Annotated in this window: 59 protein-coding genes (1 of these 59 cut by a window edge); 24 read left to right on the plus strand and 35 right to left on the minus strand. The window is 52.8% G+C overall.

All coding sequences use genetic code 11. From position 1 onward, the window contains the following. Positions 1-823: transposase (locus tag EVJ32_RS08125; protein ID WP_236639500.1), on the plus strand; the 823-nt coding region annotated here is incomplete at its 5' end. A 27-nt stretch (positions 824-850) separates the two neighbouring features. Here EVJ32_RS08125 and aceA read toward each other — a convergent pair. From aceA to EVJ32_RS08140, 3 genes are all read right to left on the minus strand, one after another. Then, the gene (gene aceA, locus EVJ32_RS08130) at positions 851-2125 is read right to left on the minus strand and encodes an isocitrate lyase (RefSeq protein ID WP_131457827.1); all 1275 of its coding nucleotides are present in this window, start codon (positions 2123-2125) and stop codon (positions 851-853) included. Positions 2126-2191: 66 nt separating this feature from the next. Next, positions 2192-2488, minus strand: a complete 297-nt coding sequence (locus EVJ32_RS08135; protein ID WP_131457828.1) for a hypothetical protein — start codon at positions 2486-2488, stop codon at positions 2192-2194. Next, positions 2485-4677, minus strand: a complete 2193-nt coding sequence (locus EVJ32_RS08140; protein WP_131457829.1) for a malate synthase G — start codon at positions 4675-4677, stop codon at positions 2485-2487. Before EVJ32_RS08140 ends, EVJ32_RS08135 begins: the two co-directional genes overlap by 4 nt. Before the next feature lie 179 nt (positions 4678-4856). On the opposite strand from EVJ32_RS08140, the gene EVJ32_RS08145 reads away from it, so the two are divergent. Then, entirely contained in the window at positions 4857-5303 is a 447-nt protein-coding gene (locus EVJ32_RS08145; RefSeq protein ID WP_070328087.1) for a MarR family winged helix-turn-helix transcriptional regulator, read from the plus strand. Further along, entirely contained in the window at positions 5300-5935 is a 636-nt protein-coding gene (locus EVJ32_RS08150) for a nitroreductase family protein (protein ID WP_131441238.1), read from the plus strand. Before EVJ32_RS08145 ends, EVJ32_RS08150 begins: the two co-directional genes overlap by 4 nt. A gap of 38 nt (positions 5936-5973) precedes the next feature. Here EVJ32_RS08150 and EVJ32_RS08155 read toward each other — a convergent pair whose 3' ends face one another. The 4 genes from EVJ32_RS08155 to EVJ32_RS16445 are packed head-to-tail and all read right to left on the minus strand — an operon-like array spanning position 5974 to position 8077. Continuing rightward, positions 5974-6636 carry an NAD(P)H-dependent oxidoreductase gene (locus EVJ32_RS08155; RefSeq protein ID WP_131457830.1) on the minus strand — a complete coding sequence of 221 codons (663 nt, stop codon included), beginning with the start codon at positions 6634-6636 and terminating at the stop codon, positions 5974-5976. Positions 6637-6652: 16 nt separating this feature from the next. After that, positions 6653-7264, minus strand: coding sequence for a class I SAM-dependent methyltransferase (locus EVJ32_RS08160; protein WP_131457831.1), 612 nt, complete (start codon positions 7262-7264; stop codon positions 6653-6655). Next, positions 7257-7958, minus strand: coding sequence for an ABC transporter permease (locus tag EVJ32_RS08165; protein ID WP_131457832.1), 702 nt, complete (start codon positions 7956-7958; stop codon positions 7257-7259). Before EVJ32_RS08165 ends, EVJ32_RS08160 begins: the two co-directional genes overlap by 8 nt. Then, positions 7955-8077 carry a hypothetical protein gene (locus EVJ32_RS16445; protein WP_255417728.1) on the minus strand — a complete coding sequence of 41 codons (123 nt, stop codon included), beginning with the start codon at positions 8075-8077 and terminating at the stop codon, positions 7955-7957. Before EVJ32_RS16445 ends, EVJ32_RS08165 begins: the two co-directional genes overlap by 4 nt. A gap of 136 nt (positions 8078-8213) precedes the next feature. Between EVJ32_RS16445 and EVJ32_RS08170 the strand changes: the two genes are divergently transcribed. Next, entirely contained in the window at positions 8214-9086 is an 873-nt protein-coding gene (locus tag EVJ32_RS08170) for an ROK family protein (protein WP_161566949.1), read from the plus strand. A gap of 42 nt (positions 9087-9128) precedes the next feature. On the opposite strand, the gene EVJ32_RS08175 is transcribed toward EVJ32_RS08170, so the two are convergent. From EVJ32_RS08175 to EVJ32_RS08195, 5 genes are all read right to left on the minus strand, one after another. Then, positions 9129-9623, minus strand: coding sequence for a hypothetical protein (locus EVJ32_RS08175; RefSeq protein WP_131457834.1), 495 nt, complete (start codon positions 9621-9623; stop codon positions 9129-9131). After that, positions 9620-11137 carry a GGDEF domain-containing protein gene (locus EVJ32_RS08180; protein WP_131457835.1) on the minus strand — a complete coding sequence of 506 codons (1518 nt, stop codon included), beginning with the start codon at positions 11135-11137 and terminating at the stop codon, positions 9620-9622. Before EVJ32_RS08180 ends, EVJ32_RS08175 begins: the two co-directional genes overlap by 4 nt. Positions 11138-11490: 353 nt before the next feature. After that, on the minus strand, positions 11491-12231 hold the full coding sequence (locus EVJ32_RS08185; protein WP_131457886.1) for an AAA family ATPase: 741 nt from the start codon (positions 12229-12231) through the stop codon (positions 11491-11493). Beyond that, complete coding sequence (locus tag EVJ32_RS08190; protein WP_131457836.1) at positions 12222-13490, minus strand: HAMP domain-containing sensor histidine kinase; 1269 nt, start codon at positions 13488-13490, stop codon at positions 12222-12224. Before EVJ32_RS08190 ends, EVJ32_RS08185 begins: the two co-directional genes overlap by 10 nt. Then, positions 13490-14137: a response regulator transcription factor gene (locus EVJ32_RS08195; protein ID WP_131457837.1), complete on the minus strand. Its 648-nt coding sequence runs from the start codon at positions 14135-14137 to the stop codon at positions 13490-13492. Before EVJ32_RS08195 ends, EVJ32_RS08190 begins: the two co-directional genes overlap by 1 nt. A 143-nt stretch (positions 14138-14280) precedes the next feature. Between EVJ32_RS08195 and EVJ32_RS08200 the strand changes: the two genes are divergently transcribed. Further along, positions 14281-14859 (plus strand): hypothetical protein, encoded by a 579-nt coding sequence (locus EVJ32_RS08200; protein ID WP_131457838.1) that lies wholly within the window; start codon positions 14281-14283, stop codon positions 14857-14859. 31 nt (positions 14860-14890) lie between these two features. On the opposite strand, the gene EVJ32_RS08205 is transcribed toward EVJ32_RS08200, so the two are convergent. Both EVJ32_RS08205 and EVJ32_RS08210 read right to left on the minus strand, forming a co-directional pair. Continuing rightward, entirely contained in the window at positions 14891-15598 is a 708-nt protein-coding gene (locus EVJ32_RS08205) for a hypothetical protein (RefSeq protein WP_131457839.1), read from the minus strand. A 94-nt stretch (positions 15599-15692) separates the two neighbouring features. Further along, positions 15693-17603 (minus strand): endonuclease MutS2, encoded by a 1911-nt coding sequence (locus EVJ32_RS08210; protein ID WP_131457840.1) that lies wholly within the window; start codon positions 17601-17603, stop codon positions 15693-15695. A 458-nt stretch (positions 17604-18061) separates the two neighbouring features. On the opposite strand from EVJ32_RS08210, the gene EVJ32_RS08215 reads away from it, so the two are divergent. The 3 genes from EVJ32_RS08215 to nagE are packed head-to-tail and all read left to right on the plus strand — an operon-like array spanning position 18062 to position 20902. Next, entirely contained in the window at positions 18062-18550 is a 489-nt protein-coding gene (locus EVJ32_RS08215) for a PTS sugar transporter subunit IIA (protein WP_236635535.1), read from the plus strand. A 19-nt stretch (positions 18551-18569) separates the two neighbouring features. Then, positions 18570-19418: a PRD domain-containing protein gene (locus EVJ32_RS08220; protein WP_131457841.1), complete on the plus strand. Its 849-nt coding sequence runs from the start codon at positions 18570-18572 to the stop codon at positions 19416-19418. Further along, positions 19415-20902, plus strand: coding sequence for an N-acetylglucosamine-specific PTS transporter subunit IIBC (gene nagE / locus EVJ32_RS08225; protein ID WP_131457842.1), 1488 nt, complete (start codon positions 19415-19417; stop codon positions 20900-20902). Before EVJ32_RS08220 ends, nagE begins: the two co-directional genes overlap by 4 nt. Before the next feature lie 36 nt (positions 20903-20938). Here the strand turns inward: nagE and htpX are convergent, their stop codons facing one another. Then, a complete protein-coding gene (htpX, locus tag EVJ32_RS08230) occupies positions 20939-21820 on the minus strand; it encodes a zinc metalloprotease HtpX (RefSeq protein ID WP_236634042.1) in 882 nt (293 codons plus the stop codon). A 21-nt stretch (positions 21821-21841) separates the two neighbouring features. Further along, positions 21842-22390: a LemA family protein gene (locus EVJ32_RS08235; protein WP_131457844.1), complete on the minus strand. Its 549-nt coding sequence runs from the start codon at positions 22388-22390 to the stop codon at positions 21842-21844. A gap of 203 nt (positions 22391-22593) precedes the next feature. Between EVJ32_RS08235 and EVJ32_RS08240 the strand changes: the two genes are divergently transcribed. Further along, complete coding sequence (locus EVJ32_RS08240; RefSeq protein WP_131457845.1) at positions 22594-23778, plus strand: amidohydrolase; 1185 nt, start codon at positions 22594-22596, stop codon at positions 23776-23778. 12 nt (positions 23779-23790) lie between these two features. Here the strand turns inward: EVJ32_RS08240 and EVJ32_RS08245 are convergent, their stop codons facing one another. From EVJ32_RS08245 to EVJ32_RS08265, 5 genes are all read right to left on the minus strand, one after another. Beyond that, positions 23791-25080 carry a hemolysin family protein gene (locus EVJ32_RS08245; RefSeq protein WP_236634034.1) on the minus strand — a complete coding sequence of 430 codons (1290 nt, stop codon included), beginning with the start codon at positions 25078-25080 and terminating at the stop codon, positions 23791-23793. Positions 25081-25206: 126 nt separating this feature from the next. Further along, positions 25207-25683, minus strand: a complete 477-nt coding sequence (locus EVJ32_RS08250) for a DMT family transporter (RefSeq protein ID WP_070328067.1) — start codon at positions 25681-25683, stop codon at positions 25207-25209. 11 nt (positions 25684-25694) lie between these two features. Then, positions 25695-26366: a Crp/Fnr family transcriptional regulator gene (locus tag EVJ32_RS08255; protein ID WP_083274036.1), complete on the minus strand. Its 672-nt coding sequence runs from the start codon at positions 26364-26366 to the stop codon at positions 25695-25697. Between the two features lie 11 nt (positions 26367-26377). Beyond that, entirely contained in the window at positions 26378-26803 is a 426-nt protein-coding gene (locus EVJ32_RS08260; RefSeq protein WP_131457847.1) for a DMT family transporter, read from the minus strand. Positions 26804-26913: 110 nt separating this feature from the next. Then, positions 26914-27573, minus strand: coding sequence for a type 1 glutamine amidotransferase domain-containing protein (locus EVJ32_RS08265; protein ID WP_070328065.1), 660 nt, complete (start codon positions 27571-27573; stop codon positions 26914-26916). Between the two features lie 382 nt (positions 27574-27955). Here EVJ32_RS08265 and EVJ32_RS08270 point away from each other — a divergent pair, with 382 nt between their 5' ends. Then, the gene (locus EVJ32_RS08270) at positions 27956-29062 is read left to right on the plus strand and encodes a glycerol dehydrogenase (RefSeq protein ID WP_131457848.1); all 1107 of its coding nucleotides are present in this window, start codon (positions 27956-27958) and stop codon (positions 29060-29062) included. 15 nt (positions 29063-29077) lie between these two features. Here the strand turns inward: EVJ32_RS08270 and EVJ32_RS08275 are convergent, their stop codons facing one another. After that, on the minus strand, positions 29078-29545 hold the full coding sequence (locus tag EVJ32_RS08275) for a hypothetical protein (protein ID WP_131457849.1): 468 nt from the start codon (positions 29543-29545) through the stop codon (positions 29078-29080). A 59-nt stretch (positions 29546-29604) separates the two neighbouring features. Then, the gene (locus tag EVJ32_RS08280) at positions 29605-29823 is read right to left on the minus strand and encodes a hypothetical protein (protein ID WP_131457850.1); all 219 of its coding nucleotides are present in this window, start codon (positions 29821-29823) and stop codon (positions 29605-29607) included. Positions 29824-30029: 206 nt separating this feature from the next. On the opposite strand from EVJ32_RS08280, the gene EVJ32_RS08285 reads away from it, so the two are divergent. Both EVJ32_RS08285 and EVJ32_RS08290 read left to right on the plus strand, forming a co-directional pair. Then, positions 30030-30869, plus strand: a complete 840-nt coding sequence (locus EVJ32_RS08285; protein WP_070328062.1) for a M15 family metallopeptidase — start codon at positions 30030-30032, stop codon at positions 30867-30869. A 79-nt stretch (positions 30870-30948) separates the two neighbouring features. Further along, positions 30949-31284 (plus strand): antibiotic biosynthesis monooxygenase, encoded by a 336-nt coding sequence (locus EVJ32_RS08290; protein ID WP_070328061.1) that lies wholly within the window; start codon positions 30949-30951, stop codon positions 31282-31284. Here the strand turns inward: EVJ32_RS08290 and EVJ32_RS08295 are convergent. After that, the gene (locus tag EVJ32_RS08295; protein WP_131457851.1) at positions 31267-31968 is read right to left on the minus strand and encodes a CBS domain-containing protein; all 702 of its coding nucleotides are present in this window, start codon (positions 31966-31968) and stop codon (positions 31267-31269) included. The genes EVJ32_RS08290 and EVJ32_RS08295 overlap by 18 nt on opposite strands. A 113-nt stretch (positions 31969-32081) precedes the next feature. Between EVJ32_RS08295 and EVJ32_RS08300 the strand changes: the two genes are divergently transcribed. Together EVJ32_RS08300 and EVJ32_RS08305 are read left to right on the plus strand one after the other, a co-directional pair. Further along, on the plus strand, positions 32082-32813 hold the full coding sequence (locus EVJ32_RS08300) for an AzlC family ABC transporter permease (protein ID WP_131457852.1): 732 nt from the start codon (positions 32082-32084) through the stop codon (positions 32811-32813). Continuing rightward, entirely contained in the window at positions 32810-33112 is a 303-nt protein-coding gene (locus EVJ32_RS08305) for an AzlD domain-containing protein (protein WP_131457853.1), read from the plus strand. Before EVJ32_RS08300 ends, EVJ32_RS08305 begins: the two co-directional genes overlap by 4 nt. Positions 33113-33151: 39 nt before the next feature. Here the strand turns inward: EVJ32_RS08305 and EVJ32_RS08310 are convergent, their stop codons facing one another. Together EVJ32_RS08310 and EVJ32_RS08315 are read right to left on the minus strand one after the other, a co-directional pair. Then, on the minus strand, positions 33152-34630 hold the full coding sequence (locus EVJ32_RS08310; RefSeq protein WP_131457854.1) for an HD domain-containing phosphohydrolase: 1479 nt from the start codon (positions 34628-34630) through the stop codon (positions 33152-33154). Between the two features lie 119 nt (positions 34631-34749). Further along, entirely contained in the window at positions 34750-36522 is a 1773-nt protein-coding gene (locus EVJ32_RS08315; RefSeq protein WP_131457855.1) for a mechanosensitive ion channel, read from the minus strand. Between the two features lie 224 nt (positions 36523-36746). Between EVJ32_RS08315 and EVJ32_RS08320 the strand changes: the two genes are divergently transcribed. From EVJ32_RS08320 to EVJ32_RS08335, 4 genes are all read left to right on the plus strand, one after another. Beyond that, a complete protein-coding gene (locus EVJ32_RS08320) occupies positions 36747-37160 on the plus strand; it encodes a methylglyoxal synthase (RefSeq protein ID WP_016507946.1) in 414 nt (137 codons plus the stop codon). 79 nt (positions 37161-37239) lie between these two features. Next, positions 37240-38061 (plus strand): hypothetical protein, encoded by an 822-nt coding sequence (locus EVJ32_RS08325; protein WP_131457856.1) that lies wholly within the window; start codon positions 37240-37242, stop codon positions 38059-38061. A gap of 114 nt (positions 38062-38175) precedes the next feature. Beyond that, positions 38176-38691 (plus strand): YflT domain-containing protein, encoded by a 516-nt coding sequence (locus EVJ32_RS08330; protein ID WP_131457857.1) that lies wholly within the window; start codon positions 38176-38178, stop codon positions 38689-38691. Between the two features lie 13 nt (positions 38692-38704). After that, a complete protein-coding gene (locus tag EVJ32_RS08335; protein ID WP_131457858.1) occupies positions 38705-39316 on the plus strand; it encodes a YflT domain-containing protein in 612 nt (203 codons plus the stop codon). 47 nt (positions 39317-39363) lie between these two features. Here the strand turns inward: EVJ32_RS08335 and EVJ32_RS08340 are convergent, their stop codons facing one another. From EVJ32_RS08340 to EVJ32_RS08350, 3 genes are read right to left on the minus strand one after another with little or no spacing between them, the layout of a single operon-like run. Beyond that, positions 39364-40326, minus strand: a complete 963-nt coding sequence (locus tag EVJ32_RS08340) for a 2-hydroxyacid dehydrogenase (protein WP_131457859.1) — start codon at positions 40324-40326, stop codon at positions 39364-39366. A 41-nt stretch (positions 40327-40367) separates the two neighbouring features. Continuing rightward, positions 40368-41510 carry a YcjF family protein gene (locus tag EVJ32_RS08345; RefSeq protein ID WP_131457860.1) on the minus strand — a complete coding sequence of 381 codons (1143 nt, stop codon included), beginning with the start codon at positions 41508-41510 and terminating at the stop codon, positions 40368-40370. Between the two features lie 12 nt (positions 41511-41522). Beyond that, entirely contained in the window at positions 41523-42641 is a 1119-nt protein-coding gene (locus tag EVJ32_RS08350; protein ID WP_131457861.1) for a GTPase, read from the minus strand. 80 nt (positions 42642-42721) lie between these two features. Here EVJ32_RS08350 and EVJ32_RS08355 point away from each other — a divergent pair, with 80 nt between their 5' ends. Continuing rightward, positions 42722-43108 (plus strand): VOC family protein, encoded by a 387-nt coding sequence (locus tag EVJ32_RS08355; protein WP_070328049.1) that lies wholly within the window; start codon positions 42722-42724, stop codon positions 43106-43108. Positions 43109-43204: 96 nt separating this feature from the next. Beyond that, entirely contained in the window at positions 43205-44005 is an 801-nt protein-coding gene (locus EVJ32_RS08360; RefSeq protein ID WP_131457862.1) for a formate/nitrite transporter family protein, read from the plus strand. A 45-nt stretch (positions 44006-44050) separates the two neighbouring features. Here the strand turns inward: EVJ32_RS08360 and EVJ32_RS08365 are convergent, their stop codons facing one another. The 6 genes from EVJ32_RS08365 to EVJ32_RS08385 form a co-directional block, all read right to left on the minus strand. After that, complete coding sequence (locus EVJ32_RS08365; RefSeq protein WP_070328047.1) at positions 44051-45511, minus strand: alanine/glycine:cation symporter family protein; 1461 nt, start codon at positions 45509-45511, stop codon at positions 44051-44053. Between the two features lie 347 nt (positions 45512-45858). After that, positions 45859-46026 carry a hypothetical protein gene (locus EVJ32_RS16290; protein ID WP_016507944.1) on the minus strand — a complete coding sequence of 56 codons (168 nt, stop codon included), beginning with the start codon at positions 46024-46026 and terminating at the stop codon, positions 45859-45861. Between the two features lies 1 nt (position 46027). Continuing rightward, positions 46028-46231: a YwbE family protein gene (locus tag EVJ32_RS08370; protein WP_016508010.1), complete on the minus strand. Its 204-nt coding sequence runs from the start codon at positions 46229-46231 to the stop codon at positions 46028-46030. A gap of 64 nt (positions 46232-46295) precedes the next feature. Then, entirely contained in the window at positions 46296-46628 is a 333-nt protein-coding gene (locus EVJ32_RS08375) for a hypothetical protein (RefSeq protein WP_131457863.1), read from the minus strand. Between the two features lie 48 nt (positions 46629-46676). Continuing rightward, positions 46677-48332, minus strand: coding sequence for a glycoside hydrolase family 13 protein (locus tag EVJ32_RS08380; protein WP_131457888.1), 1656 nt, complete (start codon positions 48330-48332; stop codon positions 46677-46679). A gap of 168 nt (positions 48333-48500) precedes the next feature. Beyond that, entirely contained in the window at positions 48501-49256 is a 756-nt protein-coding gene (locus tag EVJ32_RS08385) for an alpha/beta hydrolase (protein WP_131457864.1), read from the minus strand. A gap of 387 nt (positions 49257-49643) precedes the next feature. Between EVJ32_RS08385 and EVJ32_RS08390 the strand changes: the two genes are divergently transcribed. The 4 genes from EVJ32_RS08390 to EVJ32_RS08405 all read left to right on the plus strand — a co-directional run. Next, entirely contained in the window at positions 49644-53150 is a 3507-nt protein-coding gene (locus tag EVJ32_RS08390) for a chitobiase/beta-hexosaminidase C-terminal domain-containing protein (RefSeq protein WP_131457865.1), read from the plus strand. A 98-nt stretch (positions 53151-53248) separates the two neighbouring features. After that, positions 53249-54454: an NAD(P)/FAD-dependent oxidoreductase gene (locus EVJ32_RS08395; RefSeq protein WP_131457866.1), complete on the plus strand. Its 1206-nt coding sequence runs from the start codon at positions 53249-53251 to the stop codon at positions 54452-54454. A gap of 51 nt (positions 54455-54505) precedes the next feature. Further along, entirely contained in the window at positions 54506-55156 is a 651-nt protein-coding gene (locus EVJ32_RS08400; RefSeq protein WP_131457867.1) for a hypothetical protein, read from the plus strand. Between the two features lie 102 nt (positions 55157-55258). Further along, positions 55259-56911 carry the 5' portion of a heparinase II/III family protein gene (locus tag EVJ32_RS08405; RefSeq protein ID WP_131457868.1) on the plus strand. 432 nt of this gene lie beyond the right edge of the window, so the window shows 1653 of its 2085 coding nt (coding positions 1-1653); it begins with the start codon at positions 55259-55261; its stop codon lies beyond the right edge, outside the window.

Genomic DNA, 56911 nt, shown 5'->3' on the forward strand with positions numbered 1-56911 from the left:
GAAAGAGGATCACATGAAAAACGGCCAACTGAAGCCGGGGTACAACGTCCAAATCGCAACCGAAGGTCAGTACACGCTTGCCTATGATGTCTATCCGAACCCGACCGACATGAAGACGTTGATCCCGTTCCTCGATGAGATTGAAACGTTCCTCGACCTACCCGCCTACATCGTCGCCGATGCCGGATACGGGAGCCAGCAGAACTATACAGACATCCTCGAGCGCCGGGGGCGCCAGCCGTTGATCCCGCATACGATGTACAGGAAGGAACAGAAGAAGAAATGGCGCGAGGACCCGTTCAACCTCGCGAACTGGGCGTATGATGACGGGACAGACACGTTCACGTGCCCGGACGGGAGAAGGCTCCCGTTCAGCCATGAGTCCCATCGGACCGACCGGAACGGCTTCACCCGTGATTTTCGTGTGTACGAGTGCGAGAGCTGTGACGGTTGTCCATTCCGGGAACTGTGCACGAAGGCCGAGGAAGGGAGACACCGACAGGTCAGCGTGAACGGTGCCTGGGAAGAACAAAAGAATAGAACGAGAACGCTGCTTTCGGATGAAAAAACCGGTGCCCTCTACGCCAGACGCAAGACGGACGTGGAACCAGTTTTTGGATATCTGAAGGCCAATTTAGGTTTCACCCGCTTCTCCGTCAGGGGAAAACAGCGCGTGAAACGCGAGCTCGGCTTCGCCCTCATGGCGGTGAACCTACGGAAGTTCATCGCCGTGGGCATCGGGGGAAGTGCAAAGAAGGGGTCCGGCCACCGAAAATCGGTGACCGGACCCCTCTTTTTATTGAAAAGCTTTAAAACAGGCTAGTTATGTCCCAGCCCCTTTTTGTTTGCTTCATTTCACTTCAAACTGTTCCGCCTCGGTCGATCCAGCCAGCGCTGTCGTCGACGACTGTCCGCTCGAGATGACGAGTGAGACTTCATCGAAGTAGCCGGTGCCGACTTCACGCTGATGGCGCGTCGCCGTGTAGCCGTGTTGTTCGGCCGCAAATTCGGCTTGTTGTAACTCAGAATATGCTGCCATCCCACGCTCTTTATAGCCGCGGGCGAGCTCGAACATGCCGAAGTTGAGCGAATGGAACCCGGCGAGTGTGACGAATTGGAACTTGTAGCCCATCGCCCCGATCTCTTGTTGGAACGTCGCGATCTCGTCGTCAGACAGCTTCTTCTTCCAGTTGAACGAAGGTGAACAGTTGTAGGCGAGCATTTTTCCAGGATACTTCGTATGGATTGCGTCCGCGAACTGGCGTGCCTCGTCCAAGTCCGGTTCCGACGTCTCACACCAGACGAGATCGGCGTAAGGCGCATAGGCGAGACCGCGGGCGATCGCCTGCTCGATGCCGGCCTCGGTCCGGTAGAAGCCTTCCGGCGTCCGGTCGCCGACGATGAACGGATGGTCAATCGGGTCGATGTCACTTGTGATCAAGTTGGCCGCATGCGCGTCCGTCCGGGCAACGATGATCGTCGATACGCCCATGACGTCTGCTGCGAGGCGCGCCGCGATCAAGTTTTTCACAGCCGTTTGCGTCGGGAGCAATACTTTACCGCCGAGGTGACCACACTTTTTCTCCGAAGACAGCTGGTCTTCTAAGTGGACACCGGCCGCACCAGACTCGATCATCGCTTTCGTCAGCTCGAAGACGTTGAGCGCACCGCCGAACCCAGCTTCCATATCGGCGACAATCGGCGCGAACCAGTGCGTATCCCCTTTCCCTTCCGCCGTTTGAATCTGATCGGCCCGTTGCAGCGCCTGATTGATTCGCTTGACGACGCTCGGTACCGAGTTGGCCGGGTACAGGCTTTGGTCCGGATACATATGCCCTGATAAGTTCGCATCAGCGGCGACTTGCCAGCCGCTCAAGTAGATGGCCTCAAGCCCCGCCTTCACTTGTTGGATCGCCTGATTTCCGGTGAGCGCCCCGAGCGCGTGGACGTAATCCCGTTTGTGGAGCAGGTCCCACAGACGTTCCGACCCTTTCGTCGCGAGCGTATGTTCGATCAAGACCGATCCACGAAGCTTCATGACGTCGTCGACTCCGTACGGACGCTCGACCCCGTCAAACCGTTCCGACTGAAAAATCTTCTCGAGTTGCATGCGTTGTTCATTCATTGTTATTCCTCCTGTATTATATTAGTTTTATTTTAATTAAATTGTTATATAACAGACGTTGCAAACTTAATCCAAGTAGGCGCAGCATTCGAGTGCCGACTTGAACGTCGAATGTTCCATCCCACAACTGCGGCAGACGTTTTCCTCGTCCCGCTCTTCCGGTTTGCGGAACACGACGACTTCCTCGACCGGTTCTTTCATGATTTGGAGCGAACCGTCCGTCCGGTCGAGCACGAGGCGCATCAAGTCGTTGCCGTATACGAATGCGGTATTGGCGAGCGTCGCTGTCGACTCTCCAGAGACGATGCGGCGGATGACCCAACGTTCGATTAACTGTTCGCTTTCGATTTTTTTCGTTGTCATGATGATGCTCCTCCTTTTAAGTTCAATTCAAGTGTCGACTGTGTCAAAAACTGACGGCGGCGGCGATGCAAGATCGGTTCCGTGTACCCGCTTGGCGAATCCGTTCCTTCGAACACTAAGTCTTTTGCTGCTTGATACGCGATCGAGTCGGTCACGTCCGGCGTCATTGGCCGGTAGTTCGGGTCGGCCGCGTTCTGCTTGTCGACGACTTCAGCCATCCGGTACATCGTCGCTTCGACTTGCTCACGCGTACAGACACCATGATAGAGCCAGTTGGCCACGTGTTGGCTCGAGATGCGGAGCGTCGCCCGGTCCTCCATCAACCCGATATGGTGGATGTCCGGCACTTTCGAGCAGCCGACGCCTTGCTCGATCCAGCGGACGACATAACCGAGCAGCCCTTGCAGGTTGTTCTCGAGCTCCTCCCTCACTTCATCGTCTGTATAGACGCGTGTCGCGAGCGGAATCTCGAGCAGGCGTTTCCGTTCGCTGTCGATATCGAACGACCGTTGCACCAACTCACGTTGGACACGGAACGCATCCACTTGATGGTAATGGAGCGCGTGGAGCGTCGCGGCCGTCGGCGATGGGACCCAGGCGGTCGTCGCGCCGGACTCAGCATGGGCGACTTTCTCCCGCATCATGTCGCGCATCTTATCAGGCATCGCCCACATCCCTTTGCCGATTTGGGCTTGTTGATAGAAGTCGGCCGCGAGTCCGGTCAAGACGTTCAAGCGTTCGTAGGCATCGAGCCAAGCCGACGTCTTCATCTCGCCTTTTTTGCGCATCGGCCCGAACGTGAGCGACGTATGGATCTCGTCACCGGTCCGGTCAAGAAAACCGGTGTTGATGAAGACGATTCGCCCCTTCACGCGTTCGATGCAGTTTTTCAAGTTGAGCGACGTCCGTCTCTCCTCGTCCATCACACCGACTTTGAGCGTATGGCGCGGCAAGTCGAGCACGTCTTCGATCGCGTCGAACAAGTCGTTCGTGAACGTGACTTCTTTTGAACCGTGCATTTTCGGTTTGACGATGTAGATCGACCGTTCCCGCGAGTTCCGTTTTGAGTCGAGGTGACGGCTCGCGATCAGTGACGTGAAGATGCCGTCGAGGATTCCTTCCGGTACTTCCCTTCCTTGATTGTCGAGCATCAAATCTGTCGTCATCAAGTGACCGACGTTCCGAATGAACAGTAAGGAACGTCCCGGTAGCACGACGTCTCGTCCGTTTCTGCCTGTGTAGCGGCGGTCTTCATTCAGCTGGCGCTCGAGGGGCTTACCGCCTTTCGTGAACGTCGCTTCGAGCGTGCCGTCCATCAGCCCGAGCCAGTTTTTGTACAGGTGGACCTTGTCCCGAGCGTTGACGGCTGCGACCGAGTCCTCACAGTCGACGATGGCCGATAAGGCAGACTCGAGTTCGATATCGGTGAGCCCTGCCCCATCCGTGCGGCCGATCGGATGGTTCCGGTCAAATTTCAGTTCGGCATGGAGGCCGTTATGGACGAGCACTAAGCTCGTCGGACTGTCCGGATTCCCGACGTAACCGACGAAACAGTCATTGCTGAACGGGACGTCTTGTCCGTTGATGATGACGTATGGTTCATCGGCGCGAACCGCGTATCCTTCCGCGTCCCGGTGCGAACCCGTTAGAAGCGGGAACGTGTCGTCGAGGTATTGTTTGGCGTAAGCGATGACCGCTTTACCCCGGACCGGATTGTAGCCGGCCGACTTCGTTTTTCCGTCCGCTTCATCGATGACGTCCGTTCCATACAGCGCGTCATAAAGACTTCCCCAGCGTGCGTTCGCCGCGTTCAGCGCATAGCGTGCGTTGTCGAGCGGGACGACGAGCTGCGGTCCCGCTTGCTGTGTGATCTCCGAATCGACACCCGAGACATCGATACTAAAATCAGGGACGACCGGTTCGATGTAGCCGATTGATTGGAGGAAGCGCTCGTAGCCGACAATGTCGAAATTTGGTTTCTGTTCGCTGTACCACTTCTGTAACAGTCGCTCAAACGACTTCCGTTCGTGAAGCAACGCCTCATTTCGAGGAATGAACTCGTCTAGTATGCGCTCGACTCCTTGCCAAAACTGATGGCCCGTCTCGGCTCCTGGCAATACATGAGCCGAGACGAAGTCGAGGAGCTCCCGATGTACGCGATAAGTACCTACTTGTGTATACTGTTCCAAGCCTTCACATCCTCCCGTATTTGTTGTTATATATCAGTTGACTTTAATATAGACTATTATATAACAGTTTGGCAACAGTTTTTTTAAACTTTTTATTTGCCCACAAACGAAAAACGCGTTACGATAGATTACATGACCCATCAATGATTGAGTCATCAATTAGTTAAGGAGGGTTATGGATGCGCGAATCTTGTTCGCCTAGCGACCAAATTCTCTACAACGTTATCACTGTACAAAAAGAACTCAGCCAGCTGTTCGATACCGAAATGGATGGACTGAGCCTGACCCGATACGATATTTTGAGCAACTTGAATCACGTCGGTCCGCTTCGCCAACGCGAGCTGCAACAGCGCGTCGATGTCGATCACGCGGCCATCACCCGTCACTTGAAACAACTCGAGACGCAAGGGCTGATCGCTCGTGAACGATGTCTTCAAGACAATCGCGTCATCTACGTCGACTTGACCGAGCTCGGTCGCGACAAAATTGCACATTGGACCGAGCAAAAGAAGTGCTTATCGGACCGACTTTTTGTAAACATGAAGGTAGAGGAGCAACAACATTTGCTCGACCTGTTAAATACGTTACAACACAATATTCAACACGAAAGGAAGACCTTAATATGAACACGACAACACAGAAAGACTTTATGGAGATTGTAAAAGGACGCCGTTCGATTCGCGTCTATGACGAGAGCGTCAAAATCTCGAAAGACGAAATGACACAAATCCTCGAGGAAGCGACGACAGCACCGTCTTCGCTCAACCTTCAGCCATGGCGCTTCGTCGTCATCGACAGCGCCGCCGGAAAAGAGACACTCCTCCCGCTCGCGAGCTTCAATAAGCGTCAAGTCGAGACGTCATCGGCTGTCATCGCCATCTTCGCCGACTACCAAATGGCCGACTACACAGAAGAAATCTTCAATTCTGCCGTCGAGCGCGGCCTGATGCCTCCTGAAGTCCGCGACCGCCAAGTCGACATGATCAAAGGCATCTTCAAAGACGCACCGAACGAAATGATCAAAGACAGCATCTTGCTCGACTCAGGCCTCGTCGCGATGCAGCTCATGCTCGTCGCCCGTGCCCACGGCTATGACACGAACCCGATCGGCGGCTACGATAAGAAGAATATCGCCGAAGCGTTCGGTCTCGAGAAAGAACGCTACCTCCCGGTCATGCTCCTCTCGATCGGTAAAGCCGCAGAAGAAGGTTACCCGTCGGTCCGCTTCCCAATCGACCGCATCACAGACTGGAAGTAAGCAAAAGCTCAATCGCGTCGAGGCGATTGAGCTTTTTTTCATCCGATGTATTTGACGACCTCGTTGAAGTCGCGGCGCGTCTTCGGCGCGAAATCGCGAGCCCGGTAACCGAACGCGATCATGGCCGAGAGCGACCACGCCCCGCGTTCCATGACACCTTCTGAAATCAACAGTTCGTCAATCTGTTGTTGGTTGAACCCTTCGATCGGACATGAGTCGATCCCGATTTGGGCTGCTGCCGTCATCATGTTGCCGAGCGGGATGTACGTCTGGCGCTTGATCCACTCTTGGAACACTCGCTCATCGTCTAACAGACGATAATCTTGTTCTTGGAACTCCTGCACTCGTTTGATTCGGAGCGCATATTCGTCCTCGGTCCGTCCTTGGACGCCAGTGATGATGTGGCGCAGATAGTCCGAATCATAGCGCATCGCCTCAGGAGTCCGGGCCAAAATCAAGACGAAATGGCTTGCCGTCAACGCTTGTCCTTGAGCGCCCCACGTGTTGTCTTTAATTTTTTGAAGTAAATCTTCGCGGCGAACGACGACGAACTGCCACGGCTCGAAGCCGAATGAGCTCGGTGACAATCGTCCCGTCTCCAGGATAAATTCAAAGTCGCTTTCATCAATCTTGCGGTCCGCGTCGAACTCTTTCGTCGCTTGACGCCAACGGTACGCTTCTAAAATATCTTTTTTCTTCACTCAAATCCACTCCCCATTACCAAGATGACTCCATCATATCAAATCGATAAATGAGAAACCGTTCATGAAGATTCTTCAACGGCAATCGGACGTCTTGGACGTAACGGAACGGTGTCTCATCATTCAAAAAGTGTAAATAATCGTCGGACGGATAGTAGAGGATGATATCGACCGAACGCGGCGAGAGCTCAACCGAGTCGAGAATATTGGCAACGACTTTGCGGAACACTTGAACCGAAAACGGGTTGAAGAAATAAAATCGGTTCGCCTCAGGTGGGATCATAAACCGTTCGGCATACGCGCACTCGAACTGGATGCTCCCACGCGACCGATGCTTCTTCGTATAGTTGACCCAGTTTTGAAGCGCCTCCTCGTGATAGCCCCCATCCATCTCGACCCCGATGGCGCGGACACGGAACGTGTAGGCGAGATAAAACGGCAACCTCCCTTTCCCGGATCCAAAGTCGACGACCGTGTCCGTCGGCTCGAGCGGATAGGCGTCGCGCAACAAGTCGAGCGCAGCATATGGGGTCGGCTCATAACGATGGTATTCGACCGAGGTCGGGAAGCCTTGCTGAGGCTTCACCGTCTCGACTTGTAGCAGTCGTTCATATTGTTGTTCAGTCATGAAAGTGTCCCTTCTTGATTTTTTGGAAGAATGAATCATGCAACGCCTCGGCCAAGTCGATTTCGCGATCAAGGTACGGCTGACGCGACATCCAACATTCCCCGGCATAAAGTGCCAGTGCGACGAAACCACTGCCGAAGACGACTGCCGCGAGCGGACGGCCGTCAAGGAACGCATATAGGCAAATCATGGCGATGATCGTGACGCTAACCCGCAACATCCAATGGCTTCGCCTAATCTGTAACTGATACTGAGTCCACATATGGAGCCAAGCGATTAGGAGAACCGACAAGAAGAATGACAAAATTGAAGCATGTGTCCATCCCCAATCGACGAGCACCGGCCTAAACAACGAAACGACCACACCATATTTAATGATCAGCTTAACGATATGATAGGACAGCGAATAGCGCTTCAACACCTTGATGAGCGCATCGCCGGTGCTTCGCGTGACATCTGCTCGTTCGACCCAAATGAAAAACGTATCGCTGACGACAAGGAGCAGGAAGAGCACCGCCCAAACGAACGCCGAAACGTCGCCGACCCAATCAAGACCACCTTGCCAGAACAAGATATACTGATAACCGAGAAAGAAAAAGAGCGGAAACACGACGTACAATCTGAGCCGCCACGTTTTCCAACGCTTGGCCGCATGGTCCATCACGCGTCGCTTCAATAAATACCGAGCTGTCATCGCACGGCCACATGTTCAACCATTTCAAACAACGTCCTGCTTACCGATTGAATCGAGTCGCGCAGCTGTCGTTTCGCCGCTTCCGTCTCAAAACCGGCGTTCCCGATATGAACATCCATGTGAACCTCCTCGCGACCGATTTGCATCATTTGGCATGGTGCGCTAATGTGGATAAGCATGTGTTCTTGTCTATCTATCATACCATGCCCCAAACATAGCCTTGACAACAAAATCCCCCGTAAAGGAGTAAGTACTATGCAACATTATCTAGCCATCGATATCGGTGGAACGAGTATCAAATACGGAGTCGTCCAAACTGATGGGACACTTCTGTCGAACGACCACGTCCCGACCCCTAAGACGTGGAAAGCATTTCTCGAACAGATCGATGCAATCGTGAACAACACGCAAGCCGCGGGACCGATCCAAGGAATCGCCTTTAGCGCTCCAGGCGCCGTCGATTCGTCGACCGGGGTGATTCACGGCGTTACCGCCCTCCCCTACATTCACGAACAGCCTTTCCTCGAGCCGTTTCAAGACCAGTACGACTTACCCGTCACCGTCCTAAACGACGCGAACGCGGCAGCGCTCGCCGAAGGATGGACCGGGGCCGCCGCTTCTTTGAAACGTTATGCGACAGTCGTCATCGGCACGGGTGTCGGTGGTGCTTTTATCGACTCGAACGAAGTCATGGTCGGTTCACACTTCCATGGCGGCGAGTACGGCTATTGGATTCTTGACCCGAATGCCCCCCACCCGGACGGCACGTGGAGTAAAGTCGGTGCGACGGCCGTTCTCGTGAAGCGGTGCAGTGATCGCCTCGGACTGCCCCTCACCGGCAAAGACGTGTTCGACCTTCAATCGGACTCACGTATCCATGAGGAACTCGAAAACTTCTATCGTTGGAATGCGATTGGACTCTACAATCTCCAGTTCGGACTCGACCCGGAACGGATTTTGATCGGCGGCGGCATCAGCCGGCGGCCTGAAGTCCGTGACGGCATCAAGCGTCACCTCGATGTGCTCACGGATTCGTTCGGCACGTTCCGGATCGACGTCGAGACGTGCGCCCACTTCAATGAGGCCAACTTGATCGGTGCTGTCCGGTTCCACCTTTTAACGAACTAAAAACAGGGTTTCCATCACCGCTTGGTGAAGGAACCCTGTTTTCTATTGTCTGATGCGGTCCTCATGCAAGTGGTGATACACCTCGTCCCGGATGGCTTGGAGCGTCCGATCATGAACAATCACGTGGGCGCGAATGATGCGGTTCGTCCGCTCATCGATTTTCCGCGTCTCTAGATAGCGATCTAAGATCGGTAAACTGAAGTCATCGATTGGCAAATACGTAATCGGGATCACTTCCTGTCCCGATTTAACGGAGACTTGTATCCCGTTCACGTCAGGAAAGAAGTGCGACTCGTAATACGGCTCGATGATGAGCTCGTCTTTCATCGCGTCCCTTACTTCGGGAATTGTCGTCGGCAAGGCAATAAAGTACACCATCTGATCAAACGAGAACGAGACGTCTTGTAACGAAACGTGCAATGCCGCCGCCTCACGCTTGGCGATGTGACGTAAGATGAATAGATAGCAAGGTCGGCTCGACAGCAGTATGGTCCCAACAAAGGCGACCGCCATCATCATGACGCTAAACTCACTCATAGCACCACCCCTTCCCAGCGACAGACTTGATTTTTCCCGCGTGACTTGGCCGCATAAAGCGCCTGGTCCGCACATTCAATCAACTGTTCGACCGTCTGATCACGAAGCGTATGCTTCGAGGCGACGCCAAAACTGAGCGTCAACTGCCCGCCCGGTTGTTGATTCCCGTGCGTGAATGTTGTACCGAGCACGGCTGAACGAATCGTTTCGGCCACGTGCGTCGCTCCGATCTCATCGAATTGCGGGAGCAAAACGACAAACTCTTCGCCGCCGAACCGATACGCCATCTGTTCATCGGGTACACTTCGGCGAATGACGCTCGCGAGTCGCGTCAACAGTTCGTTCCCCGCCAAATGGCCGTTCGTATCGTTATAATGTTTGAAGTGGTCGATGTCCATGACGATGAGCGACAGTTCGTCTTCATCACACTCGCGGAACAATACATCCAAATCTTGCTCGAACGAGCGATGGTTCTTCAAACGAGTCAGTCCGTCACGGAGCGCGAGCGTCTCAATCCGTTGATAAAGCGTCGTCTGATGCAACGCAAGCGATGCTTGTTCCGCGATGGGCCGAACCCCATCGATTTTTTGAGGGGTGATCGGCTTCTTGTTGACGACGTTATCGATGACGAGCAATCCGTACGGGATACCTTGATGATGTAACGGGAAAATTGTGCACTCGTCCATCTGTAACTCTGTATGTAATAGTCGTAGGACCGCATCATCGGTGATGCTCGCATAGACGTGTTGGGGTCGGCCCGAGTCGAGTGTCTGTTTAAACACATGATTGGAATTAAATGGGAACGTCATTTTACGAATCCGTTCGTTCAATGGCTCATCGTGTGTCGAGTCCGTCTCTTTCTCGTCAATTAAATCTTGAAGGTCATAATGTTGCCGTGTGATTTCTTCCCAAATTTGGTACCCTTCCTCGGGATTCATCGGTCCCGTCCCCATGACGCCGTAAATGCTGTCTTTTTCCGGGTCGGCAAAAAAGATGATTGAGCGGTTGAAGCCGAGCCCATGACCTGCCGTCACCGATGTCAAAATCGTCTGTAGGAGACGGTCCGGGTCGAGCGTATCTTGCATCGTGAAGCTGACTTCACGAAACACGTTCAATTGACGAGAGCTTGTCGTCAACATCCGTAACCGATCCGATCGTTCCCGTTTCAATTGTTTAATATAACCGAACAAGAGCGCGGCACCGAGTCCGAAAAAGATATAACTGAGCAACAATGGAAACGATAAGTTTCCTGATTGGCTATAGACGAGCAACCAACCGACAAGAGTCGCGGTCACCATGCCCGTCCATTGAAAACAGATGAGGCCGGTCGCGATGAGCAGCAGCACTGACCAATGTAAATCATAAAAGTCGAACAGAATCCCATGCCAAATCACGACAAGGCTACTCGCCCCAACGAGTAGCCAACGGTTCAAAGATGGGGTCGTCATCAAGCGCAGTACGTTGATGACGAGTGTGATCAGGACGATGCCAACAATCAATAAACCGTATACCATCGCTACCCCTCATTTCGTCAATAATCATCTCTACACGTCTATTATAGAGCGATTATTCAAACGTGGGACAGTTTCCGCCCAATCACTGACCAAACTTTTAAGTTTCTTGAAAGATTTTCCAATAGACTTCAACGTTTGTTTTACATCATTATTTCGTGTACTTCAGCACAGTAACGTGAAATGATGGAAGCAATTAACCGAATCAAGTGAGGTGGAAACCTAATGGATTTTTGGATAGACACGCTCTCATCGATCGGGACGTACATGCTGATCGCTGCCGGTGTCAGCGTCGCGATCATTTTGTTGCGGAAAATCACGAAGTCATAACAAAAGGCGGCCACGGCCGCCTTTTGTTAGTCAAATAAAATCCGTTGCATCCGTTCCGGCGCTGCTAAAAAGTCGCGCATGACCCGGACGTGTTCGAGTTCATCGAACGTCGTCGGCGCGAGCCCCGCCTCGACTTCCAAAATCGCCGCGTCAGGGTACGACATGAGAATCGGTGAATGACTCGCGATGATGAATTGACTCCCGGCCTGCACGAGCTCATGCATCCGGGCGAGCATCGTCAATTGACGCATCGGCGACAACGCGGCCTCCGGCTCGTCTAAAATATAGAGGCCCGCGCCCCGGAAACGGTGGAGCATGAGCGACAAGAACGCTTCCCCGTGTGACTGCTCATGGAGCGAGCGACCACCATACGATTCATAAAACCGCTCAGGGTCTGGACTCAAGCGCGCTATTTCGTCCACGTAACTTGATAGCTGATACGCCGTCTCGGCTCGGAGGAAAAAACCGTCCTTCGGGCGATACGCACTACGAATCGGGCGCAACGCCTCGAACAGCGGGCTATGCGTCGACTCGGTCTCAAAGCGGAACGTCGTCGCCCCGCCTTCCGGATTGAATCCGGCGGCAATCGCCATCCCTTCGATCAACGTCGACTTGCCGCTGCCGTTTTCCCCGACTAAAAACGTGACCGGATTCGTCAACGTCAATTCGTCAAACGCTTCAAAAATCGGGAGCGAAAACGGATACCCTGGCGTTTCGATCCGATCTCGTTCTAAGCGGACACCTCGTAAAAATAAGTTCAATCCCATTCGATCCAAAAAATCGCCCCCTCGTTTGATTCGACCCCGTAATTGAGTTGCTGCGCTTCAAGCAACAACTTGTTGATGGCGAGTCCAAGACCGTGTCCGTTCGACCGATCACCTTTGACGTACATATCCCATACGCTCGCACGCATCCTATCATCGAGCCCCGGACCTTGATCCTCGATCTCGAGTCGGTTTCCGACAATTCTGATTGTGATGACGCCACCGTCGGGACTCACCTGGTAGGCGTTATGAAGAAAGTTGGACAACACCCGTTCCATCGCCGTTTGGTCGGCTTGTAGCGTGACTGCTTCGAGTTCGAGTTGGACGGTGACTTGTTTATGCCGGAACCAGTCTTCCATTCGTGCCACCGTCTCACGAACGAGTCCGTCCAATCGGATCGGCTCGATTTGAAGCGGCAGACTTCGTGACGATAACTTCGAGTACTCGAGCATCTGCGTGACGAGACGATCGATCCGGTCAACTTCTTCGGTCATGCTCCGTCCCGTCGACGAGACGTCTTCTGGCTTGACGACGCCGAGCTCGAGCATCTCTGCCTCGTTGCGAACGATAGCGAGCGGTGTCCGCACGTCATGTGTGACCCCAGAGATGAACGTCTTTTGCAGCGTCTCTTGTTCTTGAAGCGCACGATTCATCTGATCGACCGCTTCCGTCAAATCACCGATTTCATCGTCTGTGACCGGCGGCAAGCTGATCGTGTGTGTTCCTGCCATGATCGCCGTTGCCGCTTGTTTCAATTGGACGAGCGGTGACGTCAAGCGCCGCCCCATCCAATACGTCACGCCTATCGCCGCGACGAGGGCGAGCAGGAAGCCACTCCCGAGAATCATATAGATTTGACGGAACTGGGGATTCGCTAGCGGCGCATTCGTATACGTCACGATTTGAATGTCTCCTTCTTCTCGTAAAAACGTCAAGAGACGCGTCCCGTTTACGCTGACTTGATCGCGTTCCGCCAATGCGTCCGGGTTCAGCGTCGGTGTCATCTGTCGCCGCATCCGTCCACCTCGGTCAAGATCGATCGGTTCGCCGTCTTGAAACACGAGGACGTTGAGCTGTCCCGGTATGCCTCGCCCTTCAGCTAACGCGTCATAGACGATGTCCGCTTCACGCTCGAGCTGGGCGTAGCTTTCCGTCTCGGCAAAGCGGCCGATCAAGAGCGACGTGAGTCCGAACGTGAGCACGGCCATGACCACGAGCGGGAGAATGGCGGTCCACAACAACTTTTTCATCAACCGGTTCATCACACGTCCTCCAATCGATAACCGACCCGATGCACCGTCTTCAACTGCCGTTTGATCGTCTTGGACTTGTCGCGGAGCTGTTTAACGTGCGTGTCGACCGTCCTCGTGTCACCGACGAACGTATAGTCCCACACGTCGTCGAGCAATCGGTTCCGGTCAAGCGCTTCCCCGATATGCTTCATGAAATAGAGCAGCAGTTCGTACTCCTTATTGGCCAATCGAATCGATTTCCCGTCTTCCGTCACCGTCCGTGATTTTTCATCAACTTTCAGATCGCCGAACACGATGCCATCCGTCTGCTTGACGAGACGCTTCAATCGAATCTCGAGCTCTTTCAAGACGATCGGTTTGACCAAATAGTCGTCAGCACCGAGCTCAAGACCGAACACTCGGTCATCGGCTTCCCCGCGTGCCGTCGTCAACACGATGGCCGGCCGCGGCTGAAGTGTCTGTAATCTCGGAATGAGCGTCCATCCTTCTCCGTCCGGCAGGCGAACGTCGAGCAGGACCGCATCGAACGGCTGATCAAGCAGTCGTTTCGCCTCGGCGAGTGTCCCCGCCACGCTGACAGTAAAGCCCGCGTACGTCAAAAAACGGGCCATCCCGTCCGCTAGCTTCTGTTCATCTTCCACTACGAGCACGTTCATCTGTATCGCCTCCACTCCCATTATATCGCATCAAGAAAGCATCCCATCGTTTCCCAAATACAATTTGCAAAAACCTTGCAACTCCCTCACAACTTGCCGGCGGGCAAGATTTACACTTGAGGTAGTAAAAGGAGGAGATATACATGAAATCATCAAAATTAGCACTCGCTTTGGCCGGTCTGCTTGCCGTCTCGGGCACAGGCGTCTACGCAGCCACGAACGAGACGACGACAACTGAAACGACAGAATCGACGGAAGCTTCGACGCAATGCGAACGCGGTGAACGTGGTGAACGCGGCATGTTCGGAGACCGGGCAGCCGGACAAGCGGCGTTGCTTGAGGCGCTCGGTTTGAGCGAAGCCGAGGTCGAAGCGGCACGTGAAGAAGGACAGTCGCTTCCTGAGCTCGCGGAAGAGAAAGGCATCACGGTCGACGCATTCATTGACGCGATCATCGCCTCACACGAAGTGAAACTTGATGCAGCGGTCGAGAACGGTAATTTGACGCAAGCGGAAGCCGACGCGATTTTAGCTGAACATGAGGAGCGATTCGCTGACGTGACGAGCTACGAGAACCTAGATGACATGCGCGGCTTCGGCGGTAAAGGCCGACACGGTCACGGAGCGCATAACGGATTCGGTGGCCAAGATGGAGACGCGGACGACGCACCTGCAACTGAAGAAGACAGCACCGTTGAAAATCAAAGCACTAGTTCATTGTAAGCAAAAAGGCAACCGAGATTTGGTTGCCTTTTCATATGGCCAATAAAAGTAACGCGTATCCGATGAGCCCGACGGCAAAGGCACGAAAACTGCTGTCACGCTCTTCGGGTAACTCTTCTTTCATGACGTTCAAGATGATGCCACCGGCCAAAAAGGCGACAATCATCGACAGTGTGGCTTCATGGAGCGCTGAAAACGCCCCGACACTCCAGCCGACGAGCACTGCGAGTGAAAGTAACAACCGTCCCCGCTCGTCATACAATTGTTGATGGTGGTGTCTCAACCCTTGATCGACCGTGATGAAATGAATCCCTAACGCAAGAAAGTAGAGCGTCATCGCCCATATCGAGTCGAACTCACTCTCTGCGAGCACGTACCCGATGCTAAAGTTGTAAAAGATGAACAGCGCCATATGAATCCAAAACACGCTACCGTTCCCGCGATTTTTCAGTTGTGTGGCCAACCGTTCTAACCCATAAAACACCGCCAGACCGAGCATGCTGACGATCAGGATGTGGTTCTCAATCGAGGCGAACAGACCGCTCCCGAGATGTCCTTCGAGTTCGCGTTGGTATTCATTCAGTTCAGGCAAGAGATGCAAGAACACGTAAGCGACAGCGACGCCACCGGCGAGCGACAAGAAGCGGCTCCGTGGCGTCTCGCGCACGTGAATCAGTTGACCTGAAAAGTAGTGGATCAAGGCAAATCCGATGGCAAACAACAAACTTAACCAAAACATCTAGTCCACCTCCGACACATTACCCGACAGCCGGACGTTTCGTCATGACTCTCGGTCCTTGGTCCTTACCCGAGCGCTTAAGGTCATACACTTTTTAGTCTCCACGTTCGGCGCGTTGCCGTGCCCGAATCTCTTTTTCAACACGACGCAACGCTTTCTTCGAGCCACGCTCAAAATCATGCGCCTCTTTGCGCTCTCGATAGTCTACGAACAACGTCTCTAAGTCATAACCCGCCGGATAGAGATCAACCGCCTGCGCTTCAAGCCGGACGCGTCGCAACGGATGGTCGCTGAACGTCCCTTCTGCATAAACCGTGACATGTCGCCCAGAATCGTCCGTCGCATAGACGAGCCCGACTTGATTCGTCTCGAGTAACCGGACGCGATCTCCTTTTTCAAATTGCTGGATCAGTTCCGGTTTCGCATTCACCACTTCTTGTGTCAGCTTCGAAGTGTCGACGAGTGTCTGGTCATATACTTTTTCTTTCATATAACGTGACGCCTGTTTCAAAATCGCTTCGGGCAGCTTCATTTTCCGGGCAATGAACAACGCGTTGCTGTCACCGGACTGACCGATCAACAACCGATACTTCGGCTCGAGCGTGTCCGGGTCGAACTGCATCGCCGCGTTCATGAAGTCCGGATGCGCCTCGGAATACGCTTTGATTTCCCCGTAATGGGTCGAGGCGACGACGAGACAACCGCGCTTGTACGCCTCTTCTAAAATCGCGATGGCGAGCGCCGCGCCTTCGTTCGGTTCGGTCCCACTCCCAATTTCGTCAAATAAGAGCAGCGATCGCTTGCCGGCCCGCTGCATGATCGTCGCCACGTTGTTCATGTGGGCCGAGAACGTGCTGAGGGCAGAACCCATGTCTTGATTGTCACCGATATCGACGAACACGTCGTCAAACGTCGAGATGTCTGTATCGGGATGAGCCGGGATGTGCAGACCGCTCATCGTCATTAAGCTGAGCAAGCCGATCGTTTTCAAGACGACCGTTTTCCCGCCGGCGTTCGGTCCGGTGATGATGAGTCCGCGGTACGTCTCGCCGAGCGAGAAGTCGAGCGGGACCGCCCCATCAAGCAACGGGTGCCGGACTTGTCGCAAACGAATTTTCCCGGTCCCGTTCACGCGTGGCGAAATTCCTTCGATCGTCTGGCTATACTTCCCTTTGGCGAATACCATGTCGTACTGGGCGATAACGTCGAGCGTCGTCTCAATCGCCGGTAACGCTTCGGCCACCATACCGGTCAGTGTCGCGAGCACTTGATAAACTTCGACCGCTTCCTCGGTCCGTTTGACGGCGAGTTCCGCGTTCAGCTTGCTGATCGCTTCCGGCTCGATGAACACGGTCGTCCCCCGGTTCGACGTATCGATGATCGTCCCGGCGACTTTATGTTTGTACGACGCCTTGATTGGGATCGTGAATCGGTCCTGCTTCTTCGTCACAAACGCGTCTTGAATCGCTTCACGGTTGGCCGCGCTCTTCAAAAATTTAGTCAACCGCTCCTCGATCCGTCCTTCGAGAATATCGATTTGCTTCCGAGTCCGTTTCAGTTCTTTTGACGCCTCATCGACGACGCGTCCGGCCCGGATCGACCGAACGATTTCTTCTTCGATCGAGCGCCTTTCACTCATCTCGTCCGCGTACAGAGATAACAACGGTGCAAAGAACGTCTGCTCGGCCATGAATCGTTTCAGTTTGCGGGCTCCGCGGAAAAATTCAGCGACGGCTTCAAGTTCACCCGCTTCGAGCTGGATGCCACGACTGATTTTCCCGATGAGCGGTTCCATGTCGGACACCCCGATGAACGGGACGTGCGACGAGGCGTCTAGGATCGCTCGTGCCTCCGACGTCTCTTGCAGTCGTTTCTTCACCGTCTGTAGATGGCTCGTCGGTTGTTGATTTCTGAGCAACTTGCGACCGAACCCGCTGATGCAGTAGCGTTCGACTCGTTGGATGAGTTCAGTATATTGTAGTTTTTCTAACGTTTGTTCGTTCATGGTGATCTCTCCTTAAAATAGGGTGGAGATACCGCGCAAACAAAAAGCGTCGGTCGATGACGACCAACGCAAAAAGACAGACCGGTGTCTGGCAGTTTATGATGGGCGGTATCCGTAACAGAACATGAAGGCATGACAAAAACACGCGTCATCCTACATTTTTCAGTTCGTTAGGCAGATACGACCTCACTCATCAACATGCAACACCTTTCACTTAAGATTCGTTTTCACTATACAACAAATTTCAGAATAAGTACATTTTTTAGAGAGCGCTTACAAATTAGGTCTTGTCTTCTTTTAGATAGCGTGCTACGTTGAGACAGAAGAAACAAATATTGATCACATGTGACTGATTCGATCAGGCATGGGGTAAGACGAAAGGCTCACGCCACCCGTCTATACTCCATGCCTGTTTTGTTTTTTCACAATCATTTTCGTAGGGAAAGGATGAAGTGAACATGTTATTGAATAAGTGGATGAAGCGACATACACTGACACTTTATGCACCCATGGAAGGAGACATCATTCCACTTGAGCAAGTGGCCGACCCCGTCTTCAGCGAGAAGATGATGGGCGACGGAATCGCCATTAAGCCGACAAACGGGACAGTCGTCGCACCGGCTAATGGAACGATCGTCCAAATCGCACCGACGAAGCACGCCATCGGCATCCGGACGGAAGACGGAGCTGAGATTTTGATTCACGTCGGGTTAGACACGGTCGAACTTTCAGGAGACCCGTTCACAGTCCACGTCACTGTCGGTGACCATGTTGACGTCGGACATCCTTTGTTGACAGCGGACTTGAAGCAGATTAATCAAGCCGGGAAGGACACGGTCACTCCGATGATTGTCACGAACGGAAGCGAGCTGCCAAATCCTTACTCGTTCCACGCAGGTGGCCCCTCGCTTTCCGGAAAGACTGTCGTCGCTCAAGCGGAACAATGACTCCTCGATAGGAGGACACATGTTAAAAATTAAAAAGATTTTAAACAACAACGCGGTCATCGTCTCGGACGAAGGTGAAGAAAAGATCGCCATCGGACCCGGCGTCGCGTTTAAAAAAGGGCGCAACGACATCGTCAACCCGCACAAAATCGAAAAACTTTTCGTCATGTCGGAAAACGATAAGTTTCAACAACTCCTCAGCCGTATCCCGGTCGAGCACTTCACGATTTCCGAAGAAATTATCACGCATGCGGAGAAGCGGCTCGAGACGACGTTCAATGAGCATATCCACGTCGTTTTGACCGATCATATCTCATTCGCCATCGAGCGTGAAGAAGAAGGAATCTCACTTCGGAACAAGCTGTTGAATGAGATCAAAATCTTGTATCGCAACGAATATGAAATCGGACTGTGGGCGCTGCAACTAATCGAGGACAAAATCGGATTGAAGATGCCGAAAGACGAAGCGGCTTTCATCGCGCTCCATATCCATACACTCAAAGTGAAAGGAGGTGATTTGCGCAAGACGGTCAAACAGACGACGATCGTAAGAGACATGATTCAATCGATTTCACGACGACTCGACCTATCTATCGAAGAAGATGACTTATCCTATCAACGCTTATTAACCCATTTACGATTCGTCATGGATCGGGTCAACCATTACGATCATCACACGATCGACGAGGACATGCTTCGGATGATTCAAACAAAATTCTCGTCCGCTTACGCGTGTGCGTCTGACGTCGCAACTGAAATGGAAAACTTATACGGCATCGTCTTGCCCGAGTCAGAGCTTGGTTACATCACGCTCCACATTCAACGCCTGCAAGATCAACACCATCAAAAAGGAGGACATTTACAATGATGAACTTTTTACAACGTCTCGGACGTTCGCTCATGTTGCCGGTTGCGGTACTTCCTGCAGCGGCCATCCTCATGGGCATCGGTTACTGGATCGACCCAGTCGGCTGGGGTTCTGAAAACATCGCCGCCGCCTTCCTCATTAAAGCCGGTGCAGCCATCATCGATAACATTCCAATTCTCTTCGCTGTCGGGGTCGCCCTCGGTATGGCGAAAAACCGTGACGGCTCGGCCGCTCTCAGTGGTCTCGTCGCTTTCCTCACGGTCACGACATTGTTGTCTTCCGCGACAGTCGCCCTGTTCCAAGGAATCGACGTCACTGAAGTCAACCCAGCATTCGGTCGGATCGCCAACGCGTTCGTCGGTATCTTGTCAGGTATCGTCGCTGCTCAAATGTATAACCGCTTCAGCCATGTGAAGCTCCCGGACGCGCTCGCCTTCTTCAGCGGCAAACGTCTCGTGCCAATCATGACGGCGTTCGCTATGATTGTCGTCTCGGTCGCACTTTACTTCGTCTGGCCGGTCGTCTACACAGGACTCGTCGGATTCGGTGAAACAATTTCGAAAATGGGGGCGATCGGGGCTGGACTTTACGGATTCTTCAACCGTCTATTGATCCCGACAGGTCTTCACCACGCCCTCAACTCGGTATTTTGGTTTGACGTTGCCGGCATCAACGATATCGGTAACTTCTGGTCCGGTGAAGGTGAGAAAGGGATCACTGGACGCTATCAAGCTGGATTCTTCCCGATCATGATGTTCGGTCTCCCGGCAGCAGCACTCGCGATGTATCACACTGCGAAAACGAAACGTAAAAAACAAGCGGCCTCGCTCCTTCTCGCCGCAGCGTTCGCTTCATTCTTCACAGGTGTCACGGAACCGCTCGAGTTCTCGTTCATGTTCCTCGCACCAGTTCTTTACCTTGTCCATGCTGTGTTGACAGGCGTGTCACTCTTTATCGCTGCCACGTTCCAATGGACGGCCGGGTTCGGCTTCAGTGCCGGTCTCGTCGACTTCGTCCTCAGCTCACGGCTACCGCTTGCGAACCAGCCGTACATGTTGCTCGTCCAAGGCCTCGTCTTCGGTGCCATCTACTACACGATCTTCCGCTTCATGATCGTCAAACTTAACTTGGCAACGCCAGGTCGCGAGTCGGACGAAGCAGTTGATGCGGTCGCGACAGAAACAGCGCCTGAAGGTGACACGAAAACGGCACCAGTCGCAGCAGGTGGTCAGTACTCTGCGATGGCAGCCATGATTTATGACGGTCTCGGTGGTGACCAAAACGTCACCGGTATCGAATCGTGTGTCACACGTCTCCGTGTCGACGTCAAAGACATGGAGACGGTCGATCAAACGCAAATTAAGAAAGCGGGCATCCCAGGAATTAAAGTCGTCAGCCCGAACCATATTCAAGTCATCGTCGGGACGAACGTTCAATTCGTCCTCGAAGAGATTGAAAAACTCCGGAGCAACCGCGCCGGATGACGAACGAAAGCCACCTCCATAGCGAGGTGGCTTTTTTTACATGCTTCGCAGTCTGGCAATCCGTTCAGCCGGATTCGGGTGTGTCGAGAACAGCCCACTCAGCTTTTTCTTCATAGGGTCCGAAAAATAAAGTGATGCCGACGCCCGTGACGCCTCTTTCACTGGCGTTTTGACGTTAGCGATTTTCTCGAGCGCCGAAGCGAGTGCGTCCGGGTTCCGCGTCAACTCGGCCCCGCTCGCATCAGCCAAAAACTCACGATTTCGCGAGATAGCAAGGTTGACGAGCGTCGCGATGATCGGGGCTAAAATCAACAGGACGAGCCCGACGATCATAAAGATCGGATTTTGGTTGTTGTCGCGCCGTCCACCGATACTTCGGAAAAACAGCATCCGTGAGCCGATGTCACTCATGATGGCGATGACGGAGACGAGGGCGAGCGTCACCGTCGCCAGGCGGACGTCATAATTTTTAATATGCGCAACTTCGTGGGCGATGACACCTTCGAGTTCTTCACGGGTCAACTGGTCCATTAAACCGGTTGTCACGGCGACCGCGGCCTTCTCGGGTTTGAGCCCGGTCGCGAACGCGTTCGGTGACGCGTCATTGATGATGAAGATCCGTGGCATCGGGACACGGGCGACCATCGCCATGTTCTCGACCGTGTGCCATAAGAAACGATGTTGTTCAACCGATGTGATCTCTTGGGCGTGATTCATCTTCATGACGATATTCGTGCTCGACATGATGACGATCCCGATGTAAAACAACGAGAACACCGGAGTAAAGATGAGCCCTGGGAGCGGATCGCCATAGTTCAAATACGAGATGACAACCCCGACGGCTAAGACGAGGAGGACGAATCCGGCCACGATGAACACGGTTTTAATCTTATTCTTGCGGATTTGTTCATACAGAATCATCGTCGCCACTCCAATCCATTAGAATGAGACGCGAACGTTCTCGCGTTCTTCTTCTCGCGCCTCGAGCATGTCGCGTTTTTCGAACTTATGGACGGAAGCGATGATGTTCGTCGGGACCGATTCGATTTTCGTATTGTATTTCATGACCGTATTGTTATACAGCTGTCGCGAGTAAGCGACTTTGTTCTCTGTCTGCGTCAGCTCTTCTTGAAGCATCATAAAGTTCTCGTTCGCTTTCAAGTCCGGATACGCCTCGCGCAGCGCGAACAAGTTTTTGAGCGCACCGCTCAGTTGATCGTTCACTTCCATCTGTTCTTGACGGCTCGTCTTCGAGCCAAGCTGGTTTCGTAGCTCGACGACTTTCGTGAGCGTCTCTTGTTCATGCTTCGCGTATCCTTTCACCGTCTCGACCAAGTTCGGGATCAAGTCGTAACGGCGTTTCAGCTGAACATCGATCTGCGCCCACGACTCGTCGACCCAGTTTCGATATTTGATGAGCCCGTTGTACATCGAAAAATAGATGACCGCCAAGACGGCGATGATACCAATTGCGATAATCCAACCCATTTCAACACCTCATTTCATGATTTACTTCTGTATTAATTCCCTTTCGTCGTATACCATAAGCATAACTTAGAAAAATGTAACCAATGACTCATGGTGATCGTGGGAAACACCGCTTAGACGATTAGAAACTCTTACCTCTTAGATACGTATAATCTATGGAGCTGGTTTCAAACAAAAATGATTAACTGACAGGAGTGCAAATCATGCTTGTGACTGACCTCGATTCACGATTGACGGAACTGTACGACGAGATGGTGTCGCTCCGACGCCATTTTCACCAATATCCCGAACTGTCGTTTGAAGAACAGGAGACACCAAAAACGATCGCCACTTATTTGCGCAAGCTCGGCCTCGAAGTCCGCGAAGGCGTCGGCGGCAACGGCGTCGTCGGACGCATCCGAGGCGGCAACGGACCAACCATCGCTTTCCGGGCCGACTTTGACGCTTTGCCGATCCAAGACTTGAAAGACGTGCCGTACCGCTCAAAAGTGAACGGTTCGATGCATGCGTGCGGCCATGACGCCCATACGGCGACACTGCTCGTGCTCGCCAAAGCTTTGAGTGAGACCGACCTGCCGGGAGACGTCGTTCTCATCCATCAGTTTGCGGAAGAACTCGCGCCCGGAGGAGCCAAACCGATGATCGAAGACGGCTGCTTGGACGGTGTCGACTACATCTTCGGCGCTCACATCTGGACGCCGCTCCCGTACGGCACGATCGGGGTAAAATCCGGTCCGATCATGGCCGCAGCCGACCGCTTCGAGCTGACGATCAAAGGGAAAGGCGGTCACGGCGCGATTCCGCAACATACGGTCGATGCCGTCATGGTCGGGGCGAACGTCGTCGGTCAGTTGCAACAAGTCATCAGCCGTCGCACCGATCCGCTCGAACCGGCCGTCTTAAGCGTCGGCACGTTTACCGCGGGCCAGGCGTTCAACGTGATTGCTGACGAAGCGAAGTTATCGGGGACAGTCCGAACGTTCACGCTAGAAACACAAGAACGGATCATCACAGAGATGGAGCGCGCCATCTCCCACGTCTGCGCGGCGAGCGAGGCGACGTATGAGCTCGAATATATCCGCGGCTACCCTCCAGTCATCAATCATTACGCCGAGACAGAGCATGTTCGCCAAAGTGCAGCTCACGTCGTCGGTGAAGCCGGCGTCATCGAGATGTCTCCGCTCATGGTCGGAGAAGATTTCGCCTACTACATGCAACACGTTCCCGGCAGCTTCTTTTTCGCCGGGGCCGGCAATCCTGAAGTCGGCGCCCTCTTCCCTCATCACCATCCTCGCTTCGATGTGGACGAACGGGCCATGCTCCACACCGCCCGTGTCCTCATGCGCGCGGCGTTCGAGACATGGAACACACACAAAAACGAAGACTGACGCCCTGAGGCATCAGTCTTCGTTTGGCGTTTCTGGCAACATCGACACGAGAACTTGGTCGACGCGTTTCCCGTCCATATCGACGACTTCGAAACGTAACCCGTACGCCTCGACGATGTCTCCGCGTTTCGGGAAGTCACCGAGCGAGTAAATGACGAGCCCTGCTAGCGTGTGGTACAAATTACGGCCCTCATCGAAACGATTATCTCGAATCCCGAACGTTCGTTTTAAATCTTCAATCCCGAGCAAGCCATCCGCCAAGTACGTCCCGTCCGCGCGGCGGACCACTTCCGGTGTCTCTTCTTCAATCATCACTTCTCCGACAATCTCTTCTAGTATGTCGAACAACGTGACCATACCGAGGAAGCCACCGTATTCATCGAGCACGAACGCAATCTCGACACCGTTCTTTTGCATCATCTGCAGCACTTGGCTGGCCTCGCGTTGCTTTGGCACGATGAGCGGCTGCTTAATGCGTTTTAAAATTTGTGACGGCTCACGCAACGTCGCGAGCGTTAAAATATCACGGACATCGATGTAGCCGACGAACTCGTCGAGCGAATCGCGTCCGACTGGAAGTTTGTTGTGTTTACTCTCATAAATCGATTTTTTAATATCGTCCATGTCATCCTCGAGGTCGACCCATTCGAGCATCGTCCGCGGCTGCATCAGTTCATAAATCAACTGGTCGTGGAAAGCGAAGACGCGCTCGACTTGTTGCACTTCTTCATGGGCGAACGCCCCTTGCTGCGCCCCTTCGAACAACAACTGTTTAATTTCGAGCTCGGTCTCCCCACTCGACTGTTCTGCTTTCAAGCCGAGCAATTTGAACAAGAACAGTGTCGATTTCGATAAGATCCAAATGAACGGGCGCATGACTTTGCTGAACAGGTCAAGCGCCGGAATGATCGACATCGTCACCCGTTCAGGTGACACGAGCGCAATCCGTTTCGGGACAAGCTCTCCGATGATGAGCGACAAATACGTGATGATCGTGACGACGACGACGTAACCGACCGTCGGCGCATACTGCGCGCTCATTCCGAGCTGTGCGAATAAGTCAGCGAGCGGTGTTGAAAAACGCGCGCCCCCGTAAGCCCCGTTGATGATCCCGATCAATGTGATCCCGACTTGGACGGTCGACAACAGGTCGGTCGGGTCTTTTGAATGTCTGAGCGCGATCTTGGCGCTGCGTTTGCCTCGATTCGCCTCGACTTCAAGTTTTGCCGGTTTCGACGAGATGAGCGCGATTTCAGTCATCGCGAACACCCCGTTCAACACGATCAAAAATATGACGATCATTAAATCAATTACTATGGAAGAATCCACTTGTTTCATCACCTCTACGTATATTTTGTACTACTCCATCTCATCATATCAGACATCCATTATCCACCTGTACCCGTTTTGCTCACGAAAAAAGCCACTTCATTGTGAAGTAGCCTGTTCCGTCGCTTGATGTTCGATGGCTGCCGCCTGAGCTTGTTTGAATACAATCACGCCTAGTAGCAAGATCATCAACCCGATGATTTGGCCTGGTGACAGTGATAACCGCGGCATTCCGAACACTCCGAAGAGGTCGACGCCGAGTGCCCAAATCAACTGAGACACGAGAATGATCGAGACAGATAATGTCGGACCGAGCAGTTGAATGCTTCGCATCACACAAAATACAACCCCGACACCTAGCAAACCACCGAGCGCATAAATCGGTGAAATGTCGAACACGCCGCGGATGTTTCCGCCGAAAAGTGCGAGCGGGACGAGCGACCCGACGAATCCGACGATAAAGACGAGCACGGTCGTCGCCCAAGCTCCTAAATACACGTTCATTTTGGCATTGACCGCTGCTTGTACACTGATGAACGCGCCAGCCACCGCTGAACAAATGATTCCTACTAACATGAACTGCCTCCTTATTCATACACCATGCCATTGGCACGTTCGTTTAATCGTTTCGCATCGAGAATCGTCACTTTCGTCCGACTCCGTTCGACGAGTCCCTCGTCCGCGAACGCCTGCAGCGTCCGATTCAAGTGGCGATAGCTCGTCCCGAGCCATTCGGCGACTTCCTTCCGTTTTAACTGACTCATCTCTTGTTGGAACAACTCATTTCCTGACGCACTGAGTGAGACGAGATAGCCTGCTAACCGCTCTTCAAGCGTCGACATCAGATGATTCGAGGAGGCGTTCGCCTCAATAAATAACTTTTCCGACACCCCGCGGAGCAGATGTTCCGTGAACTCAATCGTCCGGTTATGCGTCCGCAGCGCTTCAAACGGGATGCGCAGACACGTGACCGCCCCGACCGCTTCGACCGTATGCAGGACGTCCCGGCCGCTGGCGTACTCAATATCGCCAATCAAAGACGGCGCTGTCTTCAACCGCAAGAGTCTCAGTTTTCCTTCCTCGCTCAACGTATAAATTTTGACGCGTCCCTCTAAAACGACGAACAACGACTCAATCGTTTGGTCGTTCGCACACAACATCGCACCGGTTGGAAATGTCACAATCGACGACGCCGCGAGTGTCTCCGTCGAAAAAAGATGGTGCCAGTTAAGGCGTGTTAACGCAGCTTCAACTCCCATGTCACCCCTCCTCACGTGAATGTGTAAATCCCGATACCGACAACCATCAAGGCGAGTCCCATGATTTGACCTTGATTGACAGGCTTCTTCTTCACCCCGAACCAACCGTTCAAATCGATAAGGAACGCCCCAATCAATTGGGCGACGAGCAACACGCAGATTGCCCACGTCACACCGAGTCGCTGGATGGCCGTCAGCTCTCCAAAGACGACGAAGACGCCAAACAACCCACCTAAACTGTAATACCATGGCACACGCCGGAACGCCGTCATGTTTGCATCACGTTTGAACGCATAAATGCCCAAAGCGAGGATGAGTCCGACAAAGTGGACGATCGTGACGGACAACCAGGCCCCGACCGCGTAACCAAGCTTTGCGTTAAAGATGCCTTGTAACGCGATGAACGTGCCCGAGAGTACTGCAAAAATGATTCCCATACTTACCTCCTATTCTCCTCGTCTGACTGTACGCGAGAATAAAATGCTTGAAAAGGACATATGTCCAAAAAAAAGAACAACCTAGGTCAAGACCTAGGTCGTTCGCATCATTATCCTAAAATTTTCACGATTTCTTCCGCGACTTGCTCAGAAGACTGCGGGTTTTGTCCCGTGACAAGGCGATCATCGACGGCGACGTTGACAGCCCAATTGTCGGCTTTGTCAAAATCTCCGCCCTTCTCACGAAGTGCCGTCTCTAACAAGAACGGTACAGCTGAATCGAGTTGCATCTCGACTTCTTCAGCATCCGTGAATCCAGTCACGCGCTTACCTTTCACGAGTGGTTCGCCGTTGCTCAACTTGACGTTGACGAGGCCGATCGGGCCGTGACAGACAGCTGCAACGATATTGCCGCTCTCGTATACGTCTCGAACGACACGCTGTAACGTCTCGCTTCCTGGGAAGTCGACGACTGTCCCGTGTCCGCCTGGAAGGAAGACAGCATCATATGTCTCATCCGCTACTTGATCAAGACGGACCGTATCTTTCAACAAGGTTTTCGTATTTAAGATTTCTTCCGGTAATCCGTCTTCTAGACTGTTCGCATCGATTGGCACGTCTCCACCTTCGATACTAGCAATCGTTACTTTGTAGCCTTTCTTCTCGAACAAAAGGTACGGTTCAGCGAACTCCCCGAGCCATAACCCTGTTTCGTGGCCGTTCTCTAATTTATTGGCAGATGTCGTGACGATCAGTACGTGTTTAGACATGTGATTTCCTCCTTCTGAAATAAGCATACGAATTAAATGTTCCCGTTGTGGTTCGATTCAAACCATCGAACGCTCGACACGACGAGACGTCACTCTTTTTTTGACCTGGTCATTTTTTTGAAACAGGAACGGCGCCTGAACTCGTTATACTCGGATTATCAGTCATCAGGAGGGAACCATCGTGACCAAATCGATACTTGAATGGGGATTTCTCGCTGTCGCCGCTCTAATTGTCGTCCTTGTAGTACTCGGTGGAATGTGGACGAACATGTGACCTCGCTTCGCTGAGATGTCACATGATTGTTCGTTTGAAACACGCCTTAAATCGGGAACAGACACATGTTGTCCTATCGCCACATTCATTTGAGAAAGGATGTTGAATATGTCAGAACGCGTTTTCATCAGTCCCGCAAAGTATGTGCAAGGCAAGAATACAATTGACCGGATCGGGGATTATGTCGGGCATTTCGGCTCACAGGCACTTCTCATCGCCGACGATATCGTCTGGCGCTTGATCGGGGAACGGGTGACCGCCTCGTTGACGTCGAGCGGTGTGAACGCCGAGAAAGCTGACTTTGTCGGGGAGGCATCGCGCCACGAAATCGAACGGATCACCAAGGTGGCAGAAGCGAACGAGACGTCGTTCGTCATCGGTATGGGCGGCGGGAAAACGCTCGACACGGCCAAAGCCGTCGCCGATGCGCTTAATGCCCGCATCGTCATCGTGCCGACCATCGCCTCGACTGACGCCCCGACGAGTGCCCTCTCGGTCATCTATACGGATGAAGGTAATTTTGAGAGTTACCGGTTTTATAAGAAGAATCCCGATTTGGTCCTCGTTGACACGAAACTGATCGCCGAGGCCCCGGCCCGCTTCCTCGCCTCAGGGATCGCCGACGCACTCGCGACGTGGGTCGAGGTCCGGAGTGTCCTCGCGTTCGGTGGCAAGACGATGGCAGGCGGCGTCCCGACGATCGCCGCCGAAGCGATCGCCAAACGCTGTGAAGAAGTGTTGTTCGATTATGGGATTCCGGCCTATGAATCGGTAAAAGCAAAAGTCGTCACGCCAGCGCTTGAAGATGTCGTTGAAGCGAACACGCTATTGAGCGGTCTCGGTTTCGAGAGCGGTGGATTAGCGGCAGCCCACGCCATCCATAATGGCTTCACCGCCTTAGACGGGGAGATCCATCATTTGACGCACGGTGAGAAAGTCGCGTTCGGGACACTCGTCCAGCTCGCGCTTGAAGGACGGACGCAAGCCGAGTTCGAACGGTACGTCGCCCTTTACATGGCGCTCGATTTGCCGGTCACACTCGAAGACGTGAAACTAAAAGACGCGTCACGAGAAGATATCTTGAAAGTCGGTCAAGCAGCGACCGCTGAAGGGGAAACGATTCATAGCGGTTTCGACGTGTCGCCTGAAGATGTGGCCGACGCCATCATCGCCGCCGACCGTTACGCCCGCCTCTACCAAAGCAAACTGACCTAAAAAGACGAGGAACGGCTACTTGAGCTGTTCCTCGTCTTTAGTTGAAGTTACGAATGAGACGACGATGCCGAGCGCCATACAGCTGACTGTCAGCACGAAAAACGTCAGTTGATTCGCGTAAATGATGTTCGTGAACTGGTTCCAACCCGACGCGTACGCCGCATTTTCAGAAGCTCGTATCCCATCCCGCAACGAACTTGCCTGCCCGAAGTTCACGTATAGCCCGATCCCCGCCATCAATATGCTCCCAGCGAAGAGACCGACCCGCGCGAGACCGTTCACCGACGCGACCGTTCGTCTGGCGAGCCGGACGGTGATCCAAATGAACAACAAGACGAACGGCCAGCCGGAGAGCAAGACGAGTACGTACGGGTTTCCTTCGCCCGCTGGCTCCGTATAGGCGGACGTCATCGTCTCACCGAGCTTGAATAACATAAATGTGATGAGCGTGATGATGAACCACGCCTTGATCAATTTCTCCATGACAACACCTCGTCCCCAGTATACCAAAAACACCATGCGCTTTCGCACAAGGTGTCAAGTCACTCTTTCGGACGAACGGCGTAGTAGATCAAAATGACGAGCCATGTCCAAACCCCGGTAAAGATTCCGAGGATCGCGATGATGAAAAAACCGAGCGGGATCATCGATTTCGTCCGGTTGTAGTCTTTCCACATATTCGATAACCCTTTGATGTTGAAATACAAAAAGGCAAAGAATAGGACGAGCAATAACAACGGTAAGCCAAAAACAAGTTCCATATGCGTCCACTCCTCTCTTCTAGTTCACAGTTCTTCCCTATATAATCAGTTTACTTTGTCTTCGCCCCCGGCACATCGGGCTTGGGCTGTACATCTATCGGGTCACGAGACGGAGACTGTCGTTTGAGTATTCCCTAATCACTCGTCTTTTCATCATTTCAAAAAAAGGGAAAGGAAAACTATCCATGCATAAGGGGGTCGTCCTAATGAAACTCATCCGCCTGCTGCTCATCCTCGTACTCGTCTTCACCGCCTCGTCTACTTATGCCGCCACCCCGTCACCTCAGCCCGGCTACACGATCAAGACGACGAAACTATACTGGCGGGCCATGCAATCGTCCCCGGTCGCCAAGACACTCCTCACCAACACACCCGTCCGTTACACAACGTACAATCGAAGCTGGTCGAACGTCTACATCGGGAGCACCCGCTACTTCACACCATCGAGCAATCTAAAGGCCGGTATCCCGAAACTCACGTCAACGGAGCGGTTGCGGCTCGTCAACAAGCAACATGGCCTGTCCGCGTCCTATCGGTCCCGTCAACTCGTCACGCTCACCATCCCGACCGTCTATGCGAAAGGAAGCGAACGGACGCTCATGGCTGCCGAGGCGGCGCACGCGCTCGCTCGTCTCTACTATGACGGCCGAAAACAAGGACACACGCTTTACGCATTGAGCGCGTACCGGTCCTACGCCACGCAAAAATCACTCTACAATTATTGGGTCAACGCTCGTGGCACGGCCTATGCCTCGATGTATGTCGCTCGTCCCGGCCACAGTGAGCACCAAACCGGGCTTGCCGTCGATATGACGAGTCAACAGATGCGGATGGGACTATACGCCTCGTTCGATCAGACACCTGAAGGCAAATGGATGATCCAGAACGCGCACCGCTATGGTTACATCGTTCGCTATCCAAAAGGGAAAGAAAAGATCACCGGCTACAACTATGAGCCGTGGCATCTCCGCTACGTCGGTGTGAAGGAAGCGACGACGATGAAGCAAAACAACTGGACGTTCGAAGACTGGTGGGCCAAACGCTAAGTCCGAGCATCTAGTCGCTAGGAAGCGAGGTGCCCCATGTATACTAGACGTGTACGAATTTGCAGAGGAGGACATCTCGATGTGGATTGTGATGAACAAACTAGATGTTGAAAAAGGGAAAGTCGATGCGGTCAAAGCCCGGTTCCAAACGACAAAAGGAATCGAGACGATGGACGGATTTATCCGCATGCAAGTGTTGACCGATACGTCTGACGAAACGAAAGATCAAGTCGTGATCATGACGACGTGGCGCGACGCTGCGAGCTTTGAAAATTGGCGCGACAGCGGTGCCTATAAACACGCCCATAAAAAACGGGACGACGGCACGTCTGAAGTGAAGCCCGTCGTCCTCGGAAATACCGTCACCCAATACGAGGTCGCGATCGAGCACATGGCCTCAACCGATCACGTATAAAATATCTTGCGGTCGGATGATACCGAGAAGCGGTTCACTCTCTTCCCCGGTCTCGGTGATCAAGAGCGCGTCGAGGCGCACACCGTCTTTCATGTTGATGAAATGTTGATGCGCCTCGATGACAGACGTCTCCTTCGCAACGAAACGGTAACGACGAAGATGCGGATCATGATGAAGTACGTCTTTAACTTGAACGCCCTCGAGTGACACGTGCGGGCCGTCGATTGTCTCGGCGAGCCAGCTGGTCACTCCTTTTTTTGTCAATAAACCGCGCCACGAGCCGTCAGTGTTATAGACCGGGAACTGGGAATAGTTTTTATCCCGAATCTCACCGAGCACCTCGACTAACGCGTCATCGGCATTAAACGTCGTCACGAGTTTACGAAACAGCGGGATGACTTGACGCGGGTGCAACAGCTCCCGCTCCACTTCGAGCATCAACTCGACGATCGAGTCGTGTGGTTCGGCGATAATGAAATCAGGCTCTCGCCGCTCGTGGACGATCGCGTTGCGCAACTGGCTCATTTGGTGCAAATCTTCTTTATACCGTTCGATGATCGGATTATGCTTGGCGAGACGGTTGACCATGTTGCTGAAGCTGAAATGTTGTCCGTCCCCCATCTCACGGCTCAAATAATCTTCAATCCGATGGTACGATGCGATAAATTCTTCGGCTCGACTCATATGTTCACTCTCCTTATCGCCTATCTATACCCTATTTTTTAATCATGTGAGCAGGAAACCATTCCTTCGTCTCGAATGAATGGACATCACCTACTTTGAAAGGAGGAGAGCCGATGGCGACTCCGATCCAGCAAGCTACTCCCTTATCCAACCAAGACGCGTTCCGCTCCGGAATGCGCGCCGGTATCCCGGTCGCGGTCGGTTATATTCCGATCGCGATCGCGTTTGGTCTCCTCGCCAAATCGTTCGACATGCCAAACGTCATCACGTTGGCCATGTCGTTATTCATCTTTGCCGGTGCGAGCCAATTCATCGGTATTCAATTGATCATGGCCGGTTCGATGTATTGGGAGATCGTCTTGACGACGTTCATTTTGAACTTGCGCCATTTCCTCATGTCGGCCTCGCTGTCGCAACGGATCGAAACAACCTCGAACCGTTTCCTGGCTGCCATCGCGTTCGGGGTGACCGATGAGACGTTCAGTGTCGCCTCGACTCGGAACGAAGCGACACGTGGCCATTTTGTCCTCGGTTTGAACTTGATCGCCTTTTTCGCTTGGAACGTCGGGACATGGATCGGCGTATTTCTCGCTTTCGGCCTCCCCCAGTCAGTCCAGGCGAGCATGGGCATCGCCTTGTACGCCATGTTCATCGGATTGCTCGTCCCATCGCTTACGCGAAAACCGGTCATCGTCGTCGCGGCGCTTGCCGTCGTGACCCAAGTCGTGCTCTATTGGGGTGTCGCCCCGTTCATTCCGCTATCATCGGGTTTAAGTATCATCATCGCGACAATCGTCGCCGCCGGGGTCGGCGCCCTGCTTTATGAACAGGAGGGCGTAACATGATCAGTCTGTTCCTGCTCGTCCTCGCTATGGCGCTCGTCACGTACGTCCCGCGGCTCGTGCCGCTCCTTTGGCTGCGCGACTTGAAGTTACCGCCGCTCTTGAAGCGCTTCTTGTTGTTCACGCCGTATGCCGTGCTCGCGAGCTTGATTTTCCCGGGTATCCTCTATTCGACGAGCAGCCTGTCGTCAGCCTTGGCCGGAGGCGCCTTCGCGACCGTGCTCGCCTTGCTGCGCGTCAACTTGATGCTCGTCGTGCTCGGTGGCATCCTCGGGGTGTACGTCGTCGAAACGTTCATCTGACAAACAGGTCTGTCTCCGCGGAGACAGACCTGTTATCGTTTAGGCGGACAACGCCTCACGGCGCAGCTGAACGAACACATCGACGAACGCCGCGTCCCATTGGATGCCGCGCCCGCTCTCTAAAATCGACAGCGCCTTCTCGACAGGCATCCCTTGCCGATACGGACGGTCTGACGTCATCGCGTCGTAGGCGTCAGCGATTGCCATGATGCGGCCAAAGAGCGGGATGGCTTCACCGGACAATCCGTCTGGATAGCCGTTCCCGTCGATTCGTTCATGGTGTGACCGTACACCCGTCATGAGTGGCTGAAGTGAGACCGGCAACGTGATCTGATTCAAAATATGAATCCCGATTGTCGGATGCTCTTGAATTTGGGCGAACTCGTGATCTGTCAACTTTCCTTCTTTCAACAAAACGTCGTCACGAATCCCGATCTTCCCGATATCATGAAGCAACGCCGATTTACGGAGCAACTCGATCTGCGCCTGCGGTAAACCTAACGCGTATGCCAGTTCGACAGAATAGGCGGCCACTCGTTCCGAATGGCCGGCTGTGTAGGAATCACGGGCGTCGAGTGTAGCCGCGAACAAGACGAACAAGCTGTTCAGCAGTTGCTCGTTTTCGTCCTCGCGTTCATTGACGTTCTTCACCAGCTGATTGAACCCGTTCACCAGCTGCGAAAACTCATCAGCATACGGGTTATCGATCGGTTTCAGCTCGCCGGCATCGAGCTGTTCGACCCCTTGTGTCAACGTGGCAAGCGGACGCTTGATGTTGTCGTATAGGAGCAGACTACTGAACGTCGCGACACCGATGATGACGACTAAAATCAAAGCCGCCCACTGCCAATATGCGTCGACTTGCTCGACGGTCGACAGTTGGACGCCCGAAGCGAGAATGAACAACATGACCGGAAACACCCCGATGACGAGCATACTGATCAAAAGCTTCGTCCGGACGCTAATTGACTGGTACGACGCCTGGAGTGGGGTATCGTACAGCTGCTCACTTTGATCTTGTAAATGAAGCAACAACGGCTCGACCGACCGATACGTCAAAAAGAACTCGATGAGCGCATGTAAAATCGCGATCAATACCGCCCCAAAAGCCGCCATTCCAATCAAACGATACGGCAAATCGATCCAGTTTTGTTGAATCGCCAATGCGGTCAAGCTCATGGACGAAACTGAAAGACCAAATAAATGAGGTCCTAGTATGCGCTTTACCGTCAACGTCGGAAAGTGACTCGTCTGATCGAACGCCTGTTGAAGCGCCTCATAACTAGGCGCCTCACTTCGAAAGACGCTCCGAATCGGCCGGATGTGACGCCGATACATCAGTAATTCGAGACTGATCATGACGACAACTGAGACCGCCATGATCGCAAACAAAGACATCACTTCAGCACGGGACAGTTCGAGCGTTTGGAAGATGAACAGACCCCCGACACCGAACACCGCGATTCCTGAACCGACGATATAATTCATGATTAACGTATTTTGAAAGCGTTCAAACACTTTGACCCCTCCTATTCTTCACCGACTTCTCTCATTCTGTTTATCGACCAAAAATCACCCTTTTTCACAGCGCAAAAAAAAGCGAGCCTCTCACTAGAGAGACTCGCTCAGTTCACTGATTATGGACGACGTGGACCTTCGTTGTCGTCGGGTGAACGGTTATCTTCTGGCGTGATGTTTTCATGGAACGGGTTCGGCTCTGGACCGTCCACGTTCGTCACATCCGTTGTCCGATTCGTTTCACGTTTCAACTCTTGTTTCGTTTGATCCGCTTCACGTTTCGACTGATCGATACCTTGCTTCGCCTGTTGCTTCGCAGCTTCAGCTTCTTGATTCATTTGTGCTTTCTCTTGTTCGAGACCCTCTTTTGATACTTCCGTCTCATCGATGCTCTTCTCAGCTTTTTTCAAGTAGCGAGCTGCTGTTTCACGTCCACCGAGACCGAAGGCAAGGCCGAACGCAAGGGCGACAGCACCAAGGATAAGCAGGAACGCCGTATTGACGATCATCGGCGCGATGCCGAGCTGGCTGATGGCCATGAAGAAGGCGATCCCGAGAATCGCATACTTCGCGACGTGGCGTAGTACGCTCGGTTGACCTGACGCATCGACGAGCACGCTGCCGACGAGACGCTCTGCCATATTGGCGAGCCAGAAGCCGACCGCCAAGACGATGATGGCTGCAATGACCATCGGCAAGTAAGCAAAGATTGCAGTCGCGAGCGAGGCCATGAAGTCGAGGTTGGCGACTTGCAGAGCTTCCGACACGAACAACAAGATGATGATGATTTGAACGATCGTGCCGATTACTTGAGCAATCGACGTCGATGATGTCGAACGTCCACCGAGACCCATCTTGCTTGCGAGCGAGTTGACGCCCAAATTCTCAAGAAGTGATACGACCACCCCTTTGAGCCATTTGGCAACGAACACACCAGCGAGAATCAAGACGATTGCGACGATGATGTTCGGAATCATGGCCAAGACATTGTTCAACATGGAGATGGCAGGGTCTGAGATGCCTCGAATGTCGAGTGCCTCAAGTGCTGAAATTGTGACCGGGATCATGATCAAGATGAAGACGACCGTACCGACCGCTTTCGCAAGGCTTGACCCTTTCACATAATCTTCCAAGTGAAGTTTCTCGGCAAACTTGTTGAGTCCTGCCGCTTCCAAGAACTTCGTCAAAATATCGCGGACAATTTTCGCGACGATATAACCAATCGCAAAGATGAGTGCCGCTGCGACGAGTTTCGGAATGAAGGCGAGGAAGCTGTTCAACAAGTCTTCAAACGGTCCACTGATGCCTCGGAGACCGAGCGCGTCAAGGACGGCAGGAAGTGCTAGCAACAACACCAAGTAGAAGACGATGTTTGCGACCGTGTCGACCCATTTCGTCTGGTTGACACTTGTCGACTCCTGACCTGTCTTCTCCATCAACTTGCTCAAGTTGAGGCGATGACCAGCCATTTGAATCGCTTTTTTCAAGAGCGTCGCGATAATCCAGGCGACGAGTAGAATGAGACCTGCTTTGACGACTCCGGTAATTAAACCTGAGAAGCCCTCATAGATTTGGCTAAACGGCTGCGTGATCGCTGGCACGTTCATAAATTCGAAGATGATTAAGAATGCGAGAAGTAATACTCCAAAGAAGACGATTTTCGCGATGATCCGTTCAGGTGTCCACCGCTTTTCTTCTTTTCCGGCTTTTTCCGGCTCTCCTTCTTGCTTGACACCAACACGATCGTCGAGGCGCGCTTTACGTAGCGCTTTGCGCGTCACGTTTTCCAGAACTTTCGCCAAAATAAAACCGACGACAAGGACAAGAAGTGCAAGCAAGAGCTCTGGCAACCAAGACATGAACGTGTTGAAATTATACGTTGTATCGTTCATCCGACATCTTCCTCCAATCTCTTTTGAAATGGTTATTGTTTATTTGACTCCCTTTATAAATACCAACATTTTCATATGCCTAAACATAGACAATTCTTATCCCTGAATAAATATTAACTGGAAAAATATTTTTTAAGGAAAATTTTACCTTGATAAACAAGGCGTGTCTTTCTAGTTCAAATATGATACGAATTAAGAAGAAGTCTTTTTAAGGAGGAGTCAAGATGAACATCGCCCTGATTGCCCACGATAAGAAAAAAGATGATTTAATCGTACTCGTCAAAGCCTATTCTCACGTATTAGAGAAACATCATTTGTTCGCGACGGGAACGACCGGAAAACGTGTCGCCGAAGCGACGGGACTTCCGGTCCATTGCTTTAAGTCGGGACCGCTCGGCGGTGACCAAGAAATCGGCGCCTCGGTCGCCCGTGGAGAGATGGATATGATCATCTTCTTCCGCGACCCGTTGACCGCCCAACCCCACGAGCCGGACGTGAGTGCATTGATGCGCCTCTGTGACGTCTACTCGATCCCGCTCGCCACAAACATGGGCGGAAGTGAAATCTTGATTCGTAGCATCGAACAAGGCGACTTTGAATCGCTCAAACTTTCCCATAACGACGAACCGCCTGTATGACCATTTTATATAGAAGAGAGGAATTGTCCTGAACCCACATGTATCGAACGACCCGACCGTACAGCAATTTTACGAACAAGTGCGAACGCATCTGTCTGAACTGTTAGACGACAACTCAACAGCGGAGCGCTTGCTCAACAGTTTGGCCGGGTATATTCAACAAGCAGAAAGAAGCGGTCAATCCCTCGACGGCCTGACGAGTCAAGACCCACGCGCCTATGCGATGTTCTTGATCGAAAAACCAAAAACGAACGACGAGTATCGTCGCCGTTACCGCTCCATCATCGAGCAGTCAGGCGAACTTAAAATGCATGAGAAGGTGCAAGCGAACCGTGAGTTCGACTGGGCCGTCGAGCGGTTGAACGAGACGCAGCTCGAACTCCAAGACATCGAAAAGCGTGACGTCTCGTTTCTCGCCTACACAAAAATCGAGGCGATCAAATCGTCTCGCCGCATTTGGAACCAGTTCGGCTGGCTGCTCGGCATGATTATCGCGTTCGCCTACGCCAACCTGCTGCTCGTCATGGACGACTTGTTCAGTCTGCGGCTGTTCAGTGCACCGACGGCCTCGTATCCACTCGATTACTTCGCCTTCGTGCTGCCGGTCTTACTGACCGGTGCCGTCTTCGGTTTACTGACGCGCTTCCGTCACCACTTTCAGACGATCGGACGCCGCATCTTGTTCGCACTGCTCATCATTCTCGTGTATGTCGGCTTCGTGATCCTGATTCAACCGCTCCTGTTCACGCTCGGATGGTCGTTTTTGATTCAATTGACGCCCATCTACGCATTAGTGTTGTTAGCGATCAGCGGCTTCATGGCGCTGTGGACACTCGCCGAGTTTGTCTGGAAGAGCACGCGTTGCCATCTAGGGAACGATACGATGACCATTTACTATTAATGACGCCAGTCTCAGATGAGATGGCGTTTTTTGTTTGAACATTCGCCAGAACGGAAATTACTAATACCGTGACGTCAATTTAATCGAAAGACGAGATGATAAAGGGGGCAGACCATGTCAGACCGTAAAATGATTGGGTTATTTCATAGCGAGCAAGAAGTGATGGACAAAGTGAACGAACTCAAAAAGGCCGGGGAAGCGGAGAAAAATATGCATGTCGTAGCCAAGCGGAACGGGGAAATTTCCGCATTGCGCGATCACACCGACGTGAACGCCGAGTCTGGGATTCGCGATGTCAATTGGTTAGACCGCGTCAAAGCATTCCTTCACGGCAGCGACCGGATTCGCGATGAGCTGCGTAATATGGGTCTTAGCGATGCCGAGGCAGAGGAATACTATTCAGCCATCGACGACGGCAAACTGTTGCTTTACGTTGATAAACATTCGTACGAGCGCTATCCGAATATGTATAAAAAAGACAGTGAACTCGACCACGATCAAGGGGAAAAGGCAGACGGGATTGCATTCGACGCCAAACCGTTCAATGATCATGATGAAAAACCACGCGGTACGAAAGAAGATCCGATTGTACGGGGACATTCCGGCTTAGAGGACCATCGCCGATTATAAGGAGGAGACAACCATGAGTGAGAAACGATTTATTAGCATGTATGACACGCAAGAATCGGCTCTAGGAAAAATCGAAGAGCTACGTGTCAAAGGATACAAAGACTCAGACATATACGTCGTCTCCAAACATGAGGACAGCGTCTCGATTTTGCGCCGTAAAACGGACGTGCACACCGAGGCCTCACACGATACAAGTTGGTTCGACAAAGTCCGTTCATTCTTGAGCGGCCACGAAGACGTTCACGCCGGGCTCCGCAACATGGGACTGAGCGAAGAAGAAGTCAACCGCCATTACAGCGACGTCGAGGCCGGCAAGATTTTGATCTATGTCGATGAAGACTACGAACGCCGTCACAATGAAAGTTTGACAATCGATTCGGCGCCTTACAACGAGTCGAAGCACGATACAGGCCATCAAGGACATCATACCGCTGACGGTTTGGAAGTCGATTCGAAGCCTTTTAACGAATCCGCACCAGACAACCCGAACCGGGCCGTCGATCAAGAACAAGACACGCTTGATGAAAAATCCAAATTGAACGATAAAGAAGCGAAGCTTCGCGGGCTCGATGACCGAGCGTTACGCAACGATGTTGAAGATCCAGACAACATTCGCCGCTTTTAATGGACAGAAAAGAGGAACCTGACACATGACGTCAGGTTCCTCTTTTTTTACGTCAATCGATTTTTTGGTTCTTTCCCTTCAAGTACGTTGACGATGGCTTCTCGGTTGAGCGCCATCATCGAGAGGCGCGTCTTGATCGTGGCGCTGCCGATATGCGGGAGCGTCGTGACGTTCGGAAGCGTCAAGAGCGGATGGTCCATCGCCACCGGTTCTTTCGCGAACACGTCGAGCCCCGCTGCCCAAATTTGCTTGGCTTTCAACGCCTCGTACAGTGCCGACTCATCAATGATCTCGCCGCGGGCGACATTGATGAAGACGGCCGTGTCTTTCATTTTGGCAAACTGGTCGGCGCCGATCATGCCACGCGTCTGTTCGGTGAGCGGTGCGAGCACGACGACGAAATCCGACTGCTCGAGCAAGTCATCGAGTTCGGCGTAGACGAATCCGTACATCGACTCCGATTCATGACGACGCGTCCGGTTATGGTACAAGACGTCCATGTCAAAGCCGCGGGCCCGGCGTGCGACCGCCTCGCCGATGCGTCCCATCCCGATAATCCCGAGCTTCGCCTGATACAGGTCCATCCCGACGTAGCCCATCGGTGTCCACGATTTCCATTCCCCCGCCCGCAAGTCACGTTCTGCCTCTCCGAGCCGGCGCCCGGTCATCATCATGAGTCCGAACGCGAGGTCCGCTGTCGTCTCGGTCAAGACGTCCGGTGTGTTCGTCACGACGATGCCGTGCTGTTTTGCCGCTTCGATGTCGATGTTGTTATAACCGACGGCCAAGTTCGAGATGACTGCGAGGTCAGGCGCCTGTTCGATCAACTCGCGGTCGATCGTGTCGCTGAGCATCGTCCATAGCGCATGAGCCGATGCTGCTTCTTTCAACAAGACGTCACGCGGTACGCTCACCGCCTCTTCGTCCCACATGCGGACGTCATACTTGTCTCGCAGCGGCGCCACTGCTTCTTCTGGCAGACGTCGTGTGATGTAAATTCGTTTCTTCATATCCATTCCCCCTGTTCTCTCTCATCGTAACAAACTTCGAATCACGATTTGTCTTTCGACATCGGATTCTCTTTTATGAACTGATCGAACAATGAACTAAAGTCACTGTTGAGCAGTTGCTCGATCGTCTTCGAAGAGTCCATCGCATTGCGATACGCGACTTCATTGATAGCAAGACCGATTGCCCAGGTGATGCCTGATGCCACTGTCGCATTGATCACGCTCGCCGCCGCGTTCGCACCCGGGAAGAACTTCATGACGTTCAACAACAGCGTCTTCGAAAGCGTCCGTCCGATTTGCGGGATGATCGTGCTGCCAATCAACGTTTTCAACATGTCATCATTCGCCTTGACGCCCCAATAACGGAACAAGTGGACGCTCATCGTCACTTGGATCGGTGTCAACGCGATGGCATCCGCGAACGGGAGTGGCACGGCAGCAGCCGTCCCAGCACTCGCGACATAGCCCGAGATGATCCGGTTCGCCTTCTTGCGTTTCAGCTTGAGCATCGCTTCGCTCTCCGCATGAATCTCCATGAGCAATCCTTCTTGAAGTGACTGGTCGAGCTGTTCGACCGACCATGTGACGAGACGTTCCCAGTCAAGGTGGTCCCGAAGTTCAGCATCGTTCAATAACTCACCGGCGACACTCACCTGAAAAATTGCGTCTTCCGGTACGACTCCAGCCAATTCGTTTCGCAGCGCCGTCAATTCATCCATGTCGACTTGATCGATTTGCGTCAATAAGACTGCGACCGAAGTGACGTCGTTCAACTGTTTGATCAGCGTCCGATCGAGCGGTGTGACCCGTTTCATCGAGGCGTTGATGGCGTACCAGACGAGGTGCATCTGCTCGGCCGCAGGTTTTGTCTGCGCCCGTTCGACGAAGCCGATGACTTCGTCGGCATACGCCTGTTGGCGCTCACTTCCGATCTCGTACCCTTCACTATCATAGAGGACGATCGCGATGTCATCACTCATGAACTGGTGGATTCCACGCGTCACCGGCTCGCCGGCCGCCACTTTCGTCAAATCGCGACCGAACACATGGTTGACGACCGAGCTCTTCCCAGAACCGGTCGCACCGGCGATCAATATGTTTGGTTTTTTGACTTCTCCCCGCAGGCGACCTAACTCCTCTTTCAAATCGTACGTATCTAAATTAAATGGCACTTTTTTCTCCATATGACTTCCTCCTCATTGCTTGAGCGTACGCCCAAGCTGCTTCATCTCGTTCTCGAATCCACGTTGCACGTCCTGTACGATCGCTTGCCTGACCGTCTCATACTGTTGGTCGATGGCTTTTTTGATGCCCCGCTCCGCCGTCCGGCGCTTGAACGCCCAGTAAATGAAATGAATACCCGGAATCATCCCGAGCACCATCTTTCGAATCGTCCGCTTAAATGAATAATCAAAGCCGAGTTCGACCCGGCGCGTCTTGAAACCGACGTCAGCTTGTTTGCCGACGAGCGGATAGCGCTCCATCAGTTGAATGTAATGACGGACCCCCTGCGCCATCGCTTCTTCTGTCGTGAGCGCGGCCTGTTCGAGCGTGCTCTCCAAATCTTTTTCGATTTGACGCGCTTTCCAGCTGATCATCGCTTGCGGGGTGATCATCCGAATTTTTTCAGCCGAACGGTAACTCCGGTCGCGCCACGCTTCAAGCTCGTCCAATAAATGCCGGGTCAAGTTGAGCGGTAATTTCCGCTCGACATCCTGCCAGAGGTTCGTTCGGTTCCGCTGCCAGACCGCCTCATAACCGAGCGTCGGTACGACTTGTCCGCTCAATAACTTTTTCTCGACACTGTTCACCCGGATCATGGCGTCACGATTGATGCCAAGTTCACGCATCAAGACGTCTTCCATCGCCTCGGCTTTCTCCACGTTCATCTCGCTGTCCGGATTATAGTTCGTCAAGATGATGGTGACGTTGCTCTCTTTCGCATAAAGTGGCTTCAAAATCGCCTCGAGCTCATACGTTTCGACACGACCTGAGTTGATTGACAGCAAATAATAAATCGTGTGGAACCAGTCGGCGATGTCGAGTGCCCCTTCCCGCTTATTGACGACGGCGATGACCGCTTCATGCCATTCTTCAGACCGGTCGGCTTCAAGCCCCCACGTATCAAAAAAGCGGAACAAGATCCCGCGTTCAAGATCGTAATACTCGTATTCGTGCAGGCCTTCTGCCGTCACCGGGCTGCCCGCCCGTGACTCGGCCACGTCACGTCCGTAAATATAGTTCAAGAAGGCGCTCTTGCCGACGCCTGTTTTTCCCGCGATCAATATGTTCGAGACAAGCCCCGTGTTGTCCATATGGTTCCCCCTGCAGTCGTTGTATAATACCATTATACTAAACGGCCGCTTTTGAAACGTCCGACGGAAGGATGAGACGCATGCTTCACCACGTAGAGCTCTATGTTTCTGACCTGAACAAAAGTTTAATCGCTTGGGACTGGCTCCTCACAGAGCTTGGGTATACGGTATACCAACAATGGGAACACGGAAAAAGTTATCGTCATGGTGAGACGTACCTCGTCTTCGTTCAAACCGAACCGGCATACCTCGAACCCTCGTACCATCGGAAGCGAACAGGACTGAACCACCTCGCCTTTCACGCTGAATCGGTGGAGCAACTCGAATCTTTTCGCAGCCGCTTGTCCCGTTACGGCTTCAATGAGCTGTACGCCGACCGTTTTCCGTATGCGGGCGGTCCGAACTACGTCGCGCTCTATTTCGAAGACCCGGATCGCATCAAAGTCGAACTCGTGGCGACGATGTGAACGGATACAAATCCCCTTATCGAAAGTTTGTGAAAACAATTGCAAACTTTTTTAAGACCTCCTAGACTTAAGTTGTCTAAAGGAGGTCTTATTCAAATGGAAAAACAAGTTATCGATTATATGGAAGAAGCCGCCCATAAAAAAGCGACGCTGCTTCATCACTCGTTCGGTCAATACGCACTTCGCTCGCTCGTCGCCGGTTTTTTGATCGGGATCGGCGTCGTCTTCGCATTTACTGTCGGAAACATGTTTATCGATGTACCAGGGACGATGCTGTTTGCCGGCATGAGTTTCTCGGTCGCACTCGTCTTCATCGTCTGGATGGGCGGAGAGCTGTTCACGAGCAACACGATGTACTTGTATACCGGTGCGAAGCGTGGACGTGTCGCATGGAGCGATCTTGTCAAAGTGTGGGGCATCAGCTGGATCGGCAACTTGGTCGGCGCGCTGTTGCTCACAACCCTCGTCATCGGCGCCCACAGCATGGGTGACATGAATAGTGACCACTTGCTCGCAGTCGTTGCTGCTAAAAAGATGGGCGGTGACGCACTCGCCATTTTCTTAAAAGGAATTCTTTGTAACGTACTCGTCTGTATCGCCATCTTCATGCCGCTCAAGACGCAAAACGACGTCGCCAAAATCATGTTGACGATGCTCCCGGTCGTCGTCTTTTTCGCCGCCGGTTTCGAGCACTCGATCGCCAACATGGGTATCTTCGGGCTGGCCCTCTATTATGTGCCGTCTGAAGCCATCAACATCGGGCTCGCACTCTATAATCTACTGTTTGCCACACTCGGCAATATCGTCGGGGGCGCCTTGTTCGTCGCCGGCACGTACCTCCATTTGAACGCAAAACCTGGAACAGCGAACGTGGAAACGCTCCGCCAGAACGCATAAAAAGACAGGGGCCCCGATGCAGGGCCCCTGTTGTTGCGTAAATGATTATTTTGACGAATCGGCAGCGGCGATTTGAACCGCACCTTCTGCGACTTCGTCCTCGTCGACGTCCCAACATTCCGTGTTCTCGATGCCGAGCTTACGGGCCGAGAAGCGTGGGTTGAGACCTTGGGCCCGTTGCTCTTCGTAGTCACGAAGTACTTTGAAGGCAACACCGCCGAGAAGCGAGATGGCGACCAAGTTGATGAGTGTCATACCGGCCATGAACAAGTCGGCGAGACTCCAAACGAAGCCAAGGCTCGCGACCGAACCGAGGAAGACAAAGCCCATTGTGAGAAGGCGGAAACCGAAGACAGCGCCTTTGCTCTTCTTGATGAACTCGATGTTCGTCTCACCGTAGTAGTAGCTACCGACGATCGAGCTGAATGCGAACAAGAGGACACTGACAGCGATGAAGCCAGGTGCCCAAGCACCGATTTGCTCAGCCAACGCGTTTTGAAGGAGTGCGATCCCTTCTCCGTTACCAGCCGCGTAGCTGTCCGAAAGGAGGACGATAGCCGCTGTCGCCGTACAGACGATCAACGTATCCAAGAACACACCGAGCGTCTGCATGAAACCTTGTTTCGCCGGGTGTGACACTTCTGCTGCCGCTGCTGCGTTCGGTGCCGAACCCATACCAGCTTCGTTCGAGAAGAGACCACGACGGACACCCATCATGATAGCCGCACCGACCGAACCGCCAAACGCTTGCTCGATTCCGAACGCGCTCTTGAAGATCATGCCGAGGACGGCTGGCATTTCTGTGATGTTCACGACGACGACATAAAGAGCGACGATCAAGTAAAGGACAGCCATGATCGGTACGACGATTGCCGAGAAGTTCGCGACACGTCGGACGCCACCGAAGATGACGAGTCCTGTCAAGACGACGAGGATAGCGCCACCGACTGCAGCTTCGAGACCGAACGCGTTATCAAACGCTGCTGCGATCGTGTTCGATTGTACCGAGTTGAAGATAAGACCGAACGTGAATGCGATCAATACTGCAAAGATGATACCAAGGACGCGGTTGTTGAGCCCTTTTTCAATGTAGTAAGCTGGACCGCCGCGGTATGCGACGTCGTCTTTTACTTTATACACTTGAGCGAGCGTGCTCTCGATCATCGCGGTAGCGCCACCGACGAGGGCGACGATCCACATCCAGAACACTGCTCCCGGTCCACCGAGTGTGATCGCGACCGTGACCCCGGCCAAGTTACCAGTTCCGATTCGCGTTGCCGCTCCGATGAAGAACGACTTCGCCGAGCTGATGCTCTTACTATCTGTGGCATCTGATTTTTCTGTGACGACACGGAACATCTCTTTTAAGTAGCGGAACTGCATAAACCTTGTCTTGACCGTAAAGTAAATCCCGGCCCCAATCAATCCGACGATAAGCACGTACGACCATAAGATGTTGTTTAAAAAGTCGACGCTTCCTTGTAACAAGTTTTGTACAGCTTCCATGAATAAGTTCCTCCCTGTTGTGGAAATCTAAGTTGAAGATTTTTTATGATGTCTTAGTTCTGAATTATACAAAGATTCTGACAATTAGCAACAATTTTTTTATAGGTGAGTTCACAAAAAATTCACATGATACACGACAAAAAGACTGAAAAACCGACACTTAAAGCGCTTACATACTATTTCGGAAGAATGAATAAATCATCATTTTTATTTCGTTATTTGATTTAAGGTTTCACTTTTTTTAAAGAAGCTTCATCTGCATGACTTCAACGATCTCCATTTCATTGACGCGTCTCCTGATTGACCCCAACAAAAAAAACAGTCGCTCGCATGAGCAACTGCTTGGTTTATACGCCGGTCCGTTTCTTCTGGTTGTTCGGCTTTTTCGTCAACTGGTTCGTCAACGGTTTTTGCTTCGTCCCACGAAGTCCTGTCGGCACTTTCGTTTCGTTCTGTTTCTTCTCGGCGAGTTTTTGCTTCATCGCCTCTTGGAAACTCAATTTCTTTTCACTCATATTATTCACCTCCAGCTTCGATCACTTTTACCCGACCGACCTGTCCATCGTTTAAGCGTACTTTAATGCCGTGCGGGTGACTTGGCGAGTTCGTCAAAATGTCTTTGACGACGCCTTTCGTCAACTTCCCGCTCCGCTGATCTTGTTTCAGGACGATCTGGACGTGGAGTCCTGGGCGAATGTCCGCGCGTTTCTTACCATCCATACCCGACACCCCTTTCCGTATAGTCAACCTCTATCATATGCTCTTTTCCCGCATTTGTCACAGTCTATTCAAACGGTCCGAGCTGACCAAGCGTTTTCGTCAAATAACTTTGATCGGTCGCAAACGTCGTCACGCCTTGTCCCCACGCGATTGAGACATCGACCCGTCCCCTTTCGAACGCAATCGTTAAAATCGTCCGGCCGCTCTCATTTTGAAGGTGGGCCTTACCGCTCAATTGCTCATACGCTTCGGTAAGGTCTCGTCCAAACGAGACATAGTCAGCCGTCCGGACCATTTCTGCGTCGCGAGCGAGGACGAGTTTTAGCGTCGTACGATTAGCCTCAGCAATGATGAATCGAACCGTGACGTCGTCGTTCCCGAGTTCGATCTGATGCATACTGATCCCCTCCTAAAAGACACCTCCCGAATGGAAGGTGTCTCGTCATTATAAGCGATATAACCGGGCTTCAAACGGCTTCAGCATGAACGTGTCTTGCTCGATCGGTTCCGGGTCCACCTCATTTGTCAAGACGAGTGTCGCCTCGTCAAGACCAGGCAACGTCGTCTCGGCCGGATTCGCCGTCAAGTTGACGAGCACATAAAAGCATTGTTGCTCGAACTTGCGCTCATACGCGAATACTTGCAGATGTTCCGGCACGAGATCGCGGTAACTTCCATACGTGAACGTCTCCTCGGCTCGGCGCAGTCGGATCATCGCCTTGTAGAACGACAGAATCGAGTTCACGTCTTTAGACTGTGCTTCCACGTTCAACGTCTCATATTCGGCATGGATCGGCATCCACGGGGTGGCTGACGAGAAGCCGCCGTGCAGCGAGGCGTCCCATTGCAACGGCGTCCGGACGTTGTCGCGCGACGTCCCCCACACGTGTTGCATCGAGTCGATTTCACTCATCCTGTTCGCGATCCGTTCGAAGTACTCGTTCTTTGTCGCGACGTCATCGTAGTCGTGAATCGATGGCAACGGCACGTTCTTCATACCGATTTCTTGCCCTTGATAGATGAACGGCGTCCCGTGCATGAAGAAGTACATCATTCCGAGCGCGGTCGCACTCTCGCGCCAATAATGGTTCTCGTCCCCGACGAGCGAGACGGCACGCACCATATCATGGTTCTCGATATAGAGGGCGTTCCACCCTGTTTCAAGCAATCCTTGTTGCCACTTGTCAAAAATACGTTTCAGTTCGACGACGTCAAGCGGGGCGAGCCGGGACTTGCGCATAATATCGACGTGGTCAAAATGGAACGCCATGTTCATCGCCCCGTTTTCCGGTCCCATCCACAGGTCGGCTGCTTTCGGCTCGATTCCGTTCGTCTCGCCGACCGTCATGATATCGTACTTGGCGAACGTCTCGCGCTTCATCTCTTGGAGATACTCGTGGATCCCCTCGATATTTGAATACATCGAGAACGCCGTGACGTGACGTTTGCCATCCGGGGAAGGCAACATCGTCTCGGTCGGCATCTTTTTAATGTGGCTGATCGCATCGACCCGGAACCCGTCGATTCCTTTATCGAGCCACCAGTTGATCATATCGTAGACCGCACCGCGCACTTCTTCGTTCTCCCAATTCAAGTCAGGCTGTTTTTTAGAGAACACGTGAAGGTAGTGCTGCTCGGTCGCCGCGTCATATTCCCAGGCCGAGCCGCCGAAAATGCTGGCCCAGTTGTTCGGTGGCTCGTCTTCTGATCCGTCTCGCCATATATACCAATCCCGCTTCGGGTTGTCTTTCGAACTTTTCGATTCGACGAACCATGGATGTTCGTCTGACGTATGGTTGACGACGAGGTCTAGCAATAGCTTCATCCCTCGCGCATGGACCGCGCTCAGCAGCGCATCGAAATCTTCCATCGTCCCGAACTCTTCCATAATGTCTTCGTAATCGCTGATGTCATAACCGTTGTCATCGTTCGGTGATTTGTACATCGGACAGAGCCAGATCACATCGATGCCGAGGTCTTCCAAGTAATCAAGTTTTTCGATAATGCCACGGAGGTCGCCGATGCCGTCCCCGTTCGAATCTTTGAAACTACGCGGGTATATTTGATAGGCGATGGCTTCTTTCCACCATGCCCGGGCGATGCCTTGCTTCTCACTTTGTCTGAACGCCGTCTCCATACGTCAAATTCCTCCTAAGCCTACGATTAGTATCAATGAAGGTACATACCACTGTTTGAGTAAATCTAATCTTACAATAGCATTAGTGCAAGCGTTTGCAAAGAAGTGCAAATAAAAATGCAGTCTTAGAGACTACATTTGTTCAACCGTCGTCACTTGTTCACAGAACGTACCGATCGCGTCGGCTAATCGACCGCGATCATGGTCCATCGTCGCCACATGGTACGATTGCTCCAAAACGATACGTTGCTTCGGCGCCTGAATTTTGTCATACAACCATATCGAATCTTCCGGCGGGACGACGTGGTCGACAGCGGAATGGATGACGCACGTCGGAACGTCCACGTCCGACACACGAGGCCGAACTTCCTCGATCAAAGCGAGCAATTCGCGAATGGCCGACGTCGGTACTTTGTCGTAGACGATCTCATACACGTCATTTGCCTTGATATCCGGCTCGTCCTCGTCGATGAAGCGACAGACGTCGTCAGCCGCATGGCACGCGTAGCCCGGTACAGACAACGCCGCGTTGATCGTGATGACGGCGTCGGCAAGGCCGGCGAGCGCGGCTTTCAAGGCGAGCGTCCCGCCCATCGATTGTCCGACGACGATGACGTCGCGACATCGCTCGCGCAAGAAGCGGATACCTGCTTCCATGCTCTCATACCAGCACTTGCTCGTCGAACATCTAAAGTCCTCGGGGTCGGTCCCGTGCCCCGTCAAGCGAGGGGCATACACTGTGAAGCCCTTTTCCATCAAGTCGATCCCGACATCGCGCACGCTTTGTGGCGTCCCATTAAAACCGTGACATAATAATATCCCGGTTTGATTCCCTTCATAATAAAATGTCCCCGCTCCCGGGATGACCGGATAAGTAGTCGTTGTCATTCGTTTCCTCCCTATTAATCCACAGTTAACCGATACACTTAATTTGTATTAATGAATTGTAAGAGTTCATGGCCTTGTCGTCAACCTAAAAGGGAAAAATCCAAAAACTCATTACCTTGTCATTAAAATGTAATAGGAACTTCGTGAAAAGGAGATTGAGTTCTAACGTCTGCTTAGTTATGTTTAACATGTAGTTGCAAAGTTGGTAAATGATAGTGAAATACACCAATCGATGGAGTCGTAACGAGCCATTTTCGTGGGTAATAGTCGATTAATGTAAGCGCTATCATTTCTCGTATTAACTAGGAGGGGGCTAAACGCTCAACAAGTGACCAAACGAATTGGGAAATCGTATCGGCCATCTACATACCAAAGGGAGACTACAACATGGGGAAACCAAAAGCACGTTCACTCAAACAAATGACCGGCCTCGCTTTATCAGCCGGACTGATCGTCAGCAGCATGACGCCGATCGCGGCAAACGTACAAGCCGAAACGTTGAACGCAGCAGACTTATTCATCTCGGAGTATATTGAAGGATCAAGCAACAACAAAGCGATTGAATTGTTCAACGGAACCGATTCAGCCATCGACCTCTCTGCCTACAAGCTCGAACTGTATTCAAACGGCGGGACGGCTCCTGGAACGACGCTCAACTTGACGGGGACCCTGCAACCGGGTGGCACGTATGTCATCGTCAACGGCAGTGCGAGTGAGGCGCTCAAGGCAAAATCAAATGCGACGAGCGGTGTGACGAATTTTAACGGTGATGACACGCTCGTCTTGAAAAAAGGTGACACTGTGCTCGACGTCTTCGGTCAAATCGGTGTCGACCCGGGCACAAAATGGGGAACAAGCGTCGCAACCGCTGACCAGACGTTGATTCGTAAAGATACGGTCACGACCGGAGATGCTAACGGTACGGATGCGTTCGATCCGGCCACCGAATGGACCTCGCTCCCGACCGATTCGTTCACGGATCTCGGTAAGCACACGTTCCAAGGTGTCGAGTATGGGGATGGCGGGTCGGAAGAACCACCGGCACCAGTGACACCAATCTCGATCAATGATGCCCGCACGAAAGCTGAAGGCGAGACGGTCACGATTAAAGGTGTCGTCACGGCAAAACTCGCCAATACGATTTCAATCCAAGACGCGACTGGCGGCCTATCGGTCCGACCGACTTCGCTCGCCGTCAACGTCGGTGACGAAGTCGTCGTCACGGGTGTCGTCGGTTCATATCGTGAACTCCTTCAATTGAACAGCGCCGTCGTCGTCTCGAAACAAACGTCAAACGTACCGACCGCACAAGTCGTCACGGGCGATCAAGTCAACGAAGACGTCGAGTCTGAACTCGTCACCGTGAACAACGTCACACTCTCAGGCAGCGGCCAAAACTTGACGGCGACAGACGGGACGAAAGAGTTTATCATCCGCGACGAGCGCGGCAGTCTCGACTTACAGACAGACGTCAATTACTCATCAATCACCGGGATCGTTCAACAGTTCGATGATGCCTATCAAATCATTCCGCGCGACACGTCTGACACGGTCATTGACGCATCTGTCCTCCGCCCTGCGACAGCGAAGCCAGGCGCCGGCACGTTCGTCGGACCTCAAGACGTGACGCTTTCGACGACGACTGCGGGCGCTGAGATCTATTACACGCTCGACGGGTCAGACCCGAAAGTGAACGGGACACGTTATACAAATCCAGTCCGTGTCGAAACGACGAAGACGCTCAAAGTCGCCGTCAAGTCAGGCGATGCGTTCAGCGCCGTGACGACGTACGACTATAAGATCACGGATAAGATCCGCATCCACGACATCCAAGGCGCGAGCCATACGTCACCGATGAACGGCCAAACGGTCGAAGGCGTCGAAGGAATCGTCACGTACACGTTCGTCTCGATGGGAACGACGTATTACTACATTCAAACACCGGACATGGAAGCAGACCAAGACGCACGCACGTCAGAAGGCATCATCTTGTATGGCGGCCGTTCGATCGCCGGCATTCAAGTCGGAGACCTCGTCAGCGTGAAAGGTGTCGTCAGCGAGTATGCGGTCGAAGGCTATAGCGATCGCCAACGGACAGATATGTTGATGACACAAATCGATACACGCAACGGACAAGTCGATGTCGTGAAGAGTGGCGTCACACTCCCGACGCCAGTGAAGATTGACGAGTCGAACTTACCGAACGAGTTTATCGACAGCGACGCCCTCGCCGTCTTCAATCCAGACAAAGGCGCCATCGATTTCTGGGAAAGCTTGGAAGGGATGCGCGTCGAGACCGGAAATCTCAAATCGGTGTCGCCGCAGCAGTACGGCGATCTCGTGACCGTTCTCGAAGGGACACCGACCGAGACGTTCAACGGCGGCGTGCTCCTCAAAAAAGACGACGCCAACCCGGAACGGATCCAGTTCCGTCTCGAACCGAACGCAGAAGCGCGTGAGTTCGATGTCGCGACCGGTGACCGTTTCAACGGACCGATCGTCGGTGTCGTCGGTTATTCATATGGAAACTACAAAATTCAAGCAGGTCTCGATGAGATGAAAGCTGCCTTCGTCAAAGGTGATGCCAAGCGTGAGACGACATTCATCGAGGCAGAAGAAGACAAGTTGACGATCGCTTCTTACAACCTCGAGAACTTCTCGAACAACGTGAAGGAGACGTCGGACGAGAAGGCGCTCAAACTGGCGAAAGCGTTCGTCGAAGAGTTGAACAACCCGGACATCATCGGCGTGACCGAAGTTCAAGACAACAACGGTCAAAGCACAGGAGATGCTGCAGCTGACCAAAGCTATCAACGCTTGATCGATGATATCGTCTCAATCGGAGGCAAGTCGTACAAGTACGTCAACATCGATCCGGAGAACAATCAAGATGGCGGCGCACCGAACGCCAACATTCGTGTCGGCTTCTTGTACAATCCGGAGCGCGTCTCGCTCACGGAAGGCATCCCTGCCGGTGACGCGACAACGGCTGTCGGTTACGAAAACGGAAAATTGACACATAACCCGGGCCGAATCGCGCCACTCGACCCAGCATTCAACAGCTCACGTAAGCCGCTCGCGGCCCAGTTCGACTTCCAAGGCGAGAACGTCGTCGTCATCGCCAACCACTGGAATTCAAAAGGCGGCGACACCGGCTTCTTCGGTTCACAACAGCCGGTCGTGCTCGGCAGTGAAGTGCAACGGAAAAAAATCGCACAACTCGTCCACAACTTCGTAGCGGACGTGAAAGCCGATAACCCGGATGCGAACGTCGTCGCCCTCGGTGACTTCAACGACTTCGAGTTCTCGGACGCGCTTCAAATCTTCAAAGGTGACTTGATGACGAACATGGTCGAGAAAGTCCCTGCCGTCGACCGTTACTCTTACGTCTACCAAGGGAACTCGCAAGTGCTCGACCACATCCTCGTGTCGAACCGTTTAGCGGCAACGACCGAGATCGATATGATCCACGTCAACGCCGACTTCACAGAGATGTCGGGCCGGGCCAGTGACCACGATCCGGTCCTCGCGCAAATCGACCTCACACCGGAACCCGTTGTCGACGTGAAACGCTACACGGTCGAGAACAATAAGGCTGCCCGTCTTGTCCTTCAAGACGACTTCATCGGCGTGACGATCGGTAAAGGGACGAACTTCAAGAACGGCATCTTCGTGCGTGGCGTTTACACGGAATTGACGGGTGACCCGCTCAAAAACGTCGTCGTTCAAGTGAAGCCGAAACAAGCCGGTGCCATCATCGACTTTAAAGGCGCGACCGTCAAAGAAGTCATCGTCGACGGGACGAACCTTGCGGAAATTCGTGGTGCCGAGAACGTCAAACGCATCACGTATACGAAAGGCGCGTCTACTAAAACAGTCGTCGTCAAAAAATAATGAATTCGACCGCAGACATCTCGTCTGCGGTTTTTTGCGTTTTCAATCTCAAAATTCGGGGATTAAGAAGAAGATGCTGATTATCGGAGGATGACGTCATGGAAATGCACAACGGGAACTTATATTGGCCAATCACTGAGTCGGAACAGATCGTCTTACAAAAACCGATCCAAAAAGAACAGTACGACGTGCTCGTCATCGGAGCCGGCATGTCCGGCACATTGACGGCTTACACGCTTTATAAGGACGGCATCGACTTCGCCGTCCTCGACAAAGGGAAAGTCGGAGCCGGAAGCACGGCGGCGAACACTGGGCTCATCCAGTATTCAAACGACATCATGTTGCATGAGCTCGCTGATCAGATCGGGGAAGTCGATGCCGTCCGCTTCTATAAATTATGTAGGGAGGCGGTCGATGCGCTCGACGAGGTCGCCGAGACCGTCGATGCAAAAGACGTCTACATCCGACGCGACAGCCTTTGCTTCGCGAGCGAGGAGGCAGATGTCTCCAAACTGAAACGTGAATATGAGATGCTCACCAAGCACGGGTTTGACGCTGAATGGCTTGATCAAACGGCACTCCAAGACCGGTTCCCATTTGATAAACCGGCCGCACTGATCACAAAAGGCGATGCTGAAGTCAACCCGCTCACGCTCAGCCGCCAAGTCGTTCGCCACCTATCGATGAACGACGTTCCGATTTTCGAGGAGACGGACGTGACGGAGGTCGTACCTGACGGAGACGTCTGGCTCGTCTTGACGCCAGACGGGACGTTCAAAGCTGGACACGTCATCTTCGCGACCGGTTACGGGCCGGCACCACTGCTCGACACCCATCGCATCGAGCTCAACCGTTCCTACGCCATCGCGACGAATCCAATCAAGGATTTCAAGGATTGGGACGGACAGGCGCTCATTTGGGAGACGAAGCGTCCTTACCTCTACTTGCGGACGACGGTCGATGGCCGGATCATCGCTGGTGGCCTCGACGAGGAAAAACCAGAGACACCTCATAGTGACGCGCTCATCCGTAATCGGGCCGAGCGGATTCGCCAAGAAGTCGCGGCGCTGTTCCCGATGTACGATTTGACAGTCGAATACGCTTGGGCAGCTCTGTTCGGTGAATCAATCGACCACCTGCCCTTCATCGGGGAACACCCGGACCGGAAAAACCTGTTCTACCTGCTCGGGTATGGCGGTAACGGTACGGTTTACAGCATGTTAGGTTCTAAAATCTTGAGTGATTTAGTGCGCGGCATCGACAATTCGGATGCACGGCTCGTACGATTAGATCGGACGCGTTAATCCCCTGGCGATCAGGGGATTTTTTCATACATAAGATTGGAAGTGATAACCATGAAATCGAAACGAAAACCGAAGTGGGTATATCGTCTGAGACGAGCGCTGCTGCTCGTCCCTGCCATCGCGTTCACCGCTTACGTGTGGCCGAATGACCCGCCGAAACAGAAAGACAAAACCGAGCAGATGTCTCAGCACGAAGCAACTTATACGATTGAAGCGAGCAAACCGATACATGAAGATGACGCGGTCCGCTATGAATACGATGTCGTCGTCCACGGACGTCCTGACGTCGAGACGCTCCAGTCCATCAGCCATGACGTCATGCGTGACGTGACCGAACGAGACACGTTCCAAGCCGCGTTGATCCGTTTTTATGATCACGAGGCGTATATTGGCACGGACTCTCCCCTCGGTCAGGCCGTCTACGCGCCAGGAGGCGACTGGTCGCTCGCCGAGACGGTCGAGGCCGGCGACTACGACGACATGGTGTTCGGTTGGCAACTTCGCGAGAAGGAATGGACCGGCCAACTATCTGAAGGCGAGGTACGTGTCTGGGAAGAGTGGAACAAGATTTACGAGGCGAAACAATCCAACGACCCTGATTTGAAAGCAAAAGTGACCCGGACCATCTCGACGAAATACGATCTCGAGCCTGAAAAAGTGCAGCATATCGTCTTGAAGCAGAGCGTTTGGGCAGCGTTGTGACACCTTTCGTTCACTAAACAAGCAGGACTTCCCTCCCCCAACGGCTAACTGTATGGGGCAGGGATTTTTTGCTGAATCGTGCTCCAGAAAGGACGACACTTTATGAGACGCTCCGTTATCGTCTTGGTTTTATTGCTCCTGATCAACATTAGTATTTCACCCGAAAACGTCGAAGCTGCGACGCCAGCCCCATATCAAGTAAGCGTCTCCGCCGGCACCATACTTTATCAATTTTCAGGCAAGACACTCATCCCGAAGACGACGCTAAAAAGCACGAAAATATTTCGAGCCGTCACGACATCGGGTGCCTACTATCGCCTCGTTGACGGAAGAACGACCTGGTACGTAAGGAAGCAAGATGGAAAACTGATTTCGACGAACCTATCGTTAACCGCGATTGCGGACTCGGCAAACACACGGCTTATTCACGAATACATGAGGACGCTGACGCGCGGACACATCCCCTACTATTACGACAAGCTGAAAGACTCGACTGCCATCGCCCGAGCCAACGCCGCCATAAAGGGGAATTGGTATATCCCATCACCACCCTATCAGTTGCGCGTCCCAAATATTGATACATATCGATTCGACAAGTACGTCCCAAACGTCGATTCAAACTCATTCAAGTTTCAAATTCACTATTTCACGACACTTAACCAACTGACGCAAGCTTACGCCGCCACCGGACAAGATGAGTATCTCCGTTACGGGAAGCGAATCATCTCGAGCTGGACGAAGCAATATCCGATTTCAGCCTATACGCGCCACCCATGGCCTTACCATGACCACGGTACCGCGATCCGTACGTTCCATTTGCTCAATTTTTGGAACGTATTCCGGACATCGCGTGTCAATACTGACCCAGCGTTCTCACAACTGTTTGCGAAAACACTTTATGAACACGCGACGCTCTTGGCGAAGACGAGCTTTTATAAACCGAATAACAACCACGGTATCTTTCAAGACATGGCGCTCTCGGCCGTTGCCGAGACGCATCGATCCTTTGACCGCTCTGCGGCTTGGCGAGGGCTTGCCACGACCCGACTGACGAGACAACTGAACCATAGTTTGAGTGCGGACGGCGTCCATCTCGAACACTCACCCTACTATCAAATCTATCTATATGACACACTCGCCCGCTTCAATGATTGGGCGTCGGCGAACCGCTTTGCGCTGTCGAGTCGAATGCGTGACGTGAAAGACATGCCGGTGGCGCTCACGTATATGCTCAAACCGAACGGCACGTTGCCGATGTTCGGCGACACACCGTCCATCACCCACCGAACGGACGCCATCCCTTACATTGAACGGTATCCCCACCTCCTCTATGCGATGACGGGAGGTAAGGCCGGAGTGCAGCCTACGGTCAAGGCAGGCCGACTGTCCAATCAATACGCATTCTTCAGGCAACATTGGGGAGGACGCTCCGGACCGTTCCAAGACGCCGTCCAAGTGACGATGACGGCTGGTTACCATAGCAACATCCATAAACATGCTGACGACCTGTCCATCGACTTGTACGGTTACGGCCGCGATTTCCTAGTCGAGAGCGGACGTTATGCGTACACGAAGCGTCCTGAACGGAACGTCGTGCTCCAAGCCGCTGCTCACAATACGGTTCACGTTGCCGGGCAAAGCTTCCGATTGATCCCGAGCAACTTGCGACGAAGCCAGATCACGTCGGTCGGGACCTCCTCGATTCAGTGGACGGCTTCCGCGACGAGCCAATTGATCGGGAACGGCATGTCGCAC

Source organism: Exiguobacterium sp. SH5S4 (assembly GCF_004337045.1).
In the GTDB taxonomy this organism is placed as follows: Bacteria; Bacillota; Bacilli; order Exiguobacteriales; family Exiguobacteriaceae; genus Exiguobacterium; species Exiguobacterium aurantiacum_A.

Excerpts from the sequence above, each read along its gene's own strand:
- aceA (WP_131457827.1), bottom strand. The coding sequence starts at position 2,125 with ATGAATGAACAACGCATGCAACTCGAGAAGATTTTTCAGTCGGAACGG.
- EVJ32_RS08135 (WP_131457828.1), bottom strand. The coding sequence starts at position 2,488 with ATGACAACGAAAAAAATCGAAAGCGAACAGTTAATCGAACGTTGGGTC.
- EVJ32_RS08145 (WP_070328087.1), top strand. The coding sequence starts at position 4,857 with ATGCGCGAATCTTGTTCGCCTAGCGACCAAATTCTCTACAACGTTATC.
- EVJ32_RS08150 (WP_131441238.1), top strand. The coding sequence starts at position 5,300 with ATGAACACGACAACACAGAAAGACTTTATGGAGATTGTAAAAGGACGC.
- EVJ32_RS08160 (WP_131457831.1), bottom strand. The coding sequence starts at position 7,264 with ATGACTGAACAACAATATGAACGACTGCTACAAGTCGAGACGGTGAAG.
- EVJ32_RS08165 (WP_131457832.1), bottom strand. The coding sequence starts at position 7,958 with ATGACAGCTCGGTATTTATTGAAGCGACGCGTGATGGACCATGCGGCC.
- EVJ32_RS16445 (WP_255417728.1), bottom strand. The coding sequence starts at position 8,077 with ATGGATGTTCATATCGGGAACGCCGGTTTTGAGACGGAAGCGGCGAAA.
- EVJ32_RS08170 (WP_161566949.1), top strand. The coding sequence starts at position 8,214 with ATGCAACATTATCTAGCCATCGATATCGGTGGAACGAGTATCAAATAC.
- EVJ32_RS08175 (WP_131457834.1), bottom strand. The coding sequence starts at position 9,623 with ATGAGTGAGTTTAGCGTCATGATGATGGCGGTCGCCTTTGTTGGGACC.
- EVJ32_RS08180 (WP_131457835.1), bottom strand. The coding sequence starts at position 11,137 with ATGGTATACGGTTTATTGATTGTTGGCATCGTCCTGATCACACTCGTC.
- EVJ32_RS08185 (WP_131457886.1), bottom strand. The coding sequence starts at position 12,231 with ATGGGATTGAACTTATTTTTACGAGGTGTCCGCTTAGAACGAGATCGG.
- EVJ32_RS08190 (WP_131457836.1), bottom strand. The coding sequence starts at position 13,490 with ATGAACCGGTTGATGAAAAAGTTGTTGTGGACCGCCATTCTCCCGCTC.
- EVJ32_RS08195 (WP_131457837.1), bottom strand. The coding sequence starts at position 14,137 with ATGAACGTGCTCGTAGTGGAAGATGAACAGAAGCTAGCGGACGGGATG.
- EVJ32_RS08200 (WP_131457838.1), top strand. The coding sequence starts at position 14,281 with ATGAAATCATCAAAATTAGCACTCGCTTTGGCCGGTCTGCTTGCCGTC.
- EVJ32_RS08205 (WP_131457839.1), bottom strand. The coding sequence starts at position 15,598 with ATGTTTTGGTTAAGTTTGTTGTTTGCCATCGGATTTGCCTTGATCCAC.
- EVJ32_RS08210 (WP_131457840.1), bottom strand. The coding sequence starts at position 17,603 with ATGAACGAACAAACGTTAGAAAAACTACAATATACTGAACTCATCCAA.
- EVJ32_RS08215 (WP_236635535.1), top strand. The coding sequence starts at position 18,062 with ATGTTATTGAATAAGTGGATGAAGCGACATACACTGACACTTTATGCA.
- EVJ32_RS08220 (WP_131457841.1), top strand. The coding sequence starts at position 18,570 with ATGTTAAAAATTAAAAAGATTTTAAACAACAACGCGGTCATCGTCTCG.
- nagE (WP_131457842.1), top strand. The coding sequence starts at position 19,415 with ATGATGAACTTTTTACAACGTCTCGGACGTTCGCTCATGTTGCCGGTT.
- EVJ32_RS08235 (WP_131457844.1), bottom strand. The coding sequence starts at position 22,390 with ATGGGTTGGATTATCGCAATTGGTATCATCGCCGTCTTGGCGGTCATC.
- EVJ32_RS08240 (WP_131457845.1), top strand. The coding sequence starts at position 22,594 with ATGCTTGTGACTGACCTCGATTCACGATTGACGGAACTGTACGACGAG.
- EVJ32_RS08245 (WP_236634034.1), bottom strand. The coding sequence starts at position 25,080 with ATGATCGTCATATTTTTGATCGTGTTGAACGGGGTGTTCGCGATGACT.
- EVJ32_RS08250 (WP_070328067.1), bottom strand. The coding sequence starts at position 25,683 with ATGTTAGTAGGAATCATTTGTTCAGCGGTGGCTGGCGCGTTCATCAGT.
- EVJ32_RS08255 (WP_083274036.1), bottom strand. The coding sequence starts at position 26,366 with ATGGGAGTTGAAGCTGCGTTAACACGCCTTAACTGGCACCATCTTTTT.
- EVJ32_RS08260 (WP_131457847.1), bottom strand. The coding sequence starts at position 26,803 with ATGGGAATCATTTTTGCAGTACTCTCGGGCACGTTCATCGCGTTACAA.
- EVJ32_RS08265 (WP_070328065.1), bottom strand. The coding sequence starts at position 27,573 with ATGTCTAAACACGTACTGATCGTCACGACATCTGCCAATAAATTAGAG.
- EVJ32_RS08270 (WP_131457848.1), top strand. The coding sequence starts at position 27,956 with ATGTCAGAACGCGTTTTCATCAGTCCCGCAAAGTATGTGCAAGGCAAG.
- EVJ32_RS08275 (WP_131457849.1), bottom strand. The coding sequence starts at position 29,545 with ATGGAGAAATTGATCAAGGCGTGGTTCATCATCACGCTCATCACATTT.
- EVJ32_RS08280 (WP_131457850.1), bottom strand. The coding sequence starts at position 29,823 with ATGGAACTTGTTTTTGGCTTACCGTTGTTATTGCTCGTCCTATTCTTT.
- EVJ32_RS08285 (WP_070328062.1), top strand. The coding sequence starts at position 30,030 with ATGAAACTCATCCGCCTGCTGCTCATCCTCGTACTCGTCTTCACCGCC.
- EVJ32_RS08290 (WP_070328061.1), top strand. The coding sequence starts at position 30,949 with ATGTGGATTGTGATGAACAAACTAGATGTTGAAAAAGGGAAAGTCGAT.
- EVJ32_RS08295 (WP_131457851.1), bottom strand. The coding sequence starts at position 31,968 with ATGAGTCGAGCCGAAGAATTTATCGCATCGTACCATCGGATTGAAGAT.
- EVJ32_RS08300 (WP_131457852.1), top strand. The coding sequence starts at position 32,082 with ATGGCGACTCCGATCCAGCAAGCTACTCCCTTATCCAACCAAGACGCG.
- EVJ32_RS08305 (WP_131457853.1), top strand. The coding sequence starts at position 32,810 with ATGATCAGTCTGTTCCTGCTCGTCCTCGCTATGGCGCTCGTCACGTAC.
- EVJ32_RS08315 (WP_131457855.1), bottom strand. The coding sequence starts at position 36,522 with ATGAACGATACAACGTATAATTTCAACACGTTCATGTCTTGGTTGCCA.
- EVJ32_RS08320 (WP_016507946.1), top strand. The coding sequence starts at position 36,747 with ATGAACATCGCCCTGATTGCCCACGATAAGAAAAAAGATGATTTAATC.
- EVJ32_RS08330 (WP_131457857.1), top strand. The coding sequence starts at position 38,176 with ATGTCAGACCGTAAAATGATTGGGTTATTTCATAGCGAGCAAGAAGTG.
- EVJ32_RS08335 (WP_131457858.1), top strand. The coding sequence starts at position 38,705 with ATGAGTGAGAAACGATTTATTAGCATGTATGACACGCAAGAATCGGCT.
- EVJ32_RS08340 (WP_131457859.1), bottom strand. The coding sequence starts at position 40,326 with ATGAAGAAACGAATTTACATCACACGACGTCTGCCAGAAGAAGCAGTG.
- EVJ32_RS08345 (WP_131457860.1), bottom strand. The coding sequence starts at position 41,510 with ATGGAGAAAAAAGTGCCATTTAATTTAGATACGTACGATTTGAAAGAG.
- EVJ32_RS08350 (WP_131457861.1), bottom strand. The coding sequence starts at position 42,641 with ATGGACAACACGGGGCTTGTCTCGAACATATTGATCGCGGGAAAAACA.
- EVJ32_RS08355 (WP_070328049.1), top strand. The coding sequence starts at position 42,722 with ATGCTTCACCACGTAGAGCTCTATGTTTCTGACCTGAACAAAAGTTTA.
- EVJ32_RS08360 (WP_131457862.1), top strand. The coding sequence starts at position 43,205 with ATGGAAAAACAAGTTATCGATTATATGGAAGAAGCCGCCCATAAAAAA.
- EVJ32_RS08365 (WP_070328047.1), bottom strand. The coding sequence starts at position 45,511 with ATGGAAGCTGTACAAAACTTGTTACAAGGAAGCGTCGACTTTTTAAAC.
- EVJ32_RS16290 (WP_016507944.1), bottom strand. The coding sequence starts at position 46,026 with ATGAGTGAAAAGAAATTGAGTTTCCAAGAGGCGATGAAGCAAAAACTC.
- EVJ32_RS08370 (WP_016508010.1), bottom strand. The coding sequence starts at position 46,231 with ATGGATGGTAAGAAACGCGCGGACATTCGCCCAGGACTCCACGTCCAG.
- EVJ32_RS08375 (WP_131457863.1), bottom strand. The coding sequence starts at position 46,628 with ATGCATCAGATCGAACTCGGGAACGACGACGTCACGGTTCGATTCATC.
- EVJ32_RS08385 (WP_131457864.1), bottom strand. The coding sequence starts at position 49,256 with ATGACAACGACTACTTATCCGGTCATCCCGGGAGCGGGGACATTTTAT.
- EVJ32_RS08390 (WP_131457865.1), top strand. The coding sequence starts at position 49,644 with ATGGGGAAACCAAAAGCACGTTCACTCAAACAAATGACCGGCCTCGCT.
- EVJ32_RS08395 (WP_131457866.1), top strand. The coding sequence starts at position 53,249 with ATGGAAATGCACAACGGGAACTTATATTGGCCAATCACTGAGTCGGAA.
- EVJ32_RS08400 (WP_131457867.1), top strand. The coding sequence starts at position 54,506 with ATGAAATCGAAACGAAAACCGAAGTGGGTATATCGTCTGAGACGAGCG.